This window comes from Hylemonella sp. GW821-FHT10B10 (genome assembly GCF_059415585.1).
Genome location: NZ_JBWKNN010000003.1, coordinates 55,211 through 110,675 on the forward strand (window position 1 = coordinate 55,211; position 55,465 = coordinate 110,675).

Consider the following 55,465-nt stretch of genomic DNA (forward strand, 5'->3'; position numbering starts at 1 on the left):
AGGCCGCGACCATCAGGTGGATGGTGTTGCCCTTCGGGCTCACGCCCAGCTTCTTGTCGCCAATCCAGGTCAGCGGACGCAGGTAGCAGCTCTCGAGCTTGTTGGCACGCACCACATCCTTCTGCGCCTCGTTGACCTGCTCCATGGTGAACGGGATCTTCATCCGCAGGATCTTGGCGCTGTTGAACAGGCGCTCGGTGTGCTCCTGCAGACGGAAGATGGCGGTGCCGTTGACCGTGTTGTAAGCGCGTACCCCTTCGAATGCCCCGCAGCCATAGTGCAGGGTATGGGTCAGCACGTGGATCTTGGCGTCACGCCATTCCACCAGCTTGCCGTCCATCCAGATTTTTCCGTCGCGGTCGGACATCGAGGTCGGTAGGGGGCTCATTCGTTCTTTCCTAAATGGGGATACCCGCGTCAACGGGCGCAAAACCCTGATTTTACGGGGCCGGCGGCAGGCCCGGCATGGTGGTCGAACCGGGGTCGGCAGCGTCCGGGCGGCGGAAGTCCCAGCGCACCAGCTTGCCAGCATGGAATTCGCAAGTCACCGAGGCATCGGAGGGGTCGGTCCAGCGGAACATTTCGGGCTGGCTGTCGGACGGGCTCACCTGCACGCCCAGCGCACGGGTCATGGCCACCACGTGCATCAGCGTCATGCCAGGCTTGAGCTTGGCCTGCAACATGACGGCGCTGTCCACATAACCCAGGGGGCTGTCAGCCGCGCGTTTGAGGATGTGCATGAGACGGGTGAAGTGCAGCATCAGCCACAGCATGAGGGCACCGACGGCGAAGGCCACACCGGCCCAGCCAGCGAAACGGTAGCTCGCCACGACCAGCGCCACCGCGCCGATGGGAAGCAGGATTTTCTGTATTTGCATGCCCCGATTGTCTCAGAGCATGTCCAGCGCCGAAGACCCGGTGGGCGGTGCGAACAGGCGGTTGAGTTCGGCCAATTGGGCGGCGTCCAGCGTCATGTCACCGGCCGCCGCGTTCTCTCGCACACGCGCCAGGCTGGCCGATTTGGGGATGGTGATCACGCCTTCCTGGGCCAGCAGCCAAGCCAGGGCCGTCTGCGCCGGCGTCATGCCGTGGCGACGCGCAAAATCCTGCAGCCCCTTGTGGCGCGACAGCCGCCCCTGCTCGATCGGCGAGTAGGCCATGGTGGCCAAGCCCTGCTGGCGCAGCCAGGGCAACAGATCCCACTCGATGCCACGACGGCTCAGGTTGTAAAGCAGCTGGTTGGCCGCGCAGGCTGCGCCGCCGGGTACGTCCCGAAGCTCGCGCATGTCATCGAGGTCCAGGTTGCTCACGCCCCAATGGCGGATCTTCCCTGCACGTTGCAAGACCTCGAAGCCGGTCACCGTCTCGGCCAGCGGGACAGACCCGCGCCAATGCAGCAGATAGAGATCAATGTGCTCGGTTTTCAGGCGCCGCAGGCTGCGCTCGCAGGCCGCTGCCACACCCTGGCGCGAAGCGTTGTGCGGGTAGACCTTGCTGACCAGAAAGGCCCGCTCGCGCCGCCCCGCCAGCGCCTCGCCTACCACCTCTTCGGCACCGCCCTCGGCGTACATCTCGGCGGTATCGATCAGCGTCAGACCCAGGTCCAGGCCTAGCTGCAGGGCAGCGACCTCCGCCTTGCGCGCGCCGCGGTCCTCGCCCATGTACCAGGTCCCCTGGCCCAGCGCGGAAACATGCTCGCCCGAGGGCAGGCGCACCGTCTTCATGCCGCAAACTTGCCGGCAATGAAGTCCGTGACCTGCTGGTCTTCGGCCGAGGTCAGGCCGCTGACGCCGATGGCGCCGCACAGCACGCCGTCCTTGTTCTTGAGGGGCGAGCCGCCCGGCAGGGCCGTGAGCTGCGGGTCGCAGAAGTAGCCGATCTCGATCTGCTCCCGGTGCAGGCGCTCCAGCACGGCCTGCGTCGTTGCGCCCATGCGTGCGGCGCTGTAGCCCTTGCCCTGGGAAATGGCGACACTGCGCAGCGGCGCACCTTCCATGCGCACAAAGGCCAACAACAGACCGCTGGCGTCACAGACCGAGACACAGACCGGTTTCTTGAAATGCTGGGTGGCATGGGCCATGGCCTGGTCGATCAGGTCACGGGCGAGGGCCAATGTAAGCGTGGGCATGAGCGATCCCTGCAACGAAGTCCAGACGGGACATTCTAGAGAGGGTGGATTGCCTCGCTTGGCAGGGGCCCGGTACAGGGCGATAGCCCTCACGCGCCGCCGCAGTTACCCGACCCGACATGCAGAGAGACGCTGATGTGTCACCCAGGGAGTCGGCCATGTCTCGTACCGTTTCCGTGTCCTGGGTCGCGGCACCTGATGGGCAGTGGCGTCAACTCCGGGAACCCTGCGGAGCTTCCAGGGATGTTGGCTGCTTGATCGACCGGCGCCAGTGGGCATGCTCCTGCGGATAAACCGCCTGGAAACGCGCCTCGTAGACCTCTGCCTCCTTGGCACGACCCAGCAGATAGGCCGCTTCGATCAGCTTGCTGACCACCCGGGGTTCAGGCGAGAAATGCAATAGTTGCACACCCTGGTCATAAAGCTGACCAGCGTTCCCGGGAGTGAGTGGAGTCAGCGTGTAGTGCGCAAAGCGCTGTGCATCGCGAAACAAGAGGCTATCGGCCATTGTGTCCGGGGTCTGCACGCGGTACGCCGGCCAGCGTTGCGACATCGGGCGATAGAGCTGGCTGATGCGCTGGTAGTCCCAGGCCACATAAAGCAACGTCACCAGTGCGAGCCCAGGCATGAGCAGGCCACGCGCCCTGCCTCCGACCGGTATCCCCGTTGCAACGCCAACTTGAAGCGCCCCCCCGGAAGCCAACAACCCAAGCAACACCAGCACGGTGAACTGGAATGGACCGAACCAAAGCGGGTACTCCAGCAGGCTGTGTACGCCGATCAAGCCCAACATCACCCAGGCCATCTGCCGTGGCAACGCCGTCTCCCGCCAAGGACGGGCGTGCCAAATCCACCAAGCGCCCCCAAACAAGAGCAGCATGGTCAGTGGCAGCCCGAGCTCCACCCCGAGTTGCAGCGGCAGGTTGTGCGCGTTGTCGAGTAGCTCACAAAAGCGTGTGCCCTCGTACTGCGCCATAAAGTGGGCATAGTCCAGCTCGCCCCAGCCCCAGCCCAACCAGGGGCGCTGACTGATCAGGGTCAGTACATTGCTCCACAGCACAAGACGGCTGCCGCAATCGGGCACCTCCTCAAGACGAGTCAACAAGTTGGGCGCATGGCCGTCTCCGCCGAGGTAGGGCAGTAGAAACTCGGCCACGAGAAACGCCACCAGCGCCACGATCAGGCGTAGCCTGATCGTGGCTACAGATCCCCGCACAATCCCCGTGAAAACCAACACCAGCAGGCATTCCAGCGCCCCTGTGCGCGACGCCGAAGCAACATTGGCAATGACCAACAGAGCGATCAAGACCAACCGACCTGCGGTCCACGCCCGCGAGCGGGCCGGTCCCAACTCCGCGCACAGGGCCGCCAGCAGGCCCAGATTCATCAAAGTCGCGAACTGGTTGCGCTGACGCAGTTGGCCATAGGCCTCACCCACCTGGGCCGTTTCCACCCACGAAGGCAACAGCGATGTGTAACCCAGGTACTGCCCGAGGCCGATAAGGGCATTGAGCCCACTGGCCCAAAGCAGTCCCCAGTACAAGTGATTCAATGTCAGTCCGGTTCGGCCCACCCACAAGAGAACCAACACGGTCCAGCTGAATAGACGGGGAACCATACTTGGGTCAGGCGCGTAGCCCATTCCCACCAGCCACGGCGCGGCCAGCAAAACGACCAGGCCCCAAGATCGTCTACCTGCCGGAGCGCTCGGCTGCTTCATTCCAAGGTCCGCAACACTTGCAAAGCCTCTTCCACGCGCTCGACGGCGTGGATCGTCAGCCCCTCGATGGCTTTCTTGGGCGCATTGGCCTTGGGCACCACGGCCACGCTGAAACCCAGCTTGGCCGCTTCCTTCAGGCGCTCCTGCCCGCGCGGTGCGGGGCGCACTTCGCCGGCCAGGCCCACCTCACCGAAGGCGATGAAGCCCTTGGGCAGCGCACGACCGCGCAAGCTGGACGTGATGGCCAGCATCACGGCCAGGTCGGCTGCCGGCTCACTGATGCGCACGCCGCCCACGGCGTTGACGAACACGTCCTGGTCCAGACAGGCCACGCCGGCGTGGCGGTGCAGCACGGCCAGCAACATGGCCAGCCGGTCGCGGTCCAGGCCCACCGAGAGTCGGCGCGGGCTGGGGCCACCGCTGTCCACCAGGGCCTGGATTTCCACCAGCATGGGCCGCGTGCCTTCGAGCGTAACCATCACGCAGCTGCCGGGCACGGGCTCGGCGTGCTGCGAGAGAAAGATGGCGCTGGGATTGCTCACGCCCTTGAGGCCTTTTTCCGTCATCGCGAAGACGCCGATCTCGTTGACCGCGCCGAAACGGTTCTTGATGGCGCGGATCAGGCGGAAGCTGCTGTGCGTGTCGCCCTCGAAGTACAGCACTGTGTCCACCATGTGCTCCAGCACACGCGGACCGGCCAGCGCGCCCTCCTTGGTGACGTGGCCCACCAGCACGATGGCGGTGCCGCTGGCCTTGGCCGCGCGCGTGAGGTGGGCGGCGCATTCGCGCACCTGGGCCACCGAGCCCGGCGCGGAGGTGAGCTGGTCGGAATAGACGGTCTGGATGGAGTCGATCACGGCGATGGCCGGCTGGTGCGCGTCCAGCGTAGCGAGGATCTTCTCGAGCTGGATCTCGGCCAGCACCTGGACCCGTGAGCCGTCCAGCCCCAGTCGGCGCGCGCGCAGCGCGACCTGGGCACCGCTTTCCTCGCCGGTGACATAGAGCGTCTTCTGTCCGGCGCGCTGCAGCGCGTCCAGCGCCTGCAGCAGCAGGGTGGATTTGCCGATGCCAGGGTCGCCGCCGATCAGCACCACGCCGCCTTCGACGATGCCGCCACCCAGCACCCGGTCCAGTTCATCCTGGCCGGTCGGTGTGCGTTCGACGTCGGAAGCCTCGATATCTGCGAGGGCGACCACCTCGGCGGTTTTCGCTAGCGCGGCAAAGCGGTTCTTGGCGGGTGCCGCGCTCTCGGACACGGACTCGATAAGCGAGTTCCAGGCATTGCAGTGCGGGCACTTGCCCAGCCACTTGGGGCTGGTGCCGCCGCACTCGTTGCAGGTGTAGATGGTTTTGTCCTTGGCCATGGGCCTATGGTAGCCCAATACTGTATGAATTCACAGATCGGGTATGCCCGAGGCGAGGATTTGGGGTAGACATTTAACATGTTAAATAAATTGAACAGCCCCATGTCCACGTCCTTTCGCCATCGCAACCTGCCTCGCCTGCTGCTGCAGGCGCGCGAGGCCGTGATGACGCATTACCGCCCCGGCCTGCGCGAGCAGGGTCTGAGTGACCAGCAATGGCGCGTGCTGCGCGTGCTGGGCGAACACGGCGTGGTGGAGACCGGCCGCGTTGCACGCGAGGCCTACATCCTCGGCCCCAGCCTCACCGGAGTGCTGGCCCGCATGGAACGCGACGGGCTGGTGCAACGCGAGCGTGACGCGGCCGACCAGCGCCGTACGGTGGTGCGCGCGACGCCGCGCGGGCTGGCGCTGGTCGCCACCCTGTCGCAATCGATCGAAGCGCACTACCAGCGCCTGGAGCGCGGCCTGGGCAAGGAAAAACTGGGGCAGCTGTATGCGCTGCTCGACGAACTGATTGCCTTGGAGGAGCCCGCATGAGCCACACACCCGTCCTTGCAGCCGGCACGGTCTATGGCGTACTGCTCAACTCGCAGGACGAATGGGCCGCCTGGGCCGGGCAGATGAACGAGCCCCCCTACAAGGCGTCCCCGAAGTCGCCGGTGCTCTACGTGAAGACCGCCAACACCTGGAGCGCCTGCGGCGCAGCGATAGCGGTTCCCGCACGCACGCCGCAAGTCGAGATCGGCGCCAGCCTGGCCCTGGTCATCGGCGAGGCCGCGCGGCAGGTCAGCCCGCAGACCGCCCTGCGGCACGTGGCCGGCTACGTCCTGGTCAACGACCTGTCGCTGCCGCACACCAGCTACTACCGCCCACCGGTGAAATACAGGAACCTCGACGGCTTCCTCGGCATCGGTCCGCGCTGCGCAACACCGACCGAGGTGGGCGACCCGAACCGGCTGCGACTGGAGGTGCGCGTCGACGGCCGGCTGCAGCAGACCGTCGACCTGGGGCGCATGCTGCGCCCGGCGGCACAGCTGATCGCCGATGTCAGCGAGTTCATGACCCTGCGCCACGGCGATGTGTTGCTGCTGGGCCTGGGCGCCAACCGTCCGTTGGCCCGCGCGGGCCAGCACATCGAGGTTTCCGCCACCGGCTTGCCCGCACTGGGCACGCTGAGGAACTCGCTGGTGGAGGAAGCCCGATGAAACACGCCCGTGTCGCCTATGACGGCACCATCCACGACGCCACCGAGGACCGGGGCCGCCTGCGCCTGGCCGACGGCCGCCTCGTCGACTTCGATGCCGTGACCTGGCTGCCGCCGCTGGCCCCTGTGCCCTGGCCACGCACCATCCTCGCCCTGGGCCTGAACTACGCCGACCACGCGAAGGAGCTCGCCTTCAAGGCGCCCGAGGAGCCACTGGTCTTCATCAAGGGCGAAGGCTCGCTGATCGGCCACCGCGCACAGACCGTGCGACCGGCCGGTGTGGACTACATGCACTACGAATGCGAGCTCGCGGTGGTGATCGGCAAACGGGCGAAACGGGTGAAGCGCGCCGAGGCCTACGACTACATCGCCGGCTACACCGTGGCCAACGACTACGCCATCCGCGACTACCTGGAGAACTGGTATCGGCCCAACCTGCGGGTGAAGAACCGCGACACCTGCACGCCGCTGGGCCCTTGGCTCGTCGACACCGCGGACCTGCCCAACCCGATGAACCTGGCGCTGAGCACGACGGTGAACGGCAAACACACGCAATCGGGCCACACGCGCGACATGATCTTCGACGTGCCCTACCTGGTCGAGCACTTCAGCAGCTACATGACATTGAACCCCGGCGACCTCATCCTGACCGGCACACCCGACGGCATCGTCGACTGCCGGCCCGGGGACGTCATCGTCACCGAGATCGAGGGCATCGGCGCCCTCGTCAACACCATCCGCTCCGCATGAACACCGTCATCAACCACCTCATCAACGGCAAGCCCGTCACAGGCACCGACTACTTCGAGACCGTCAATCCGGCCACGCAGGAAGTCCTGGCCGAGGTCGCCGCCGCCGGCGCGGCCGAAATGCACACGGCCGTCGCCGCCGCCAAGGATGCCTTTCCCAAATGGGCTGGCCTGCCGGCCCCCGAACGCGCCAAGCTCGTGCGCAAGCTCGGCGACCTGATCGCCCAGCACGTGCCGGAGATCGCCCGCACCGAGACCGACGACACCGGCCAGGTCATCGCGCAGACCGGCAAGCAGCTGATCCCGCGTGCGGCCGACAATTTCTACTATTTCGCCGAGATGTGCACGCGCGTGGATGGGCATACCTACCCCACGTCCACGCACCTGAACTACACCCTGTTCCACCCGGTGGGCGTGTGCGCGCTGATCAGCCCCTGGAACGTGCCCTTCATGACAGCCACCTGGAAGGTGGCCCCGGCCCTGGCCTTCGGCAACACCGCCGTGCTCAAGATGAGCGAGCTCTCGCCGCTGACCGCCGCACGCCTGGGCGAGCTGGCGCTGGAGGCCGGCATCCCGGCCGGTGTGCTCAACGTCGTGCACGGCTATGGCAAGGAGGCCGGCGAGCCGCTGTGCGCCCATCCCGACGTGCGCGCCATCTCCTTCACTGGCTCCACGGCCACGGGCAACCGCATCGTCAAGGCCGCGGGCCTGAAGAAATTCAGCATGGAACTGGGCGGCAAGAGCCCCTTCGTGATCTTCGACGACGCGGACCTGGAGCGCGCGCTGGACGCCGCGGTCTTCATGATCTTCTCCAACAACGGCGAACGCTGCACGGCCGGCAGCCGCATCCTGGTGCAGCAGAACATCTACGCCGACTTCGCGCAGAAGTTCGTCGAGCGCGCCAAACGCATCACCGTGGGTGACCCGCAGGACGAGAAGACCATCATCGGCCCCATGGTCAGCCAAGCCCACTTGGCCAAGGTGCGCAGCTACGTCGAGCTCGGCCCCAAGGAGGGCGCCACGCTGCTGTGCGGCGGGCTGGATCGCCCGTCCTACGCACCCGAACTCCCGGTGCGTGTGCGCCAGGGCAACTACGTCTGGCCCACGGTCTTTGCCGACGTGGACAACCACATGCGCATCGCGCAGGAAGAGATTTTCGGCCCCGTGGCCTGCCTGATCCCCTTCAAAGACGAGGCCGACGCCATACGCCTGGCCAATGACATCCAGTACGGTCTGAGCAGCTATGTCTGGAGCGAGAACATCGGCCGCGCCCACCGCGTGGCCGGCGCCATCGAGGCCGGCATGTGCTTTGTCAACAGCCAGAACGTGCGGGACCTGCGCCAGCCCTTCGGCGGCACCAAAGCCAGCGGCACGGGCCGCGAGGGTGGCACCTGGAGCTACGAGGTGTTCCTGGAGCCGAAAAACGTGGCCGTTTCTCTTGGCTCGCACCATATTCCTCATTGGGGGGCGTGACCATGGGCAAACTCGCTCTCGCCGCCAAGATCACCCACGTCCCCTCGATCTACCTGAGCGAGCTCCCCGGCCCGCGTCAGGGCACGCGTGCCGACGCCATCGAGGGCCACAAGGAAATTGGCCGGCGCTGCCGCGAACTCGGCGTGGACACCATCGTGGTGTTCGACACGCACTGGCTGGTCAACGCCAATTACCACGTGAACTGCGCGCCGCACTTCAAGGGCCTGTACACCAGCAACGAGCTGCCACATTTCATCAGCAACCTCGCCTACGAATTCCCGGGCAACCCGGCCCTGGGCCAGCTGCTGGCCCAGGTCTGCAGCGAGCACGGCGTCGAGACGCTCGCCCACCCGGCCACCACGCTGGCGCCCGAGTACGGCACCCTGGTGCCCATGCGCTACATGAACCAGGACCAGCACTTCAAGGTGGTCTCGGTTTCGGCCCTGTGCCAGGTGCACTACCTCAACGACAGCGCGCGCCTGGGCTGGGCCATGCGCCGTGCGGTGGAAGAACATTACGACGGCACCGTCGCCTTCTTCGCCAGCGGCTCGCTCAGCCACCGCTTTGCGCAGAACGGACTGGCGCCGGAATACGCGCACAAGATCTGGAGCCCGCTGCTCGAACACATGGACCGTGATGTGCTGCGCATGTGGCAGGTCGGCGAGTGGCCGGACTTCTGCGCCATGCTGCCTGAGTACGCCACCAAAGGCCACGGCGAAGGCTTCATGCACGACACCGCCATGCTGCTGGGTGCGCTGGGCTGGTCCGAGTACACGGGCCGTGCCGAGATCGTCACGCCTTACTTCGGTGCCTCCGGCACCGGCCAGCTCAACGCCATCTTCCCGGTGCTGCCGGCCAGCGGCCAGGCCGTGCCGCAGCCGCAGGCCTCCACCGCCCGGGGTTACAGTGCTTTTTCCCGTCTTTGAAAGATCCACGTCATGCCGCACCTCGTCATCCTCTATACGAACAACCTGGAAAAGGAGACCGACATGACGACGCTGTGTCGCGACCTGGCCGACGTCATGATCGAGCAGCAGACTGAATCCGGCGAGCAGGTCTTTCCCACCGGCGGCACGCGCGTGTTCGCCTATCCGGCGCCGCATTCTGCCGTGGCCGATGGAAACAAGGACTACGCTTTCGTCTACCTGAACCTGCGCATGGGCTTCGGGCGATCCGATGCCGTGAAGGAGCGGGCCGGACAGGCTCTGCTCGCCCGGACCAAGACCCACTTCGCCGAACTGTACGAAAAACGCCTGCTGGGCATCACCCTGCAGATCGACGAAGGCGCCGAGGTCTATAACGCCAAGCACAGCAACATCCATCCTCTGTTCAAGTAGCCATGTTCAGCACTGAACTCGCGCGACAGCTCGCCGCCGAGCTGCAACAGGCGCAGGACACACGCACCCAGCTGGAGCATTTCTCCCGGCGTTTTGAGGGCATGAGCATCGAGGACGGCTACCGCGTCAGCCGCGCCTGGGTGGCGTTGCAGCTGGCGCAGGGGCGCCGGGTCATCGGCCACAAGATCGGTCTGACCTCGCGCGCCATGCAGCAGTCCAGCCAGATCGCGGAGCCCGACTACGGTACCCTGCTCGACAGCATGTTTTTCACCTGCACAACGGGTCAGGTGCTGGACATACCGGCGTCGCGTTTCATCCTGCCGCGCGTGGAGGTGGAGCTGGCCTTCGTGCTCAAGGCGCCGCTCAAGGGCCCGGATGTCACGTTGGAGCAGGTGATCGCCGCCACCGACTACGTGACCCCGGCCATCGAGATCATCGACGCGCGCATCGAGCAGTTCGACCGACATACGAAGGTCATGCGCAAGGTCTACGACACCATCAGCGACAACGCGGCCAACGCCGGCATCGTGGTGGGCGCCGCGCGCGCCCGGCCGTCCGAGGTGGACCTGCCCTGGGTGGGCGCCATCCTGCGGCAGAACGGTGTGGTGGAAGAAACCGGCCTGGCCGCCGGCGTGCAGGGCCACCCTGCCATCGGCATCGCCTGGCTGGCCAACAAACTGGCCCCCTGGGATGAGCATCTCGAAGCCGGGCAGATCGTGCTGGCCGGCTCCTTCACGCGCCCGGTGCCGGGGAAAGCCGGTGATCTGTTCGAGGCCGACTACGGCCCCCTGGGCCAGCTGAATTTTCGTTTTGTCTGAGGACTCCCCATGAAAACACCCACCAATCCCTTCAAGCAGGCCATCGCCAAACAGCAGGCCCAGATCGGCCTATGGGTCAACCTGGGCCACCCCGTGAGCACCGAGATCTGCGCCGGCGCCGGCTTCGACTGGCTGCTGCTCGACGCCGAGCACTCGCCCAACACCCTGCCCACCCTGCTCTCGCAGCTGCAGACCATCGCGGCTTATCCGGGCTCGCACCCGATCGGCCGCGTGCCGCTGGGTCACGGCGAGGCCGGCACAGCCATCATCAAGCAGTTCCTGGACCTGGGCTTCCAGACCCTGCTGGTGCCCATGGTGGACACAGCCGAGCAGGCCGCGGCCCTGGTGCAGGCCATGCGTTACCCGCCAGACGGCGTGCGCGGCATGGCCGGCACACGCGCCGCGCGCTGGGGTCGTTACCCCAACCACGGCAAGGAAGCCAATGAACAGGTCTGCCTGCTGGTGCAGGCAGAGTCGCGCACCGCACTGGACAACCTGGAAGCGATTGCGAATACGCCAGGTGTGGACGGCGTCTTCATCGGCCCGGCCGACCTGTCCGCTTCGCTGGGCTACGTTGGCCAGGCCGCGCACCCAGAGGTGCAAAAGGCCATCGACGACGCCATCCGCCGCATCGTCAAGTGCGGCAAGGCCGCCGGCATCCTGATCAGCGACGAGAAGCTGGCCCGGCACTACCTGGACATCGGCGCCAGCTTCGTCGCCGTGGGCCTGGACACGCAGATCCTGGTTCGCCAGACCTCGGCGCTGGCCGCGCTCTACAAGGGCGACGTCAAGCCTCTGGCCACAGGTGACAAGGTGTACTGAGCGATGGCCGCAACGCACCGCGTCTGCCTGGTCACCGGTGCCGCCACCGGCATCGGGGCAGCCTGCGCGCGCGAATTCGCGGCGCACGGCTGGCAGCTGGCTCTGAGCTGGTTGGACGAGGCCAATCACATTGCCCTGCTCGACGTAGCAACCGAATGCGAGGCGCACGGTATCAGCCCCCTGCTGCAACAGCTCGACGTCAGCAGTGACGAAAGCTGCGCGGCCTTCGTTGCGGCGACGCTCAAGCGCTTCGGCCGCATCGACGCGCTGGTCAACTGCGCCGGCACCACGCGTTTCATCCCGCACACCGACCTTGATGCCCTGACGCCTGAGGAATTCCACCGCACCTACGACATCAACACCGTGGGCCTGTACCGCATGATCCGCGCCTGCGCCCCTGCACTGAAGGCCGGCGGCCAGGGCAGCGTGGTCAACATCTCCTCCATCGGTGGTGTGATTGGACGCGGCTCGTCCATGGCCTATGCCGCCTCCAAGGGCGCGGTCAACACCCTCACGCTTTCATTGGCACGCGCGCTGGGGCCACAGGTCCGCATCAATGCCATTGCTCCGGGTTTTGTCGAAGGCGGCCTGCCCAGCCGCGTGCTCGATGCCGTGCGCCACGCCGATGTGCGGCAAGTGCAGACCGAGAGTTCGCCGCTCAAACGTGTCTCGCAACCGGAAGAGGTGGCGGCACTGGCCTGCTTCATCACCGAACGCGCACCGGGTATGACGGGCGCGGTGATCCCCATGGACAATGGCCTGCACCTGAACGCAGGATGAACGCATGACCGAGAAAAAGAAGTTCCGCTCCGCCACGATCTACGAGGGCACCATCCGCGCCACCACGCGCAGCTTCCTGCACGCGCTCGGCCAGGACGAAGACGACATCGCGCGCCCGCACGTCGGCGTCTTCCACACCGGCGGCGAGATGAGCCCCTGCAACCTCAACCTGCGTGACCAGGCCCAGCACGCCAAGACCGGCATCTACGCCGCGGGCGGCACGCCGCACGAATGTCCCGTTGTATCGGTATCCGACGGCCTGACCATGGCGCACTCGGGCATGCGCTTCTCGCTGATCTCGCGCGAGCTCATCGCCGACAGCGTGGAAGCCTCGGTGCGCGGCCACCAGTGGGACGGGATCTTCGGCATCGGCGCCTGCGACAAGAACCTGCCCGGCCTGATGATGGGCATGGTGCGCTGCAATGTGCCCAGCGTCTTCGTGCACGGCGGCTCGGCGCTGCCAGGACAGACGCCGGGCGTGGACGGGCGCGACCTCAACGTGGTCGATACCTACGAGACCATCGGCAAGGTGCTGGCCGGTGACGCCACGCTGGACGAGCTGGACGCCATCAGCCAGGCCTGCCTGCCCACGGCCGGCGCCTGCGCGGGTCAGTTCACGGCTAACACCATGGGCATGGTCTCCGAGGCCCTGGGCCTGGCGCCCATAGGCTCCAGCATGGTGCCCGCGGTCTTCAGCGAACGTGCGCCGCTGATGCGTCGCGCGGGCAAGCAGCTCATGAAGGCCGTGATGGGTGAGGCGCCGCTGCCGCGCGACATCGTCACCCGCCAGGCACTGGAGAACGCCTGCGCCGTGGTCTCGGCCACGGGCGGCTCCACCAACGCCGCGCTGCACATCCCGGCCATCGCGCACGAGGCTGGCATCCAGTTCCACCTCGACGACGTGGCCGAGGTCTTTGCCCGTACGCCGCTGATTGCCGACCTGCGCCCTGGCGGCAAGTACCTGGCACGCGACATGTATTACATCGGCGGTGCGGCCGTGGTGCTGCGCGAGCTGCTGCGCAGCGGCCACCTGCACGGCAATGTTCTGACCTGGACCGGTCGCACGCTGGCCGAGGAAATTGCGGATGCCAACGAGCCCGACGGCAAAGTCGTGCGCCGCTTCGAAGACGCGATCTCCAAGGACGGTGGCCTGGCCGTGCTCAAGGGCAACCTCTGTCCCGACGGCGCCCTGCTCAAGACCGCGGGGCTGAAAACCCTGGTACACCGCGGTCCGGCCCGCGTGTTCGAATCCGAGGAGGAAGCGCAAGCCGCCGTTCAGGCCCTGCGCTACCAGCCGGGCGACGTGATCGTGATCCGCAACGAAGGCCCCCGGGGCAGCCCCGGCATGCGCGAGATGCTGGGCATCACGGCGCTGCTCTACGGCCAGGGCATGGGCGACAAGGTGGCTTTGCTGACCGACGGGCGCTTTTCCGGCGCCACCCGCGGCCTGTGCATCGGCTATGCCGGACCTGAGGCGGCGGACCGGGGGCCGATCGCCGCCCTGCGCGACGGCGACATGATCGCCATTGACGCGCGGCCGGCTGCTCGCAGCCTCTCGGTAGAGCTGTCTGCCGGTGATCTGGCGCGGCGCCTGGCCGAGGTCAAGGTAAACACGGGTAGCGCCCACGGCGGCTTGCTGGAAAAATATGCACGCTTAGTACGTCCGAGCCATCAGGGTGCGGTGACCCATTCCGGGGCCGTGACCTGGTTGCGCGATGTGTCCTGATTCCTGCTCGTTCCCATTCACTCACAAGGAGACACCCATGAGCATTTCCCGTCGTCACGTCATCCAGTCGGCCGGCGCTGCCGCGCTGCTGGCCGGCATCGGCCAGCAGGCCATGGCCCAGGCCCAGATCGACACCCTGAAGATCATCACTGGCTTTGCCGCCGGCGGCACATCGGACAACACCTGCCGTCGTGTGGGCACCCGCCTGACGGGCCCCTATGCCAAGACGGTGGTGGTGGAAAACAAGACCGGCGCCGGCGGTCAGATCGCCATCCAGTACGTCAAGGGCCAGCCGGCCGACGGCGCAACACTGCTGCAGTCGCCTACGTCGATGTTCACCATCTACCCGCACATCTTCAAGAAGCTGCCCTATGACCCGGTGGCCGACGTCACCCCGGTCACGCTGGCCTGCGTGTTCGACTTCGGCCTGGCCGTGGGCCCCATGGTGCCAGCCAGCGTGAAGAACGTGGCCGACTTCGTGGCGTGGGCCAAGGCCAACCCTTCGCTGGCCAACTTCGGTTCACCGGCCGCAGGTTCCACGCCCCATTTCGTGGGCGCGCTGCTGGGCAAGAGCGCTGGCATCGACCTCAAGCACGCGGCCTACCGCGGTACCCAGCCGGCCATGCTGGACCTTCTGGGCGGACAGATCGCGGCCGTCAGCGGCCCCGTGGGCGACCTCACGCAGCACCTGCCCACGGGCAAGGTGCGCATCATTGCAACCTCCGGTGCCCAGCGCAACCGCTTCGCCCCGGACGTGCCAACCTACGCCGAACAGGGTTTCAAGGAGCTGACGCACAGCGAGTGGTTCGCCTTCTTCCTGCCCCCGAAGGCCGATGCTGCGCTCGTGGCGCGGATGAACAGCGCGCTTAAGGTGGCGCTGGCCTCCAAGGACGTGATCGATGGCCTGGCCACCTTCGGTCTGGAAACCATGTCGAACTCGCCCGCCGCGCTGGCCGAGCTGCTCAAGCAGGACACGGCCAAGTGGGCGCCCATCGTCAAGACCATCGGCTTCACCGCCGACGCTTGAGACTGACCTGAAGGAGCGCCTGCCATGAATGCCATCCTGAAATCGGCACCTCCCGCGCACATGCACCCGGAGGAATGGCAGGCGCGCCTGCAACTGGCGGCCTGTTACCGCATCTTTGCGATGCTGGGCTGGACCGAGATGATCTACAACCACATTACGCTGCGCCTGCCGGCCAGCGTGAGTGGCGGGGAAAAGCATTTCCTGATCAACCCCTTCGGCCTGCACTACAGCGAGGTCACCGCCAGCAACCTGGTGAAGATCGACCTGCAGGGTCGCGTGCTCGACGGATCCACGCATCCGGTCAACCCGGCCGGCTTCACGGTGCACGCGGCCATCCACGAGCACATTGCCGGGGCGCATTGTGTGATGCACACCCACACCACAGCCGGCGTGGCCGTGGCTTGCCAGCAGAACGGGCTGGCCCAGAACAACTTCTATTCCGCCCAGCTGCACGACATGGTGGCCTACCATGACTTCGAAGGCATCACCATCCATGCCGACGAGGCGCCGCGCCTGCTCAGGAGCATCGGCACGAAGCAGGCCGTGATCCTGCGCAACCACGGCCTGCTGGCCTGGGGCGCCACGCTGGCGCAGACCTTCGCCATCCTGTGGACGCTGCAGCGTGCCTGCGAGATCCAGCTGGCCACCCTGAGCATGGGCCCAGCCATTCCGGTTCCCGAAGGCATCGCCGCCAAGTGCACACGCGACGCGCTACAGTTCAACCCCAACCACGGCGCCGGACAGGACGTGTTCGACGCGCTGGTGCGGCAGGTGGACCGGCTGGACACCAGCTACAAGAACTGACCCGCGTTCGGGCCTCACAGGGAGAGGGACCACATGAGCGACAAGCCTTACAAGGTTTGCATTTATGGCGCCGGCGCCATCGGTGCCTGGATGGGCGTGCGGCTGGCCCAGGCCGGTTGCAACGTCAGTGTGGTGGCGCGCGGTGTCACGCTGGCTGCGCTGCAACAACACGGTCTGCGCTGCCAGTTCGAGAAAGACACCCTGGCCGTGCCGGTGCAGGCCAGCGCCGACCCCGCGGCACTGGGCACACAGGATTTGGTGATCCTGGCCGTCAAGGCACCGGCCCTGCCCGAGGTGGCGCGACATATCAGGCCGCTGCTGGGTCCTTCCACCGTGGTGCTGACCGCCATGAACGGCGTGCCGTGGTGGTTCTTTCACGGCTTTGGCGACAAGTTCGCCGGCACCCAACTCAAGGCCATCGACCCCAGGGGAGAGATCAGCGCCGGCATCCCCGCCGCCCACATCGTGGGCGGGGTCGTGCATGCCGCCTGTTCCTTGCTGGAGCCGGGCTGGGCGCAACACCACTTCGGCAAGCGCCTCATCATCGGCGAGCCCTCGGGCCAGAAGACCGAGCGCGTGCAGGAACTGATCGCCTTGCTGGGACAGGCGGGTTTCGAGGTCGAGCTCTCCGCACAGATCCAGAAGGACATCTGGTACAAGCTCTGGGGCAATATGACGGTCAACCCGGTCAGCGCACTGACCGGTGCCACCACCGACAAGATCCTGGGCGACAAGCTGGTACGCGACTTCATCTCCAAGATCATGCTGGAGGCCAAGGAGATCGGCGCGCGCATCGGCATCCCCATCTTCCAGCAACCCGAGGATCGGCATGCCGTCACACTCAAGCTGGGGGCCTTCAAGACCTCCATGCTGCAAGACGTGGAGGCCGGTCGACCCGTGGAAATCGACGCCCTGGTGACGGTGGTGCAGGAACTGGGCACGCTGACAGGTGTGCCCACGCCGCACACGGATATCCTGCTGGGTCTGGCGCGCCTGCAGGCGCGCGTGCGCAAGCTCTACTGACCGCCGCCCCAACCTCATGACCATCTCGCCCCGCGGGCCCAGCCGCGCCGCTTTTTTCACGCTGCTGATCACCGCCTGCCTCTTCGGCGCCAACCACGTAGCGGCGCGCCTGGCCTTCAACCACGGTCTGGACGTGGCCACGGCCGTGCTGGTGCGCAGCTTCATCACCGCCGCCGTGGTGGGTGCCATCGTCTGGCAACAAGGTGTGCCCCTCACCATCGCACCGCGCCAGCGGGGCTTCCTGCTGCTCATCAGCGCCCTGGTCGCGGTACAGAGCCTGTGCCTTTACGCAGCCGTGGCGCGCCTGCCCGTGGCCCTGGCCCTGCTGACGTTCAACACCTACCCGCTTTGGACGGCCCTGTTTGCCTGGCTGCTCTACCGGCACAAACCCGAGCGCGCCGTGTTGCTGGCCATGCCGGTGCTGCTCTTCGGTCTGGCATTGGCACTCGACGTGCTCGGCGCCACGTCGGGCCTGGGCGCGGCCGGGCAGTGGAGCCGCATCGGCGCGGGTGTGGCCTTTGCACTGGTGGCCGCCGCCGTGTTTGGCGCGGCACTGGTCTTCACTCAGCACGAGGCCGCCAGTGTGGACGGACGCCTGCGCACCACCCTCACCATGGCCCTGGTTGGCCTACTGGCCCTGGTAGCCGTGCCTCTGCAAGGTGGCCTGCACCTCCCGCAGGCCGCAGCCGGCTGGTGGGGGCTGGCCGGTCTGACGCTGTTCTACGGCACGGCCTTCACCATCATGTTCACGCTGCTGCCCAAACTGGGCGTAGTGGGCAGCTCGCCCATCATGAACGTGGAACCCGTGGCGGCCCTGGTGCTGGCCTGGGCCCTGCTGGACCAGACCATTGCCCCCGTGCAGGTGGCCGGCGCGCTGATCGTGGTCGGTGCGGTGATGGCTCTGGGTTTGCGCAAACGCTGAAACCGGAGACGATGATGTCCACCGAGGTCATGGTCGTCGTGCTCTTCTCCGCCCTGCTGCATGCGGGCTGGAACGCTGCGGTGCGCGCCAGCAGTGACAAATTGCTGGCCTCGCTGCACGTAGTCTGCGGCGCCATGGTACTGGGCTTGCCCATGTTATGGCTGCTGCCCGCGCCCGCGCCGGCCAGTTGGCAGTATCTCGTGGCCTCGGGGCTGATCCATGTGGTCTATTTCGCGCTCGTGGCGCGTGCCTACCAGGGTGCGGATCTGGGCCTGGCCTACCCGTTGATGCGGGGCACAGCGCCCGTGATCACGGCGGCCGTCGCCGTGCTCTGGCTGCACGAGATGCCCACGCCCGCCGGCTGGCTGGGCATTGCACTGATCTGCACCGGCGTGCTGACTTTGGCCGGACGCGCCTGGCAGCAGGGCTTGCAACACCCGGGCGCGGCATCGGCCGCGCTGGCCAATGCCGTCGTGATCGCGCTCTACACCCTGGTCGACGGGCGGGGCGTGCGCCTGGCCGGCAACGCCCTCTCTTACACGGTCTGGCTCTTCGTGCTCACGAGCATCTTTGTCATGCCTGTGGTCGTGCTGCAGCGCGGCCGCGCCGTACTGCGCCCCGTCCCTGGCACCTGGCGCACCCTGCTGCTGGGTGGTGCCGGCACGCTGGGCGCCTACAGCCTGGTGCTCTGGGCCATGACGCAGGCACCGATTGCCAGTGTGGCCGCGCTGCGCGAGACGTCCATCATCTTCGCCGCTCTGATCGGCGTCTTTTTCCTGCATGAAGGCCTGAGCCGGTTGCGCCTGGTTTCGGCCCTGCTGGTGTGCGCCGGCGCGGTGGTGATCAAGCTGGCCTGATCAGCGACGGATCTTCTCGCGCGCGCGACGCACGCGCTCGATATTGATGGCCACCTTGCCGCTGCGAAACAGCATGGGCGAGGCGATCGCGTTGGCCGGGTCAGCAGTGTCCAGGCAGTGGTAGTTGAAGGTCGGCATGCCGTTGCGATCGACGATGACGATGACCCATGGCGTATTGGCACGTTGACCGCGTTGCACAGCCACGGCCGTTTCGCCATTGATCAAGCGCACATAGGTGCCAGGCGGATAGAAACCGACGGCCGCGGTGAGCGCAGCGCCAACGGAGGCGGTCACCTCCTTCTCCGTCTGCAAGTAGATGGACTTGGCCGACTCCAGAGGCGACAACGCCTCACGCGTGCGGCGCGCGGCCATCTTGGCGACAAAGACGTCGGTCATGCTCAACAAGCGACGTGCCTGCAGGTTGTGCGGCAGGCCCTCAGGGCTGTCGGGCTGGTGGTGCCAACGCACCAGATCCAGTTCTTCCACGTCCTCGATGCCCAGCCAGACCAGGATCTTCAGGCTGAGTTGCGGGTGTTCCTGGATCAACTGGCGCTGCTCGGGCGAAGGGGCCGTGTTCTGACGCGCCAGCACATCCTGCTCACGCGCCATGCCGATGTTCATGGTCAGGGCTGCGCTCATCAGCGACTGACGCTGCTGCGGGTTCAGTCCCAATTTCTGCGCGGCCAGTTCGCAGACGCAGGCGCACAGCAGTGCGTGCGTGGCGCTGTAGCCCAGGCTGCTGTCGGCCAGGGCCTGGAACAGGCTGAACAGGCTGTCGTCCGGGTCGTCCTGGAGCAGGCTGCGCGCCTTGTTCTCCAGCGCGGCCAACCGCGGCAGAGGGTTGAGCGCCAGCCCCCCCTGGTAGAGGATGCCGCGCAGCACCTCCTGCAGGTCCATCCAGCCGCCGTTGAGCTGCTCGCCGACCATGTAGTCGCGCTCGCGAATCGCGCTGGGCATGGGCATGCGCGCGATCTCCTCGACCTCGACGCCCTCCATCAGCATGGTGTGGACCATGCGCTCGTAGGAGCGCTGCCAGGCCTGGGCCTCGCTCTCGGTGGTGGAGGCGTTGTGATCGTAGAGCTTGTCGCGGTGCTGCTCAGACACGATGGGCTGGCCCTTGCGCAACAGCAGCACGCCGTCGGGATTCCAGACATTGACCGGCAGCGGCTTGCCCACCGGCAGCATGGCGATGGGGATGGGTACGTACTTCATGCCAGCACCTCCACCGGCACGCGCGCGGCCAAGGCGCACATGAGCTCGTAACCCACGCTACCGCCTGCCTGGGCCACCTCGTCGATGGACAGCAGGGCGCCGCTCGAAGCCCGGCCCCAGAGCGTGACTTCCGAGCCCATGCCGGCCGCGGGCACCGGCGTGAGGTCCACCGTGATCAGGTCCATGCTGACGCGGCCCACGGTGCGCGTGCGCACCCCGTCCACCAGCACCGGCGTGCCGCGATCGGGTGTGCCCGGACTGGCGCGCAGGTAGCCATCGGCATAACCGCAGGCCACCACGCCGATGCGCATGGGCTGTACGGCCGTGAAAACCGAGCCATAGCCCACGCTGTCTCCGGCCTGCAGTTGCTGCACACCGACGACGCGTGAACGCAGTGTCATGGCCGGCTGCAACTCCCAGCCTGCAGCGTCATGCTCCGGGAAATCGGGCGAGGCGCCGTAGAGCACCACGCCAGGGCGGATCCAGTCCGAACGCAGGCTGGCCACCGCCTCGGGCCCCATGTGGCGCAGGATGGCTGCGCTGTTGCTGAGCGACCGTTCGCCCGGCAGGTCCTGCGTGGCGGCGTTGAAGGCTGCCAGCTGCTGCGCCACACCGGCTGGGCCATCGGCATCACTGAAATGTGTCATCAATGAAATCTCGTCAACCTGGGGCAGCGCGTTCAGGCGCGTCCAGGCGGCGCGGTATTGCTCCGGACGGAAACCCAGACGGTTCATGCCGCTGTTCATCTTGAGGAAGACACGATGCGGTGCGTGGGTCTTGTGCACGGCCAGCATGTCGATCTGCTCGTCGCAATGCACCGCATGCCACAGCCCCAGGCGCGAGCACAGCTCCAGATCGCGCTGCTCGAACACACCTTCGAGCAGCAGGATGGGGCCGCGCCAGCCCAGGGCACGCAGCCGTTCGGCCTCGCCCAGGTCCAGCAGGGCAAAGCCGTCGGCGCCGCGCAGCCCCTCGTACACGCGCTCGATACCGTGGCCATAGGCATTGGCCTTGACTACCGCCCACACCCGTGCGTCGGGGCCGGAGCGGCGCACCCGCGCCAGGTTGTGGCGCAGGGCTTCGAGGTGGATCTGGGCTTGAATCGGGCGGGACATGCGGTCGGAACTATCTCTGGACGGGGCTTACGTCAACTCCGTAGCTTGAATTGTGACATTGCCCGCCATGCTATAACCCGGCGTCGATTGGATTTTCATAACAAGCCCCCACGCAAGAGCGCTCCCCGGTCCCCCCAGCCCATGAAACGCGGTTTCTACACCATCATGTCGGCGCAGTTCTTCAGCTCGCTGGCTGACAACGCGTTGTTCGTCGGGGCCGTGCAGCTGCTGCGCACCGAGGGTGCCCCCGAGTGGCAACAGGCAGCGCTGGTGCCCATGTTTGCCCTCTTCTATGTGATCCTGGCGCCCTTCGTGGGCGCTTTTGCCGACGCCCAGCCCAAGGGCAAGGTCATGCTGATCAGCAACGGCATCAAGATCGTGGGCTGCCTCATGATGCTGTTCGGCACCCACCCGCTGATGGCCTACGCCATCGTCGGCCTGGGTGCGGCGGCCTATTCACCGGCCAAGTACGGCATTCTCACCGAGTTGCTGCCCGCCTCACAGCTGGTCAAGGCCAACGGCTGGATAGAAGGCTTGACCATCGCCTCCATCATCCTGGGCGTGCTGCTGGGCGGCCAGTTGGTCGGCCACGCCGTGTCCCAGATGCTGCTGGGCCTGGACCTGCCGATGTTCGACACCGGTATAGACACCGCTCCCGAAGCTGCCATCGCCGTGCTCATCCTGGTCTATCTGCTGGCAGCCTGGTTCAACACGCGCATCCCGCACACCGGCGTGGAAATGCGCCCCATGCCGAGGAACCCGCTGGCCCTGCTGCCCGACTTCTGGCGCTGCAACACCCGACTCTGGCAGGACCGCTTGGGCCAGATCTCGCTCTCCACCACCACGCTCTTCTGGGGCGTAAGCGGCAACCTGCGCTACATCGTGCTGGCCTGGGCCGCCGCCGCGCTGGGCTACAGCGTCACCCAGGCCTCCTCCCTGGTGGGGGTGGTGGCCATCGGCACGGCCGTCGGCGCCGTGGTGGCCTCGCTGCGCATGCGGCTGGAAGACGCTACGCGTGTCATGCCCCTGGGCATCGCCATGGGCTTGCTGGTCATCCTGCTGAACTTCATCGACAACGTCTGGGTGGCCGCGCCCTTCCTGGTGCTGTTGGGCGGCCTGGGCGGCTTCCTCGTTGTTCCCATGAACGCGCTGTTGCAACACCGCGGCCACAATCTCATGGGGGCCGGCCGCTCCATCGCCGTGCAGAACTTCAACGAGCAGACCTGCATCCTGGGCCTGGGCTTCCTCTACAGCTTCTCCACCGGCATGGGTGTTTCGGCCTTCGGCGCGATCGCCGGCTTCGGCATCCTGGTGGCGGGCTTCATGTGGCTGATCAAACGCTGGCACGAGCACAACTGCCAGAGGTACCCCGAGGAAGTCGAGCACCTGCTCGACATCGCCCGAAACGACAACCTGCACGGCTAGCGCTGGCTCGCGCCCATGAAGCAGCTCGCCGTCTGGGCCTTGGTGCTCAACGCCTTCATCTGGGGCATCTCCTGGTACCCCTTCCGCCTGCTTGAGGCCCATGGCCTGCACCCGCTGTGGTCCACCTTCCTGATCTACGCGCTGGCGCTTCTGGCACTGCTGGCCTGGCGTCCCGGCGCCTGGCGCCATTTCCTGCGCCAGCCCCTGCTGGGCCTCTTGCTGCTCGCCGCCGGCCTGACCAATGTGGGTTTCAACTGGGCGGTGACCATCGGCGACGTGGTGCGCGTGGTGCTGCTGTTCTACCTCATGCCCGTCTGGTCGGTCCTGCTGGCCTGGGGGCTGCTGGGTGACAGACCCGGCCTGGGCGCGCTGCTGCGTCTGCTGTTGGCCCTGACCGGCATGGTCATCGTCCTCAAGACACCGGGCTCGTCCTGGCCGCTGCCGCAGGACCTGCCCGACTGGCTGGCCCTGATGGGCGGCTTCTGCTTTGCGCTGACCAATGTGTTGCTGCTCAAACTCAAGGAAACGCCGGGCGAGGCCCGCATGGTGGCCATGTTCGCCGGCGGCACGCTGCTCGCTTTGGCCGCCGCGCTGATGGGTGCGCCTTCGGGCCTGGTACCCGCACCGCCGGCCGTCACCGTTGGCTGGGTCGGGCTGGTGCTGCTCACCAGCCTGGCTTTTCTGGCCTCCAATCTGGGGCTGCAGTACGGCGCCGCGCGCCTGCCGGCTGCCACCACGGCCCTGGTCATGCTGACCGAGGTGGTGTTTGCCAGCGTATCCTCGGTGCTCCTGGGTGCGGCAGCGCTGGAGACCCCCACCCTGCTGGGCGGGGCGCTGATTCTGCTGGCCGCGGTGTGGGCAGCCTGGCCCGATACGCGCCGGTGCTAGCATCCACAGTCCTCACGCTTGCACAGGATCTCCCATGCCCACCGTCTATGACTTTGAAGCCGAACAGATGGGCGGCAAGACCGTTGCCCTGCGCCAGTTCCAGGGCAAGGTCATGCTGGTCGTCAACACCGCCAGTGCCTGCGGCTTCACGCCGCAATTCGCGGGGCTGGAAGAATTGCACAAGACCTATGGGCCGCAGGGCCTGGTCGTGCTGGGTTTTCCCTGCAACCAGTTCGGTGCGCAAGACCGGGGCAGCAACGAGGAGATCGCCAGTTTCTGCCAGCTCAATTACGGCGTGGGTTTCCCCATGATGACCAAGATCGAGGTCAATGGGCCGCAGGCCCACCCGCTGTACCAGTGGCTGGTGCGCGAGGCCCGGGGCTTCCTGGGCACCAAGTCCATCAAATGGAACTTCACCAAGTTCCTGATCGGCAAGGACGGCAGGGTTCTCAAGCGCTATGCGCCTTTCACTGAGCCCCGGCGGCTGCAGCGGGATATCGAGGCTGCGCTGGCGGCTTGAAGCGACCGCCTCAGGCCCGCGCCAGCGCCTCGTCCAGCAGCTCCACCCAGTGCCTCACCGGCATGCCGGTGCCGCTTTGCAGGTGCGTGATGCAACCGATATTGGCGGAGGCTATTTGCTCTGGCCGCATCTCGCCCAGGTTTCTGAGCTTGCGGTCGCGCAGCTCGTAAGCCAGCTTGGGGTTGAGCACCGAGTAGGTACCGGCCGAGCCGCAGCACAGATGCGGCTCCACACGGCAGGTGTTGACCTTGAAGCCGAGTTCACCCATGTACTGCTCTACACCGCCACGCAGCTTCTGGCCGTGCTGCAGCGTGCACGGCGGGTGAAAGATAATCTGTCCGGCCCTGGAGGAGACCTTGCCGCGCAGCTTGTCCACCAGATCGGGCAGCAGCTCGCTCAAATCCTTCGTCAGTTCGCTGATGCGTTTGGCCTTGGCCGCGTAGTGCGGGTCGTCCTGCAGGATGTGGCCGTACTCCTTCACCGTCACACCGCAGCCCGAGGCATTCATGACGATGGCTTGCACGCCGCTCTCGATGTGCGGCCACCAGGCGTCGATGTTGGTCCGCATCTCGGCCTTGCCGCCGTCCTGGTCGTTCAGGTGGAACTTGACCGCGCCGCAGCAGCCGGCCTTGGCGGCGACCACAGTCTGGATACCGGCGGCATCCAGCACGCGGGCGGTGGCGCTGTTGATGTTGGGCATCATGGCCGGCTGCACACAGCCGGCGAGCAGCAGCACCTTGCGGGCATGGTGGCCCGTGGGCCAGGTGCCGGCATCTTGCGCGGCCGGCACCTTGGCCTTGAGGCTGGCGGGCAGGAGGCCGCGCACCAATTGCCCCATTTTCATGGCCGGGGCGAACAGCGGTGAAGTCAGGCCCTCTTTCAGGGCCCAGCGCACGAAGCGTTCGCTGGTGGGGCGGGGCACCTTTTCATCCACGATCTTGCGGCCGATGTCGACCAGGTGACCGTAGTCCACGCCCGAAGGGCAGGTGCTTTCGCAATTGCGGCAGGTGAGGCAGCGGTCCAGGTGGGCCTGGGTCTTGCGCGTGGGCACCTCGCCTTCGAGCACCTGCTTGATCAGGTAGATGCGGCCGCGCGGACCATCGAGCTCGTCGCCGAGCAGTTGGTAGGTGGGGCAGGTGGCGGTGCAGAAGCCGCAATGCACGCATTTGCGCAGGATGGCTTCGGCCGCCTGGCCGTCGGCTGTGTGCTTGAACTCGGGAGCGAGATTGGTTTGCATGAAGGTTCGCCAGTCCTGCTCAGAAATCGGGGTAAAGGCGTGCGCGGTTGAAGATGCCGGCCGGGTCGAACTGTTTCTTGAGTTCGCGGGTGATGCGATCCAGCGGCGCGGCCAGCGGGGTAAACACGCCCGCGCTTTTGTCCTTGGCGCGAAACAGCGTGGCGTGGCCGGTGGTGGCATCCAGCACCGCGCTCATGTCCGGGCGCCGCGGCAAAGGCAGCTTGAGCCAGCGCTGCGCGCCGCCCCATTCGATCAGCGTGGGGCCCAGGCCCAGCGGCGGCGCCGTGTCGGGCACGCTCAGGCGCATCAGCGATTCGCCCTCGGCGAGCTGGAAGAAAGGTGCCGTCTGTTCGCGCAGCGCGTTCCACAGGAGCGTGGCCTGGCCCTCGCCCAGGACGGTGCCGCCCATGCTCTTTTGCGCTGCGGCCACAGCTGCCTGTGCGCCGCGCAGGCGCACCATCAGCGCGCCCTCGTGCCAGCAAGACGCATTGACGGGCAGGGGCAAGACGCCCCAGGTGTTGAGTTGCGCCAGCGCGCGCGCCTCGTCCAGCTCAAACACCAGGGTGCTCTCGGCCACCGCCCGCGGCAGCACCTTGAGCGAAACCTGAGTGATCAGTCCCAGGGTGCCCATGGCGCCGGCCATCAGGCGCGAGACGTCGTAACCGGCTACGTTCTTCATGACCTGGCCGCCAAAGGTCAGCAATTCGGCCTTGCCGTTGAGCAGTTCCAGCCCCAGCACGTAGTCGCGTACGGCGCCGACACTGACCCGGGCCGGACCGTTCAATCCTGCGGCCAGCATGCCGCCCACGGTGGCGACGGCGCCGTCCGTGGCGAAATGCGGCGGCTCAAAGGGAAGGTACTGGCCCTTTCCCGCCAGCACGGCTTCCAGCTCGGCCAGCGACGTGCCGGCACGCACTGTGACAACCAGCTCACTGGGTTCGTAGCTGACGATACCGGCCAGAGGCCGGGTGTCCAGCAACTCACCCAGCAGGGACTGGCCGTAGAAGTCTTTGCTGCCGCCACCGCGGATGCGCAGTGGCGTACCGGCCGCGGCAGCCTGGCGCACACGCTTCGTTATGTCTTGCAGGGCTTGATCCATGCCGCCATGTTAACGGCTGGCAGGCGCGCCAAGGAAAAAAGGCCCGCTTGAGCTTGCGCTCTTGCGGGCCTGAACCAGAGGAGACTCTCGCTTGCTCTGGTGCGGCAGGCGGTGCACAAGGCGCCGGCTGCCGTCCATTGCTCGTTTAACGGTTGTAGGCGGTTTCGCCGTGGGCCGTGATGTCCAGACCTTGGCGCTCGTCTTCTTCGCTGACGCGCAGACCGATGGTCAGATCGACAATCTTGTAGGCGATGAAGGAGACCACGCCAGACCAGACGATGGTGATCATCACAGCCTTGGCCTGGATCCACACCTGAGCGGCGATGGAGTAGTCGGCCGGGGTCACCATGCCGGCCGTGACCCAGTCACCGACCAGGCTCGGGCCACCCAGGGACGGGCTGTTGAACACGCCGGTCAGCAGGGCACCGAGGATACCGCCGACGCCGTGTACGCCGAACACGTCGAGCGAGTCATCGGCACCGAGCAGCTTCTTCAGACCGCTGACACCCCACAGGCAGATGAAGCCAGCCAGCAAGCCGACGATCAGCGCGCCACCGATGCCGACGTTGCCAGCAGCGGGCGTGATGGCCACCAGGCCAGCGACGGCGCCGGAAGCAGCACCCAGCATGGAGGCCTTGCCCTTGAGCAGCGCCTCACCCACGCACCAGGCCAGCACGGCAGCAGCCGTTGCCACGAAGGTGTTGGCGAAGGCCAGGGCGGCGAAGCCGTTGGCTTCCAGGGCAGAGCCGGCGTTGAAGCCGAACCAGCCCACCCACAGCAGGGCGGAACCCACCATGGTCAGCGTCAGGCTGTGCGGAGCCATGGCTTCCTTGCCGTAGCCGATGCGCTTGCCCACCATGTAAGCACCCACCAGGCCAGCAACGGCGGCGTTGATGTGCACCACGGTACCGCCGGCGAAGTCCAGAGCGCCCATCTGCCAGATGTAGCCAGCCTTGCCGTTCATGGCGTCGACGACTTCCTTGGCGGTGTAGGCATCCGGACCCATCCAGAACCAGACCATGTGCGCGATCGGGGCGTAGCTGAAGGTGAACCACAGGGCCATGAACATCAGCACGGCCGAGAACTTCATGCGCTCAGCAAAGGCACCGACGATCAGCGCGCAGGTGATACCCGCAAAGGTGGCCTGGAAGGCGGCAAACACGATCTCGGGGATGTAGACACCCTTGCTGAAGGTCGCGCCGTTGGCGAAGGTGCCTGCGACGTTGTCCCAGATACCCTTCATGAACAGACGATCAAAGCCTCCGATGAAAGCGTTGCCCTCCGTGAACGCGATGCTGTAGCCATAGATGAACCACAACACGACGATCAGCGAGAAGGTCACCATGACCTGCATCAGCACCGACAGCATGTTCTTGCTGCGGACCAGGCCGCCGTAGAACAGGGCCAGGCCGGGCACGGTCATCATGATGACCAGCAACGTGGAGACCATCATCCAGGCGGTGTCGCCCTTGTTGGGCACGGGGGCGGCAGCAGCCGGAGCAGCGGCGTCTGCGGGAGCGGCCGCGGCCGGAGCGGCTGCTGCTGCGGGAGCGGCGGCCTCGGTGGCCGGAGCAGTCTGGGACCAGACTGCGGCGGAGCCGGCCAGCAGGCCCAGACCCAGCACGAAGGAGACGATTAGTTTTTTCATTTCAGTGTTCTCTCTTTAGTGGGAGCCTCAGAGCGCTTCCTTGCCGGTTTCACCGGTGCGGATACGCACGACCTGCTCGAGGTTGTACACAAAGATCTTGCCGTCGCCGATCTTGCCGGTGCGGGCCGAGCCTTCGATCGCCTCGATGACGCGGTCGACCAGCTCGTCAGCCACGGCCGCCTCGATCTTCACCTTGGGCAGAAAGTCGACCACGTATTCAGCACCGCGGTACAACTCGGTATGACCTTTCTGGCGGCCAAAGCCCTTGACCTCGGTGACGGTGATGCCTTGCACCCCGATGGCCGAGAGGCCTTCTCGCACCTCATCCAGCTTGAAAGGTTTGATGATGGCTGTAACGAGTTTCATGGGTTCTCCTCTGGTTTGAGTTGAATTTAGAAGGTGTATTTCACACCCACCACAGCGGTGGCAGCTTCCAGTTGGCGGCCGTTGACCTTGTAGAGACTGGCCTTGCCATCGGTACCGACCGCTGCGATGGTAGCGGACAGGCCCTTGCCCAGATCCTTGGCCAGCGTAACGGAGTAGTCGGTATAGCTGTAGTCCTTGTTCGTACCAGGACCGGCGATTTCCTGGCGGCCCACATGCGGGACGACAGAGTAGCCGCCGCCCAGGTCGAAAGTAGCCGACAGGTCGTAATAGACGCTGCCATCGCTCTTTGCGGTACCGAACAGGTTGGAGAAGGCATAAGACACCTTGAAGGTGTACGCGCCATAGGTCAGGGCGCCATAGGCTTCGTCGGTGCTGGCATTGGCGGTCGACACATCCTTGTAGGTGTTGCCGACGTACTCATAACGCAGGTAGCCCACGTCATACGTGAAGTCCTTGCTGATTTCACCCTTGTAACCACCGTAGATGTCGAGTTCGACATCGCCCTTGGTCTCGATGTTGGCGGCGGTGCCGGCTTCCTTGATCCAGCGGATCTGCGAACCCCAGGCGCCGACGTAGAAACCGCTGCTGTGGGCATAGTCCACGCCGCCTTGCACAGCCGGGGCCAGGGCCGACTGGGCCAGACCGCGGTAACGGTATTCGCTGACGGCACCCACGTTGTAGGCCAGCTGGGCCATGACAGAAGAGCCGGCGGTCAGGGTCAGGGCGGCCAGGGCGATCTTGGATTTCAGGTTCATGTCTTACTCCATCAGAGAGGGTTAAAGGGGACGAACCGGATAAGCAGGGACCGTGCCAAGTTATCTACCCAGAATTTCCACATGAATATGTACACGTATCTGCACAAGCCGCGTTAAGATAACTGTACAAATGTACAGATTGCACCAATAGTGTGCTGTTTGGTGCGGCTTGTAGCGAGGTTTGCACCTTTATGAGGAGGATCTGGTCATGAGCCTGTCACTGGTGCATAGTCGGGCCCTGCTGGGCCTGGAGGCCGCCACGGTCACCGTGGAAGTCCATCTGGCCAATGGGTTGCCCAGCTTCACACTCGTCGGCCTGGCCGAAACCGAGGTCAAGGAGGCACGAGAACGCGTGCGCTCGGCCATCCAGAACGCCGGCCTGGAGTTCCCGCACAACAAGCGCATCACGGTGAACCTGGCACCTGCGGACCTGCCCAAGGACTCGGGCCGCTTTGATTTGCCTATCGCCCTGGGCATCCTGGCTGCCAGCGGCCAGATCGATGCCGCGGCCCTGGCCGACTATGAGTTTGCCGGGGAGCTGTCGCTGTCCGGTGAGTTGCGCCCGGTGCGCGGTGCGCTGGCCATGGCGCTGGCGCTGCGGGGGGTACCCACCCGGTTGGTCCTGCCGCCTGGCAGTGCCGAAGAAGCCGCCTTGGTACCCGACTCCACTATCTACAAGGCTGGCCATCTACTGGACGTGGTGCAGCAATTCCTGCCCGGCCGCGTAGCCACCACCATCGATGCACCAGGCTGGGCCCGGCTTACTGCGCAGCCGCTGCAATGGAACCATGAGGGACCCGACCTGGCCGATGTCAAGGGGCAGGCAGGCCCGAAGCGGGCGCTCGAGATTGCGGCCGCAGGTGGTCACAGCATTCTTTTCAGCGGCCCACCTGGCACCGGCAAATCCATGCTGGCCGAGCGACTGGCCGGTCTGCTGCCCCCGATGTCCACCAACGAGGCCCTGGAAAGTGCCGCCCTGGCCAGCCTGGCCGGACGTTTCGATCTCGCCACTTGGGGCCGGCGACCCACCTGCAGCCCGCACCACTCGGCCAGCGCCGTCGCCCTGGTGGGTGGGGGGTCACCCCCGCGACCGGGGGAGGTCTCACTAGCCCACCAAGGCGTGCTCTACCTGGATGAACTGCCAGAGTTTCCGCGGGCCGCCCTGGAAGCCTTGCGCGAGCCTCTGGAAAGCGGTCGCATCACCATCGCGCGCGCGGCACGGCGCGCTGAGTTCCCTGCCCGTTTCCAGTTGGTGGCCGCCATGAACCCTTGTCCCTGCGGGCACCTGGGCTCGGCCCAACGGGCCTGCCGCTGCACCCCTGACCAGGTAGCCCGCTACCAGGGCCGGTTGTCGGGCCCCCTGCTGGACCGCATAGACCTGCATGTGCAGGTGGGTGCTTTGCCAGCCAACGAATTGCTGCAGGCCCCTCCCGGCGAGAGCACGGCCCGTGTGCGTGCGCGCTGCTCGGCGGCGCACGAGCGCGCCCTGGCGCGCCAGGGCAAACCCAATCACCTGCTCACCGGGCAGGAGATCGACACGCACGCGCGGCCCGAGGAAGCCGCCCTGCGTTTCCTCGATGCGGCCGCGGTACGCTTGGGTTGGTCGGCGCGCGGCCTGCACCGTACGCTGAAGGTGGCACGCACCATTGCCGACCTGGCCGAGGCGCCACGCATCACGCTGGAGCACGTGGCCGAGGCGCTGCAATACCGGCAGCTTCACTCCAGCAGCATCAACGCCTGACGCCGACGCAAGGCCTGCCCGAAAAACAGCCCTGCGGCCACCAGCACGGCGCTGCCCACGGCAATCACGGCCGTTGAGCCAAAGCGGCCCACCAGACTGGCGGCCAGCAGCACGCCGATGGATTGCCCCAGGAAAAGCGCCGAGGCGAACAGCGACACGGCCGTGCCGCGCGCGGCCGGGGCCATCTGCGTGGCATTGGCCTGCATGGTGTTGTGGAACATGAAAAAGCCGAAGCCTGCCAGCAGGCTGGCCGGCAGCGTGGGCCACCACACCGGTGTGAAGGCGATCACCAGCGCAGACAAGCCCAGCAGGCTCACGCCGCCGCGCGCCAGGCCGTGTTCGCCCAGGCGCGGGATCAGGAAACGCGCCACGGCCATATAGAACATGCCACCAAGACCGAACAGGGCTGCAATGGCCCCCGAGGCGGACAGCGACAGGCCCAGTTCATGGTGCAAGTGCGCGGCCCAGATAGCCAGCACGCCAAAACCCGACGCACCCTCAACCAGCGCGACGAGGAGCACGATGCGCGACCAGCGTCCCGTGACGATCTGCAAGGCCTGCTGCACGAAACCGGGGCGCACCTCGGGCACGGGGTTGTGCACGACCGGCGCCTCGCCACGCTGGCGCCGCTCATCACGCCAAAGAAGCAGGCCCACCACACCGAACATCAGGGTCATGAAGGCAAAGGCCCAGCGCCAACCCAGCGTGTCGGTGAACACACCGCCCAAGAGTTGACCGCCGGTGATGCCCAGCGTGGTGCCCAGGCCCACACGCGCCAGCGTCTCCTGGCGCTGCTCATAAGCCACCGCATCACCGATCCAGGCCAGCGACAGCGGAATGATGGCGGCCGCCCCCAGTGCCATCAGCATGCGGGCCAGCACCAGCATGTTGAGGCTGGCCGCAAAGACCGACAGCACGCTGGCCACGCCGCAGCCCAGCGTGGCCCAGGTGACGATGCGGAACTTGCCCAGACGGTCGCCCAGCGGGCCGTAGACCAGTTGGCACAGCCCATAGACCACGGCGAAGACCGAGATCACCCGCGCGGCCTCGGCCAGGCTGACCGAGAACTCCCGCGCCAGTTCGGGCAGCATGGCATCACACAGTCGTTGCACGGCCATGCTCGCGAAGGTAGCGAAGGACAGCAACAGGACGGAACGGTTCGTGGAAGCGGAAATGGTGGCAGTGCCGGAACTCATGCAGGGATGTAGAAAGAGAATCAGCGGACAGGGCACGCACGGCTCGGAAGCGACGTGCGAGGGGCGTACTGAATCATAATCGTCGCCATGCCCACGCGCTCGAGCAAGGATTCCGCGCTGATCGGCTGGCTCTCACTGGCCCAGCTCATCAGTTGGGGCAGCGTGTTCTACACCTTTGCCCTGCTGCTCGAACCCGTGGAGCATGAACTGGGCCTGAGCCGCGCTGAGTCTTCGCTGGCCTTCAGCCTCGCCTTGCTGGCCGAAGGCCTGCTGGCCTGGCCCGTGGGCCGGCTGATCGACCGCGGTCACGAACGCGCGGTCATGACCGGTGGCTCCTTGTTGCTGGCGCTGTGCCTGGCCTTGCACAGCACGATCCACAGCCAGGCGGCCTATTACCTGGTCTGGCTGGGCCTGGGTGCCGGTCTGGCCGCTACGCTGTACCAGCCGGCCTTCGCGGTGCTCACGCGGCGCTTCCCGGACAACTTCCGCCGCGCCATCATCACCATGACCTTCCTCGGTGGACTGGCCAGCACGGTGTTCATCCCGCTATCGGCCTGGCTGATCGACGCACTGGGCTGGCGCCACGCCCTATGGCCCTTGGCCATGATGCAGCTGCTGGTCTGCGCACCTATCCATGCCTTCATGCTGCGCCGCACACCGGCCATGCGGTCCCGTGCGCCAACCCATCATGCACCGCTGGCCCCTTCCCTGCGCCGGCATCTGCTGGGCGCGCCCTTCCTGCTGATCGGCACTTTCATCGTGTTGCTGATGGCGGTGACGGCCGCGCTACCGGCACACCTGGTCAGCCTGCTGCGCGAACACCAGCTGCCCGAAGCCTGGGTCATCGCCGTGCCAGCCAGCATCGGTGTGCTGCAGGTGCTGGGCCGCATGCTCCTGTATTTCTTCGAGCACCACTTCGACATCCACCAGGCCAACCGGCTGATCCCCGGCCTGATCCCCCTGGGCTTGCTGGCCCTGCTGCTCGCCCCGCTGGCCGGGACGGCACAGGTGGTCGTGGTGCTGCTTTTCGTGCTGCTGTATGGCATGGGCAACGGCATGCTGACCATCGTCAAGGGAACGGCCGTTGCCGAATACGTAAGCCACGAGCACGTGGCAACGCTCAATGGCGCGCTGGGCCTGCCCATGGCATTGGCGCGCGCCGCTGCCCCGCTGGTGCTGGGTCTGCTGTGGAGCCCGGCCGGTGGTTATGCCAGCGGGCTGTGGCTGCTGTTGGGTCTTAGCGTTCTGGGCCTGCTGGCCTTGGTGCAGGCGCAACGCCTGGCGCGCAGGCCGCCGACCTAGTAACCTGCTGGCAGGGGCTGCAGCCCCCCTCCGTCCAGGCGCACGCGCTCGCCCACGGCGACCGGTGTGGCCAGCTCCATCGTGCGCCGACTGCCGTCATCCATGCGCAAGTCCACCTGATAAGCCGTCACCTTTTTCATCTTTTTCTCGACCTGGTTTCCGGCAATGCCGCCGCCGATGGCGCCGATGATGGTGGCCACGTCCTTGCCCTGGCCGCGCCCAAACTGGTTACCAACCAAGGCCCCGAGTACGCCACCTGCCACCGCGCCGGTGCCGCCGGACTCCCCTTCCCGCTCCACCGGTGTCACGGCTGTCACGGTGGCGCAATCCACACAGATCGGTTTGACGACCACCGGCGGCGGCGCTTCGACCGGTGCCGCCGCGGCCGCCACGGCCGCCACGGGCGCAGGTTTGGCGGCCTTGGCGTGAGCGACCCTGGGTTTGGTCGCAGCAGGTTTTTCGGCAACAGGGGCAGGGGCTTCGCTCACCGCTGCCGCCACAGGCACGGCCGACGCAACGGTGGCAACCGGAGCGGCCGCTTGGGCTTCATCGGTCTTGTGCGCCTGGGTGTAATACAGCGCGCCACCCAGCCCCAGGACCGCGGCGCCCAGCACGCCCACGGCCGCCCACAGGGTTTTGGTGCCAGCCACCGCGGCGCCGGTCATCGTCACATCGTTCATCTCAGTATTCCTTGCTGACTATAGGTAGGGTAGGCCCGGCAAACACGCCGGACTACACCTTCAACGTTCATGGCTTCAAATCGTAGACAGCAGGGCCACGCGCGCATGCGTCGCGCGTGTAAAAGTCCGTAAAGCCGACCTTGGTCTCAGAGATTGGGGGCCAGCAGGCGCTGCAAGGCCTGCTCGCTCATGCCGCGGCGACGTGCGAGATCGTGCAGCTGGTCCTCGCCGATGCGGCCGACGTTGAAGTAGGCGCTCTGAGGATGCGCCAGATAGAAGCCGCTGACGCTGGCCGCCGGCGTCATGGCCAGGCTTTCGGTGATGCCCATGCCGATCTCTTCGCACTGCAGCAGCTCGAACATCTCCTTCTTCACGCTGTGGTCCGGACAGGCCGGATAACCAGGCGCCGGCCGGATGCCCTGGTACTTCTCGGCGATCATGTCCTCGTTGCTCAGCACTTCGCGGGGCGCGTAGCCCCAGAGGTCGGTGCGCACGCGGTGGTGCAGGCATTCGGCATAGGCCTCGGCCAGGCGGTCGGCCAGGGCCTTGAGCATGATGGCGGAGTAGTCGTCATGGTCGTCCATGAAGTACTTCTCCTTCTTCTCCACGCCGATGCCGGCCGTGACAGCGAACACGCCCACGTAATCAGGTGCCACGCCCTTGGGTGCCACGAAATCGGCCAGGCAGCGGCTGGGCCGCATCACGCCATCCACCACTTGCTTCTCGGTCTGCTGGCGCAAGCCATACCAAGTCATGGCCACGTTGTGGCGACTCTCATCGGTATAGAGCTCGATGTCGTCGTCGTTCACGGTATTGGCCGGATACAGGCCCAGCACCGCATTGGCCGTGAGCCAGCGGCCCTCGATGAGGCGTTGCAGCATGCGTTTGCCATCTGAGTAGACGCGTTGCGCCTCCGCGCCAACGATCTCGTCCTTGAGGATCGCAGGGAAGGGGCCGGCCAGATCCCAGGTCTGGAAAAAGGGGCCCCAGTCGATGTATTTCGCCAACTCAGCCAGATCAAAATTCTTGAAGACGCGACGCCCGATGAACTTGGGTTTCGTCGGCGCATAACCCTCCCAGGCGATCGGCGTCTTGTTGGCGCGCACCTTGTCCAGCGACCACAGAGGTGTCTGCTTCTTGTTGGCGTGCTGCAGACGCACCTTGTCGTAATCGGTATTCAAATCGGCGATGTACTGCGCGGCCTGCTCGGACAGCAGGCCTTGCGCCACACTCACGCTGCGCGAAGCATCGGGCACATAGACCACCGGGCCTTCGTAATGCGGCGCGATCTTGACGGCCGTGTGCACGCGGCTGGTGGTGGCGCCGCCGATGAGCAGCGGGATCTTCCTGATGCGGAAGTGATCGTCCTTCTGCATCTCGGCCGCCACGTACTGCATCTCTTCGAGGCTGGGCGTGATCAGGCCGGACAGGCCGACGATGTCCGCCCCCTCGACCTTGGCCATGGCCAGGATCTCGTGACAAGGCACCATGACGCCCATGTTGATGACCTCGAAGTTGTTGCACTGCAGGACCACGGTGACAATGTTCTTGCCTATGTCGTGCACGTCGCCCTTGACGGTGGCGATCACGATCTTGCCCTTGGCGCGCACGTCCTGACCCGCGGCCTCCTGCTGGCGCTTTTCTTCTTCGATGTAGGGAATCAGGTGGGCCACGGCCTGCTTCATCACGCGCGCGCTCTTGACCACCTGGGGCAGGAACATCTTGCCAGCGCCGAAAAGGTCGCCCACGATGTTCATGCCGTCCATCAGCGGCCCTTCAATCACATGCAGCGGCCGCCCACCCTTGGCCAGGATGGCCTGGTAGGCCTCTTCGGTGTCCGTGGTGATGTGGTCGGTAATGCCGTGTACCAAGGCATGGCTCAGGCGCTGGGCCACCGTGCCACTGCGCCACTCATTCTTCTTGCTGTCGTCCTTGGCCGCACCCTTCGCGGTCTCGGCAATCTCGACCAGGCGTTCGCCAGCGTCGGGCCGGCGGTTCAGCACCACGTCCTCCACACGTTCACGCAGGGCTGGCTCCAGGTCGTCGTAGACACCCACCATGCCAGCGTTCACGATGCCCATGTCCATGCCGGCCTTGATGGCGTGGTACAGGAATACGGTATGGATAGCTTCGCGCACCGGATCGTTACCCCGGAAGCTGAACGACACGTTGGAAACACCGCCGGATACTTTGGCGCCGGGCAGGTGGTGCTTGATCCAGTGTGTAGCCTCGATGAAGTCCACAGCGTAGTTGTTGTGTTCCTCAATGCCCGTGGCGATGGCGAAGATATTGGGGTCGAAGATGATGTCCTCGGGCGGAAAGCCCACTTCATCCACCAGAATCCGGTAGGCACGCTCGCAGATCTCCGTCTTGCGCGCGTAAGTGTCAGCTTGGCCCTTCTCGTCAAAGGCCATCACTACGGCGGCAGCACCATACCGCTTGACGAGCCGCGCCTGGCGCTTGAACTCCTCGACGCCCTCCTTCATGGAGATGGAGTTCACGATGCCCTTGCCCTGGATGCAGCGCAGACCGGCCTCGATCACGCTCCACTTGGAGCTGTCGATCATGATGGGCACCCGCGCAATGTCGGGTTCGCTGGCAATCAGGTTCAGGAAACGCACCATGGCGGCCTGGCTGTCCAGCATGGCCTCGTCCATGTTGATGTCGATCACCTGGGCGCCGTTTTCCACCTGCTGGCGCGCCACGGCCAAGGCTTCCTCGAACTGCCCGTTGAGGATCATGCGCGCAAAGGCCTTGGAACCGGTGACGTTGGTGCGCTCCCCGATGTTGACAAAAAGGCTGTCGGCACCAATGTGCACCGGCTCCAGGCCGGACAGCTTCATGGGGGGGGTGGAAATTTCGGACATGCGGCTCACCTGAGGAAATCTGATGCAGGTGAGCGTCGTTGGGACTTCCAAGCCTGACAACACGTGGGGTGCTGCTGCAACGCTCCTTGGAAGGACCGATTTTACAGGGGGCGGCCCCTGGGCGCCACCCCTTTCAAAAAACGTCTGTCAGTAATAGAAAAGAAAGCTGATAGCCAGATGGCTGCCGTTTTTGGATCCTGCGGTGCTGTTCGTCTGCTTGAAGCTTTCGTTGACGAAGCGCACGCCCACGCCCCACAGGGCCTTGTGCTCCGCCGCGCTGTAGCGCTGGGAGTTGAAGAAATACTGCCCCTCCAGCACTGCGCCCAAGGTGCTCTCATATGACCCTGCCGCAGAGATGCCCGCAGCCGCACCTGAAGCCGTCACCTCGGCGTTCTGCGCCTTGCGCAAGCCCCCGCCCAAACGGAAGTTTTCGCTCATCTCGTAGAAGCCCAGCAATTCGACAGGCGCGCGCTTGAAAGCGATCTCGCCATTCGACGCATTGGTGCTGTCCTGATGATGGCCCACCGTCGCCTGGACGGTAACCTTTTCCGCCACTCTGAAATCCGCGCCCACGGCCAGGGTCACACCCTTGCCGGCATTGATGGAGTAGGAAGCGCCACTGACATAGTTGCCAGAGGCCAGCGTGTCGCCACCGGCGCTGTAGCCTACATTGGCAAGAAAGCGCACAACCGGAGCCTGGGCCTGGGCGGTCGCACCGGCCGTTGCGATCACGAAACAGATGAACCATTGCTTCATATATCTCCTCCTTGTATTGATGAAGTCCTTGGAAATTTATTCTTGCATGGGACATCCGTCCCTCCAAGCGAACGACAGCATTCAGCCAGCGGATTGTTGTAACGGTGCGACCTCTCGACCCTTTGCCGTGAGGTGATCTATGACCCGGATCAGACGGGTGCCGTTTGCAGAGGAATCACGCGTCGCGGCTGTAGGGCACGCGCGCGCAGCTGGCCGCAGCCACCGTTCACGTCCTGCCCCGCTGACTGCCGCAGCTTGGTCAGGATGCCGCGCTGATGCAGCTGCCGCGCCAATTCGACTGCTCGCGCCGCATCAGGTCGGCGATAAGGCACGCCTTCAACGGCGTTGTAGGGAATCAGGTTAAGGATGGCGTACTTGCCCTGCAGCAGGCGCACCAGCCCTTCGACCTCCTCTGCGCTGTCATTGATGCCGTCGAGCAACGTCCACTGGTACTGGATGGGATAAGCGCTGGCACGCGCATAACGTTCGCCCGCTTCGACCAGCTCCTCTGGCGAGATGCGCGGGGCGCGCGGCAACAGCTGGGCGCGCAACTCGGCCCGCGTGCTATGCAAGGAGAGCGCCAGTGCCGGTTTCACGCGCCCCAGGGGCAGGGCCTCAAAGACCCGCGGATCGCCAACTGTAGAGAAGACCAGGTTCTTGTGGCCGATATTGCCTGCCGTGCCCAGCAGATCGATCGCCTCCAGCACGTTGTCCAGGTTGTGCGCCGGCTCGCCCATACCCATGAAGACGACGCGCTTGACCAGTCGACGGGTACGCGCCTGCGCCACCTGGGCCACGATCTCGGCACTGCCCAGCTGACGGATCAGGCCCGCCGTGCCTGTCATGCAGAACACACAACCCACGGCACAGCCGACCTGGGTGGAAACGCACAGGGCCGGGATGCGTCCCGGCGGCAGGAGCACGCTCTCGACCAGCTGACCATCGGCCAGCGCCAACACCTGCCGGATCGAGCTGTCTTCGCCGGGGTGTTCAGAAACCAGCGAGACCAAGCCTGCCAGTTCGCGCTCGATCTCCGGCAGGGCCGTTCGCAACGTGGTCGGCAGAAAATTCGCTATCGGCCGGCTGCCATGGTCCTGCGGCAAGGCCTGTGACCACAGGCGCAGCACACGGTGTTCGTGGTGGGGATTCGCGCCAAGCGCCCTCAACCGTTGGCGCAGTGCCTCAATGCGCATACAAACCGCTGCGCTTAAGCGGCCTCGCGGTAGAAAGGCCCGGCACCGCCCAGGGCACGCGTGGGCAGAGGCGCCACCGCCTTGTGGATGGCGCCGATGTGTTCCGGCGTGGTGCCGCAGCAACCCCCGACGATGTTGACCAGCCCCTCGGCCGCAAACTCGCGCAGGAGCCGGCTGGTGACCTCGGGCGTTTCGTCGAAACCGGTTTCGCTCATGGGATTGGGCAGGCCGGCATTCGGGTAGCAACTGATGTAGGTGTCGTCCGCCACCTTGGCCAACTCCTGGATGTAGGGACGCATCAGCGCCGCACCCAGGGCACAGTTCAGACCCACGGCCAGCGGTCGGGCATGGCGCAAGCTGTGCCAGAAGGCTGTGACGGTCTGGCCGCTCAGGATGCGACCCGAGGCGTCGGTCACCGTGCCACTGATGATGAGCGGCAGGCGCTGGCCGAAGTTTTCGAAGTACTCGTCGATAGCAAACAGGGCCGCCTTGGCGTTGAGCGTGTCGAAGATGGTTTCGACCAGCAGCACGTCGGCGCCGCCTTCGACCAGAGCTTCCACTTGCTCGTAATAGGCTGCACGCAATTCTTCGAAAGAGGTGTTGCGCGCGCCCGGATCGTTCACGTCGGGGCTTATGCTGGCCGTCTTCGGTGTGGGGCCCAAGGCGCCCGCCACGAAACGCGGCCGGTCCGGCGTGCTGTACTTGTCGCAGGCCTCGCGCGCAATCCGGGCCGAGGCCAGGTTCATCTCGCGCGCCAGGTGTGCCATCTCGTAGTCGGCCTGGGCCACGGTGGTGGCACCAAAGGTATTGGTCTCGACCAGGTCGGCACCTGCGGCCAGATAGCCCTCGTGGATGTCGCGGATGATGTCCGGTCGGGTCAGGGACAACAACTCGTTGTTGCCCTTGACATCCTTGTGGAAGTCCTTGAAACGCTCCCCGCGGTACTGAGCCTCGTTGAGCTTGAAGCGCTGGATCATGGTGCCCATGGCGCCGTCCAGGACGACGATGCGGTTGGCCAGGATACCGGGCAGGGTTTGGGCGCGGGTGTAGTGCAGCGGCTTCATAACCCTCCATTGTAGAAAGCCTGGCCCGGAAGGCCCAAGCCCTGCCCAAAACCCGGGACAATAGGGCCCCATGAAACACCTTTTGCCCCGGGAAGCCTGGGAGCTCCTGCAACAACAGCCAACGGCGCTGTTCCTCGACGTGCGCATGGAAATCGAGTCGCTTTACGTCGGCCGCCCACCAGGTGTGGTCAACATCCCTTGGTACGAGTACCCGGATCTAACGCCAGATCCGGCCGCTTTTGTCGCCGCCGTCGAGCGCGAAACCGCCGGCGACAAGGGGCGCCCCCTGGTGCTGCTGTGCCGCAGCGGCAAACGCACGCTGGACGCCGGCGAGGTTCTGCAGAAGGCCGGTTTCACCCAGCTCTACAACGTGCTGCATGGCTTTGAAGGCGATCTGGACGACCACTTCAAGCGCTCCACTCTCAATGGCTGGCGCTTTGATGGCCTGCCTTGGGAGCAGATGTAGTTGTCTCTCCCCCTGGAGATCCTGCGCCGCGTCTTCGGCTACGAAGCCTTCCGCGGCCCCCAACAGGCCATCATCGATCATGTCGTCGCCGGTGGCGACGCGCTGGTGCTCATGCCCACGGGCGGCGGCAAGTCGTTGTGCTACCAGATCCCCGCCATTGCCCGTCAGGAGGCTGGCAATGGCACCGCCATCGTGGTCTCGCCATTGATCGCGCTCATGCACGACCAGGTTGGTGCCCTGCACGAAGCCGGCGTGGAGGCCGCTTTCCTGAATTCCAGTCTCACGGGTGAGGAAGCCGCGCAGGTAGAAAAGCGCCTGCTGCGCGGCGAACTGACCCTGCTCTACGCTGCCCCCGAGCGCGTCACCACACCGCGCTTCCTGGCCCAGCTCGATGCCCTGGCCGAGCGTGGGCAGGTGGCACTGTTTGCCATCGACGAGGCGCACTGCGTGAGCCAGTGGGGGCACGACTTCCGACCCGAGTACCGGGCACTCACGGTCCTGCACGAACGCTATCCCGGCGTGCCCCGCCTTGCGCTGACCGCCACGGCCGACGCACTGACACGTGCGGACATCGTCGAACGCCTGCAGCTGGAGCAGGCGCAGCAGTTCGTCAGCAGTTTTGACCGCCCCAATATCCGCTACACCATCGTCGAGAAGAAAGATGCGCTGACGCAGCTGCTGCGCTTCATCGAACGCGAACACGCGGGCGATGCCGGCATCGTCTACTGCCAGTCGCGCAAGCGCGTGGAGGACGTGGCGCAGTCGCTCAGCGAAGCCGGTATCCAGGCCCTGCCTTACCACGCCGGCCTGGACCAGGCAGTGCGGCAACGGAACCAGAACCGCTTCCTGCGCGAGGAGGGCCTGGTGATGGTGGCCACGATTGCCTTCGGCATGGGCATCGACAAGCCCGACGTGCGTTTTGTGGCCCACCTGGACATGCCCAAGAACATCGAAGGGTATTACCAGGAGACGGGGCGTGCCGGGCGCGACGGCGCCGCGGCCGACGCTTGGATGGCCTATGGCCTCCAGGACGTGGTCAACCAACGCCGCATGATCGACGAAAGCCCGGCTGGCGAGGACTTCAAGCAGGTCATGCGCGGCAAACTCGACGCCCTGCTGGCGCTGGCCGAGGCGACCGACTGCCGGCGCATGCGCCTGCTGGCTTACTTCGGCGAACAAGGCACCCCCTGTGGAAACTGCGACAACTGCCTGCACCCACCCGCCGTACAGGACGGCAGCGAGCTGGCTCGCAAATTTCTGAGCTGCATCTACCGTGTGCAACAGGCCAGCGGCGTCAGCTTTGGCGCTGGCCACATGATGGACATCCTGCGTGGCAAGCAGACCGAAAAGGTGGCCCAGTACGGGCACGAACAGCTCAGCACCTTCGGCATTGCCAAGGAGGCCGGTGAAAGTGAACTGCGTGCCGTGCTGCGCCAGCTGATTGCCATCGGCGCGGTGGCGGTGGACGGGGGCATGTTCAATACCCTGCGCCTGACCGACGGGTCCCGGGCCGTGCTCAAGGGAGAGGTGAAGGTGCAGTTGCGCGAGTCGGTAGCGACGACGCCCTCAACCAAGCGTAATCGCCGCAGCGGCACCCTGGCGCCGGCCGCGCAGGCGCTGGGCGTGGACGACCAGGTACGCTACATCAACCTGAAGACCTGGCGCGCCGAGGTAGCGCGCGAGCACAACCTGCCGGCCTATGTGATTTTCCACGACGCTACGCTGGCAGAGATCGCACGGCGCCGCCCGCACACCCTGGAGGACCTGCAGGGCATCAGCGGCATCGGCGCCAAGAAGCTTGAAGCTTATGGCGCCGATGTGTTGAGGGTAGTGGCAGACGGGGCTTGAAAGGCGGCCTGCTGGCGCCCGACCTGTCGCTCAGTGACGGCGGAAGTTGCTTTCGTAGGACATGGCCGCAGCGGACATGGTGTTCTGCAGGCGCTCGATGGCACGGCTGTGGCGCTGCATCTTGCTGCTGTCGCACAATTGCTGGCGGTGGTGCTGCATGAGCTTGTCAAACTTGGTGCGGCAGGGCTCCAGCACGCCGGCCAAGTGCAGGGCGATGTAGGCCACGTGGTCAGCCTGCGTCTGGCGGAACTCGTCCGTCCACTGTTTGAAAAGCTGCCACTTATAAGTGCCCTTTTCCGGCACTCTGATAATGTCTTTGCGCATGGTCATAAAGTCCTCTGCTGCGGATCCAAGGCCTTGGTGATCTCGCCGGGACCGCCCCGGCGGCTCATTCCGGCGCCCGCCATGGACCTATGACGCTTGAGCCATGTAAACGGTTGACAAAGACCCGATCAGGCGCGCCCGCTGCTGTGTCCAGGGGTAACAAACCCTATCAACTTACAGGGTTATTGCACGAAGCCAACGCCTCGGTTTTCCCGCACCTCCGGCTTGATGCGGTGTTCGGCTTCAAGTTGTTCCAGGAATTCGGGGGCATCGAAGCCCGAACCTAGGATGGCAGCCTGACGCTGCACCGCAGCAAAATCGCCCAGGCAAAGCTGGTCCAGCTTGTCCAGCCGGTGTTGCAGCTCGGGTCCGAGCTGCTCGGACTGGCCGCACAGAACTTCAGCCACAAACATGGCACGCCGCTGTTCTAGCGTCAGGGGCTTAAAGCGAATCTTGAAGGTGAACCGCCGCAGGGCCGCCTGGTCGATGCGATCGAACAGGTTGGTGGTACAGATGAATATCCCCTTGTGCCGCTCCATGCCCTGCAGCATCTCGTTGACCTCGGTGACCTCGTAGGTGCGCTGGGCGCCGCGACGGTCCTGCAGAAAGCTGTCGGCTTCGTCCAGCAGCAACACAGCATTCTCGGCTTCTGCCTCGGCGAACATGGCCGCCATGTTCTGCTCGGTCTCCCCAATGAACTTGCTGACCAGATCGCTGGCCTGCCGGATCATCAGGGGTCGGCCCATCTGTTCGGCCAGATGACCGGCCAGCGCGGTCTTGCCGCTGCCTGGCGGGCCGTAAAAACACAGACTGCCATGGCCACGCGTCTGCAGGGCCTGCACCATGCGCGGGAGCTCGAATCGGCTTTCCACATTCAGCAGGGCCAAGTCATAGCGTGTGTCATGCGGCCGCGCCGGCGCATTTTCGCGCCGGCTGCCCAGGGCCAGGTCGGCATTGCGCAACTGGCGCTCGATCAGCTCTTCCAGCCCGCCCTGGGCGTTCGCCGCCTCCTGGGCGGGCACAACCAGGCCGGCAAAGCGTACGGCCGTATGGATCTGGGCCGGCGTCAGCCCCTTGCGTGCCACCAGCCGCGCCACGAAGGCGTCGGACACCGCCACCCCCTCCAGGGCCCGGTAGACCAGCTGCTCCCGCGCGCCGGGCGGTGGCGACTTCAGTTCCAAGTGGTAGGCGAAACGACGGCGGAAGGCAGGATCGATCTGCTCGATGCGATTGGTCACCCAGACCGTGGGCACTGCATTGGATTCCAGGATCTGGTTGACCCAGGCCTTTCCACTGACGCTGCTGGAAGACGGTGCGCCAGTCTTCTCAGCCCGCACCAGCAACTGGGCGGCTTCGCTGGAGATCGGCGGGAAGACGTCTTCCACCTCGTCGAACAGCAGGGCCGACTGCGCGCTGCCCTTGAGGAAGACCTGCGCGATCTGCAGCGAGCGGTAGCGCTCACGCCCGCTGAGCGAATTGCCATCGCGGTCGGCATACTCCACCTCGAACAGCTCCAATCCTGCGGCCTGCGCAGCGACCTTGGCCAGCTCGGTCTTGCCGGTTCCAGGAGGCCCATAGAGCAACACATTGACCCCCACCTCGCGCCGCGCCACCGCATTGCGCAGCAAGGTGGTCAGCATCTGCGCCTCTTCGCCCACAAACGCAAAGTCCTCCGGTGCCAGTCCGCTCTTGCTGGCCGGCCGGGTAAAGACCGCCATCAACTCGGCCTGGTCGCGGTACGCGCGCATCAGCACCGGCGGCAGCTTCTCGCTGACCTTCATGAGGTCGGCCAGGTCTGTGATGTTGTGTTCGGAAATCAGGTTGTCCACCAAGCCGATGCGCTCCAGCCGTGAGCCGGTGCGCAAGGCTTCGCCCACCTCTTCGGCCTTGACACCCGCCACTTCGGCGATGACCGCATAGGCCTCGGCTGCGTTGTTGACCTTGAACTCCACCAGCAGGCTGCGCAGTTCGCGCTGGTAACGCGTGAGCGTGCCATAGAGCAGCAGGGCGCGCTCGGCCTGGTTGAGTTGCAGCAAGTTGGCCAGTGCATCGATGTTCTTCTGCACCAGCGTGGATTGTTTCTTCAGGGTCTGGCGTAGCCAGTCGCCGGTAGCGTTCAGCACCGCCAGCAGGTCTCGCGGTTGGCTCTTGGCGTAGTCGTCCAGGTAGAAAAACAGCGTGCCCTCTTCGTATGGGCCCCGCCAGTCACCATAGCGGTCCAGGAAGGCATCCATGTCCAACGCCTCGTGGCCAGCCCAGTGTTCGTTATCGGCACAACGACGATGCAGGTAGTCGCGCAGGCGCTGCAGTACGGGCTGCGGCCAGACCAGATGGCGGCCGGCCAGCTCGATCACGCCGTGCAGGTCACGCCGCGCATTGAAGGCGCCACCCATGCGGCTCACCAGGGTCAGCACGAAATGCGAGCACATCAAATCCAGCACCGGCGCATCGCGCAGGCTGGGTGAAGCCAGCATGGGCCCGCTGGCCTTGTCGATCAACAGCCGCTTGACCATCCAACGCCCTCCGTGAGGATCTGGTCTCTGGACGCGTTCACGATAACGCAGACCAAGGTCACTGGGAAGCCCCGGTTTGACAAGACCGTTTGGCCAGCCGGTACTTGACTTCCGCGACACACCGGTCCACGCTTGCCAGATGCCTGAGGACTGGTCAGCGGCGCATGTAAAATATGCGCTGTCGTTTACCCGCCTATTTAGGAAATACCATGTCCCACGAGCCGTCCCAGTCCGACGATCCCATCGAGAACATCGTGCACTCCGCACCGGTGGTCATTCCGGTGCTTGGTGGTCTGATGATTTTCCTGCTCGCTTTCATCGCTGTTTTCATGGCCTGATGCCCCGCCGCAGCGCCGGCGGATGTTCCGCCTGCGTGCTGCGGTTTAGCGCGACTTCTTTCGCGCCTTTTCCCCTCTTCTTTCTGCCCAGAGCCTGCGTGCATGCGTAGGTTTTGACGGCCGTGTCGGCGCCGTCAACGTTTCTGTGCCATTTTTCACATCTCTGGTTGATCTGCATAAACCTATGCATGTTTTGCATGGGTTTTGCCTGTAACCGCGCTGTAACTCTGGCCCGGCTCCCTACAATGGCCCGCAAGCTCGGCAGGCCGGACTTGGCCGTACGGGCGCCAGACCACTACAACCAGGAGCCAGTTCCATGAATTCCCCCGTGATGCAGGGCATCCACCTCAACGCCCCGAGCCACGTCAAACACGCCCGGCTGCTGGCCTGGGTCGCCGACATGGCTGCCCTGTGCAAACCCGACGCCATCTACTGGTGTGATGGCAGCGACGAGGAATACCAGCGCCTGTGCGAGCAGCTGGTCCAGGCCGGCACGTTCACCCGGCTCAATGCCGCCAAACGCCCCAACAGCTTCCTGTGCCGCTCCGACGCCAGCGACGTGGCCCGCGTGGAAGACCGCACCTTCATCTGCTCGGCCCGCAAGGACGATGCCGGCCCAACCAACAACTGGGTCGAGCCGACCGAGATGCGCGCGCTGCTGCAGTACGGCAAGGCCGATGGCACGACCGCCCTCTTCAATGGCTGCATGAAGGGCCGCACCATGTACGTGGTGCCCTTCTCCATGGGCCCGCTGGGCAGTGATATCGCCCACATAGGTGTCGAGCTCTCCGACAGCCCCTATGTGGCCGTCAACATGAAGCTCATGACCCGCATGGGCAAGCCGGTTTTCGAGGTATTGGGCACCGACGGCGATTTTGTGCCGGCCATGCACACCGTGGGGGCACCGCTGCAGCCGGGCCAACGGGACAGCAAGTGGCCCTGCAACCAGACCAAGTACATCGTGCACTACCCCGAGACGCGCGAGATCTGGTCCTACGGCTCCGGCTACGGCGGCAATGCGCTGCTGGGCAAGAAGTGCTTCGCGCTGCGCATCGCTTCCAACATGGGCCGCGACGAAGGCTGGCTGGCCGAGCACATGCTGATCCTGGGTGTCACCAGCCCCAAGGGCAAGAAGTACCACGTGGCCGCGGCCTTCCCCAGCGCCTGCGGCAAGACCAACTTCTCGATGCTGGTGCCACCCAAGGGTTTCGAGGGCTGGAAGGTCACCACCATCGGCGACGACATCGCGTGGATCAAGCCGGGCAAGGACGGCCGCATGTACGCGATCAACCCGGAAGCTGGCTACTTCGGCGTGGCCCCGGGCACCAACTACAAGACCAACCCGAACTGCATGGAGTCGCTCAAGAGCGATGTGATCTACACCAATGTGGCGCTGACCGATGACGGCGACGTCTGGTGGGAAGGCATGGACGGCGAGCCGCCGGCCCACGCCATCGACTGGCAGGGCAAAGACTGGACGCCCCAGATCGCCAAGGAAACCGGCGCCAAGGCCGCCCACCCGAATTCGCGTTTCACCGTGGCCGCCACCAACAACCCGGCCCTGGACCCCGAGTGGGACAACCCCAAGGGCGTGACCATCGACGCCTTCATCTTCGGCGGCCGCCGCTCCAACACCGTGCCACTGGTCACCGAGGCCCGCAACTGGGTGGAGGGTGTCTACATGGCCGCCACCATGGGCTCCGAAACCACCGCCGCCATCATCGGCCAGCAGGGCGTGGTGCGCCGGGACCCGTTTGCCATGCTGCCCTTCACCGGCTACCACATGGGCGACTATTTCCAGCACTGGCTCAACCTGGGCGAGAAGGTTGCCGCGCAGGGCGGCCGCCTGCCCTCCATCTTCACGACCAACTGGTTCCGCAAGGGCGAAGACGGCAAGTTCGTCTGGCCCGGCTACGGCGAGAACATGCGCGTGCTCAAGTGGATGATTGACCGCATCGAGGACGAGGTCCAAGGCAAGGAGCACTTCTACGGCCTGACCCCGAGCTACGACGAAGTCAACTGGAAGGGTCTGGACTTCACCCCAGAGCAATTTGCAGCCGTGACCAGCATCGACAAGGCCCTGTGGCTGCAGGAGCTCAAGCTGCATGACGCTCTGTTCGAGCAGATCGACGCCCGCCTCCCCAAGGCTTTGCGCGACACACGCCAGCGCATCGAGAAGCTGCTGACGGCCTGATCACCGACCCGCCATCACAAAGGGGCGCCTGGAGCGCCCCTTTTTCTTGATCGGCCTCGGGGCCAGGCGGCCCGGGCATTTCCTATTCGGGCAGGACGACCCCTCGGCTGGCCCGCAGGCCGGCAGGCTCGCGCAAGCTGAGCGCGATGGTCTGGGGCGTCAGGCCTGGGGGCAACTGGATCCTGCCGTTCATCTTCAGGTAACGGGCGACACGCAGGCGGTAGGCGCCGCTGCCACGCTGACCCTCAGAAGGGAAAGCCCATTGCACCGCACGCCCATCTTGCACGCCCTGCACCAGAAACTCGAAGTTGCCTTCAAACGCGCGTCCTTCGTTGGCGACCACGAATTCATAGACCAGGTCCCCAGGCTGGCCACGGTCCCTAGCGACGTTCAGCGATTGAATCTGCAAACCCTCCAGGGCCTGTGCCTGCAGCGGATCCGCCGCAGGTGCTTGTGGGGCTACCGCTGCCACCGGCTCCTGATCCGGAACCTCCCTGGCCTCGCCGGACGGCGCCGGGGTCTGGAGGGCAGCGCCGGCTTGCGGCTGGCGCTCATAGCGCATGCCCGCATAGAAACTCAGCACGCAAAGCAGCAGCAAAGCACCCGTCTTCAGGCTGTACTGTGCCCAGACTTTCCAGCGCGGCACGGGCTCGGTGATCACGATGCTCGGTGGCATCTGTGCGAACAGGCTTCGATTGAAGGGGGAGGACACGTTGGATGAACTTCTTGATCGCTGGTAAGTGCGGCGCAATTGCACCGGCCGGATGCCTAGACTTTATAGCTTCTTGTGCCTGCTTTGCGCATCTGGCGCAGAACCTCAAAGAAAAAGCCACCCGAAGGTGGCTTTTTCATACGCTGACGCGCAGCACAGCAGCGGTTGGCCCGGGGCGCTTACTCGTTCCAGACACGACCGGTCAGGCGCGCAATGCGGCCGGCAGCCTGATAGTTCACGACACGGACGGCCGTTTCGTTCACCGCTTCGTCAGCCGCACCACTTTCGGAGCGGGTGGCAGCCGCCTGGATGTCGGCCATCACGCGGGAGTCCTTGCGCGCCAGATCCCACAGACGTTCATCAGCGCGGCGGCGAGCGACGCCTTGCGACCAGGCATCCAGGCCTTGCATGACGCGACCGGACAAGCCGCGAGCGGTCGGGGCCAGCAGAGCCATGGCGGCGAAGCCGATGACCCACATCAGCACCCAGGCGGCCATCAGGTGACCGTCGGCCCAAGTGTCCATGAGCTGGTCAGCTACCACCACCAAGGTGGCCACCATGGCGGCCAGCAGCACGCCAGCCAAGCCACGGGTGGCCGTGAAGCCCTTGCGCAGGCTGCCTGCGGCATTGGCGACGCGCTCGAAACGCTCAACGCCGGGGTGGCTGCTTGAATACTCAAGGTGTACGAAGCTGTTGTTCATGGTGGACCTCCTAGGTGAAATATTTGCTGCGATGGGGAGATGTTAGGGTTTCTACTACTGTTGTTCAACTTTATGTTAATGATAAGCAACATTCATATTGGTGATGTACTATCGCGCAATGGCTGGACTGAACTTCCGCACCCTAGATCTGAACCTGCTGCGCATCTTCGATGAAGTGATGACGGAGCGCAGTTTGACAAAGGCTGCCAGCAAGTTATCACTCACTCAACCAGCCGTCAGCAATGCCTTGCGCCGCCTGCGCATCGCTCTGGGCGACGAACTGCTGCGCCGCAAAGGCCAGGGGCTGGAGCCCACGCCACGGGCCCTGGCCCTGTGGCCCACGGTGCAGCAAGCTTTGCAAGCCTTGCAGGAAACGCTGGCGCCCGGCAGTTTCGTGCCGGGCCAGGCCAACACCACCTTTGTGCTGGCCATGGCAGACGCCACCGCCGCCGAGCTGATCCCCGGCTTGATCGCCGTGATCGATCGTGATGCCCCGGGTGTGACCATCCGCGTGGTGCCGCTGACCACACGCGATCCACGGCGGCTGCTCGACGAAGAGGCCGCCGACCTGGCGATCGGCTACTTTCCGGCGGTGCTGGCCTCGCTCACCGCCCAGGCCCAGGCCGGCGACACCGTGGCTTTCGAACACCAGCCCCTCTATCGCAGCGACTATGTCTGCGTGATGCGGCGCGACCACCCGCTGGCCCGTGAGGAGCTGACCCTGGACCGCTATTGCGCGGCGCGCCATCTGCTGGTCAGCTTCTCGGGCCGCCCATACGGTTTCATCGACGAGGCCCTGGCCGGGCTGGGTCGGCAGCGCCACATCGTGTTGACCGTCAACCAGTTCTTCACGGCCGGTCGCGTGGTGGCGACTTCCGATCTGCTGACGGTGCTGCCGCGGCACTTCGTCAGCGTGACCGGCATCGCTGACCAGCTGGTCCTACGCGAACTGCCCTTCAGGGTACCGGCAGTGCATGTCGATGCACTCTGGCACCGGCGCCTGCAGCACAGCGGCGCACATGCCTGGCTGCGCGAAGTGCTGGCCCGCCTGCCGCAGCAGAGACGAGGGACGCCGGAAACCGGCAACACTTGACGCAAGTCAAAGTTCGGTCGGCGCATCTCCCCTTACACTGGCGGCAACTATAAAGGAGTGCATCATGAAAATTCTTCTGGCCGTCGACGGCAGCGAGTACACCAAGAAAATGCTGGCCTACCTGACCACGCATGACAGCCTGTTCAGCGCCGACAACAGCTATACGATTTTCACGGCCCAGCCCCAGTTGCCACCCCGCGCACGTGCGGCCGTCGGCAAGGAAGTCGTCGACAAGTACCACACCGAAGAAGCAGAAAAAGTCATCGGGCCGGTCTCCAAGTTCCTGGCGCGCCACGGTATCGAGGCCAAGAGCCAGTGGAAGGTCGGCTCCGCCGGCGAAACCATCGCCAAGGTGGCCGAGTCCGGCAAATTCGATCTGATCGTCATGGGTTCCCACGGCCACGGCGCCCTGGGCAATCTCGTGATGGGTTCCGTCGCGACACAGGTGCTGGCCCACTGCGGCGTACCGGTGCTGCTGGTCCGCTAAGCCACCTCACCCGCCATCCACGCGCGCCGTCGGCAGTCCCTGGGCGGTCGACGGCGTTTTCACGTCTGCGCTGCCGCGAGGACTTCAGCGTGGCTGGGCTACTGCCCCTGGCTCGGCCGCCGCGCCGGCCAGTGTCACGCCCATCCACTGCCGCAAGTCGGCCCACATGCGCTGGATCTCCACGTTACGCGGTGTCAGCAGGGCGCTGGAGAGTTCGATCGTCACCACCGGCATGCCCTTGTGCACGCCGCCATAGTTGCCCAGCGAGCCCGGGAAGATGCCGACCTGGTCCAGCAGAAGCCGGCCCAGGCGACGCGGCGGCTCGATCGGGCCGTCGAAGTCGAGCACACCATAGGGAGCATGGATGCTCACGATGAGGTTGGGCTTGAAACGCTGCATCTCGTCGTGCAGGAAACGACTTTCGGGTTCGCTCAAGGGCGTCTTGCCCGGCCAGCGCCGCGGGTCCTTGCGAGTGCGTTTCTCCCAGTAGACGGCGGCTTCACGCTCCCAGTTGGGCGTGGGGAAATTGCGGTTGAGGTCCACGCCATTGGCATTGACACGGCGCGCCGGCTTGTCGAAAAGACCATCGGGATTGAGCGCCGGGATGAAACGCCAGTGTATGGCCTCGGGCGTGTCCTGTGCCAGCCGGATCCAGTGCAAAGCCACCGAAGCCGACGAAAGCTCGTCACCGTGCATGCCGCCGATCACCAGCACGCGCAGGCGAGCCGTAGCCGGCCGGACATCGCGCGTGTAGATCGTCCGGCCCTTGACGCTACGCCCCTCACTGGGCTGCAGCTGCGTGGCCTGGCACAAGGCCCAACTTACGTTCGGCAAGCGCGCATAGAACTCGTCACACGCGCGCTCGTTGGCCCGCGCACACATGGCCAGCAGCAGCGGCACTGCGGCTGCCGCCATCCTTTTACAGAAACCCATGGCTGCATTCTAGGACGCCCCCAATTTCAGGTAAATTGCGCGCATGTCAGTTTCTTCCCCGGGATCGCGCGCGCGCCCTCCGAGCTTCACCCAGGCCGAGTTCCGCGCAGCCCTGGGCATGTTCGCCACCGGCGTGACCATCGTCACCGCGCGCGCGGCCAACGGCAAACTCGTCGGGCTGACCGCCAACTCCTTCAATTCCGTCTCACTGAATCCGCCCTTGGTGCTCTGGAGCCTGGCGCGGGCCGCCGCCTCCATGGCGGTGTTCAGCGCAGGTTCGCACTACGCCATCAATGTGCTGGCGGCCGATCAGCTGGAGCTGGCGCAACGTTTCGCCGCCAAGGGTGTGGACCGCTGGGCAGGTGTGGCCCATACCGAAGGCGTGGCCGGCGCGCCGGTGCTGGTCGGCGCCGCGGCCACCTTCGAATGTTTCAACCGCAGTCGCTATGAAGAGGGCGACCACGTGATCTTCGTCGGCGAGGTGGAGCGCTGCACCCACCGCAGCGACGCTTCGCCCCTGCTTTTTCACGGCGGGCGCTTCTACGCCGAGCACCCGCTCTAGATGAGTCAACGCAAGGACCATCTCGACGGTGTGGCCGCCGGAATTCTGCTGGCCTGCTGCATGTTCTGGGGCTTCCAGCAGGTGCTGGTAAAGGCCACGCTGCCGGAATTGCCACCGATCTTCCAGGCGGCACTGCGGTTTGTCGGAGCCACCGCGCTGCTGATGATCTGGTGCCGCGGGCGCGGCGTAGCCCTGTTCGCGCGCGACAGCACGCTGTGGCCCGGCCTGCTGGCGGGCGCGCTGTTCGCCGGCGAGTTCGCCTGCCTCTACATCGGCCTGCAATACACCACGGCGTCGCGCCTCACCGTCTTCCTCTACACCTCCCCTTTCTGGGTAGCCCTGGTGCTGCCGCTGCTCGTGCGCGCCGAACGCCTGCGCACTGTGCAATGGCTGGGCCTGATGCTGGCCTTCATCGCCCTGGTATTTGCCGTGCGCGAAAGTTTTGTCGCGCCTACGACCGATGGGCAGCTGTTCGGTGACCTGCTGGCCCTGGCCGCCGGTCTGTCCTGGGGCCTGACCACCGTGACCATACGCGCCAGCGCTCTGGCCCGGGCATCGGCCGAGAAGTTGCTGTTCTACCAGGTGGCCGTCAGCGCAGCCGTTTTGCCGCTGCTCTCGCTGGCGCTCGGTGAACGCTGGACCTGGCAGTTCAGCCCCTTTGCCATCGGCTCACTCTTGCTACAAACCGTCGTGGGGGCTTTTGCCAGCTACCTGATCTGGATGTGGATGCTGGGGCGCTACCCCGCCACCAAGATCTCGGCCTTTGCTTTCCTCACGCCCCTGTTCGCCCTGCTCTTCGGCGCGCTCTGGCTGCACGAGCCGCTCACGCCCAGCCTGCTGGCCGCGCTGGCGCTGGTGGCCATGGGCATCGTGCTGGTGAACCGCCGGCCCGGCTGAGCGCCCGGCGGTCCACCGCCACGCCTCAGATCTTGCCGGCCGCCTTGAGGCGATCGATCGTGGCCTTTTCGGCCGCGAAGGTGCGCTCGGCATAGGCCGTGTACTCGGCCGTGCTCATGTAGATCACGGGCTGGTAGAACTTGTCCAGCGTGTCGAGCACGCGCTGCTCCTCCAGGGTCTGGCGGAAGGCGTCGTGCAGGATCTTGACGATGGCCGGGTCCATATTTTTGGGGCCGCCAATCCCGAAGGGTGATTCGGTCACTGTGTCCCAGCCGCTTTCCTTGACGGTCGGCACATCGGGGAACGCCTTGTTGCGCTTGCTGCCCAGCGTGGCCAGCAGGTTCAGCGTGCCGGCGCGCACATGGGGCGCGAACTCGGTGGTGCCGCTCATGAGCGGAATGTGCCCGCCCAGGATGGCCTGCAGGATCTCGGCCGAGCCCTTGTAGGGAATGTCCTGCAGCACGATGCCGGCCTTGGACGCGAACTCCTCGATAGCCAAGTGCGGCGTGGTGCCGGTGCCCGTGTGGCCATAGTTGACCTTGCCGGGATTGGCCTTGGCGTAGGCCACCATCTCCTTGAGCGTCTTGTAGGGCGCGTCAGGGCGCGCGGCCAGGCCGAAGGTGTAGCCGGTCAGGCAGACGATGTGCGTGAGATCCTTGAGCGGATCGAACAGCGTCTTCTGCATGTGCGGAATGCGATAGATGCCCAGCGGCAGCTGCGTGAGCAGATAGCCGTCGGGTTTGGCGTTGACCATGGCGACCGCCCCGAGCGTACCGCCCGCGCCGGGCTTGTTCTCCACGATCATGGTGCCGCCCAGGGCGCGACCGGCCGCTTCGGCAAAGGCGCGCATCACCGCATCGCTGCTGCCCCCGGTAGGCCAGGGCGCGATCAGAGTAATCGGGCGGTTGGGAAACTTGTCCTGCGCCAGCGCCCAGGGGCTGACCAGCGCCGGTGCGGCCGCCAGCGCGGCGCCGCGCGTGATGAGCTGGCGCCGGGTCAGGGGGCGTTTGAGAGGTGTCGTCATGTCTGTCTCCTGTTGATGGCTATCGTCATCTGATTGTGATTCTCTCGGCATGGCCCAACTGTCACTTAGGTGCAGGCCGCGCACTCCGCCGTTATAGTGCAGCGCATGGTGCGCCGCAATGAGTTTCTCTCCTTGGTCCTGGACCTGATGGCGCCGCTGGGCGCCATTTCGGCACGGGCCATGTTCGGTGGCCATGGCCTCTATTGCAATGGTCTTTTCATCGCCATCGTTGTCGTAGACAAACTCTATTTCAAGGCCGACACGCAAAGCCAGCCACGCTTCGAATCTGCCGGCCTGCGCCGTTTCCAGTACGAGGCCCGCGGCAAGACCGTGCAGCTCATGTACTACGAAGCTCCGGCCGAGGTCTACGACGACAGCCGGGCCATGAGCGAGTGGGGCCAGCTCGCTCTGGCAGCCGCCGTGCGGGCGCGCCAACCAGCGCGCAAAAGACTCAACTAGACGATGCCGCCAGCGCGCAGCGCCGCGATGCGCGCTGCGTCCAGCCCCAGCTCAGCCAGGACCTCCTCGGTATGCTCCCCCAGCGTCGGCGGCGCGCGGTGCAGGACAGGGGGCGTGGCACTCAGGCGCAAGGGGCTGGCCACGCTGCGAACCTCGGACACGCCCTCGGCCGCGACGGCCTGCGGCGAGCGCGCCTGCGTGATGGACAGACCGCGCGCCTGCACCTGCGCATCGGCAAAAGCCTGGCCGATATCGTTGATCGGACCGCAGGGCACGGCCTTGTGCTCCAGCGCGGCGATCCACGCAGCCGTCGTACGGGCGCGTGTGATCTCCATGAGCAGTGGCACCAGGCTGTCGCGGTGCTGGACCCGCTGCGGGTTGCTCGCGTAGCGCGGGTCCTGCGCCAGTTCGGGCCGGCCGGCCACCTCGCAGAAGCGCGCGAACTGGCCATCGTTACCGATGGCCAGCAGCATGGCACCGTCTTGTGTGGGCATGTCCTGGTAGGGCACCAGACTGGGGTGGCTGTTGCCCTGGCGTTGCGGCACCTTGCCGGTGTTGAGAAAACCGCCGGCCTGGTTGGCCAGGATGGCCATACCAACGTCCAGCAGGGACATGTCGATGTGCTGGCCCTCGCCCGTGCGGTGTCGCACCTCGAGCGCGGCAAGGATGGCCGTGGCGGCATAGACGCCGGTGAAGATGTCGGTCAGCGCCACGCCCACCCGCTGCGGGCCGCCGCCGGGCACCTCGTCGGGGCGGCCGGTGATGCTCATCATGCCGCTCATGGCCTGCACCATGAGGTCGTAGCCCGCACGTTCGGCATAAGGTCCGTCCTGGCCGAAGCCTGTGACCGAACAGTAGATGAGCCTGGGATTGATCTGCTTCAGGCTCGCGTAGTCCAACCCGTAATGCGCCAGGCCGCCGACCTTGAAGTTTTCCACCAGCACGTCGCTGTGCAAGGCGAGCTGGTGGATCAGCGCCTGGCCTTCGGGTTTGGCGATGTCCACCGTGATGGAACGCTTGTTGCGATTGGCGCAGGTGTAATAGGCCGCGTGCTCCGTGTCATTCCCTTGCGCGT

The 55,465-nt window shown here is 65.4% G+C and carries 56 protein-coding genes and 1 riboswitch (2 of these 57 cut by a window edge); of the genes, 29 read left to right on the forward strand and 27 right to left on the reverse strand.

Annotated elements, in window-relative coordinates; all coding sequences use genetic code 11:
* The 6 genes from AC07NT_RS13815 to radA form a co-directional block, all read right to left on the reverse strand.
* Window positions 1-388, reverse strand: partial view of a branched-chain amino acid transaminase gene (locus AC07NT_RS13815; RefSeq protein WP_498599577.1) — the 5' end (the start) only. Its footprint begins 551 nt before the window's first position; only the first 388 of its 939 coding nucleotides appear in the window; its start codon is at window positions 386-388; its stop codon lies beyond the left edge, outside the window.
* A gap of 52 nt (window positions 389-440) precedes the next feature.
* Window positions 441-878 carry a glycerate kinase gene (locus AC07NT_RS13820; protein WP_498599575.1) on the reverse strand — a complete coding sequence of 146 codons (438 nt, stop codon included), beginning with the start codon at window positions 876-878 and terminating at the stop codon, window positions 441-443.
* Between the two features lie 12 nt (window positions 879-890).
* Window positions 891-1,724, reverse strand: coding sequence for an aldo/keto reductase (locus AC07NT_RS13825; protein ID WP_498599574.1), 834 nt, complete (start codon window positions 1,722-1,724; stop codon window positions 891-893).
* Entirely contained in the window at window positions 1,721-2,128 is a 408-nt protein-coding gene (locus AC07NT_RS13830; protein ID WP_498599573.1) for a GlcG/HbpS family heme-binding protein, read from the reverse strand. The genes AC07NT_RS13825 and AC07NT_RS13830 overlap by 4 nt, the downstream gene beginning before the upstream one ends.
* A 211-nt stretch (window positions 2,129-2,339) precedes the next feature.
* The gene (locus AC07NT_RS13835; protein WP_498599572.1) at window positions 2,340-3,848 is read right to left on the reverse strand and encodes a PglL family O-oligosaccharyltransferase; all 1,509 of its coding nucleotides are present in this window, start codon (window positions 3,846-3,848) and stop codon (window positions 2,340-2,342) included.
* A complete protein-coding gene (gene radA / locus AC07NT_RS13840; RefSeq protein WP_498599571.1) occupies window positions 3,845-5,212 on the reverse strand; it encodes a DNA repair protein RadA in 1,368 nt (455 codons plus the stop codon). Before radA ends, AC07NT_RS13835 begins: the two co-directional genes overlap by 4 nt.
* A gap of 102 nt (window positions 5,213-5,314) precedes the next feature.
* On the opposite strand from radA, the gene hpaR reads away from it, so the two are divergent.
* Genes hpaR through AC07NT_RS13915 form a run of 15 tightly spaced genes read left to right on the forward strand, consistent with a single transcriptional unit; the run spans window position 5,315 to window position 18,754 of the window.
* Window positions 5,315-5,749 (forward strand): homoprotocatechuate degradation operon regulator HpaR, encoded by a 435-nt coding sequence (gene hpaR / locus AC07NT_RS13845; protein WP_498599569.1) that lies wholly within the window; start codon window positions 5,315-5,317, stop codon window positions 5,747-5,749.
* Window positions 5,746-6,417, forward strand: coding sequence for a fumarylacetoacetate hydrolase family protein (locus AC07NT_RS13850; protein WP_498599568.1), 672 nt, complete (start codon window positions 5,746-5,748; stop codon window positions 6,415-6,417). Before hpaR ends, AC07NT_RS13850 begins: the two co-directional genes overlap by 4 nt.
* Entirely contained in the window at window positions 6,414-7,166 is a 753-nt protein-coding gene (locus AC07NT_RS13855) for a fumarylacetoacetate hydrolase family protein (protein WP_498599567.1), read from the forward strand. Before AC07NT_RS13850 ends, AC07NT_RS13855 begins: the two co-directional genes overlap by 4 nt.
* Complete coding sequence (gene hpaE, locus AC07NT_RS13860) at window positions 7,163-8,638, forward strand: 5-carboxymethyl-2-hydroxymuconate semialdehyde dehydrogenase (protein WP_498599566.1); 1,476 nt, start codon at window positions 7,163-7,165, stop codon at window positions 8,636-8,638. The genes AC07NT_RS13855 and hpaE overlap by 4 nt, the downstream gene beginning before the upstream one ends.
* A 2-nt stretch (window positions 8,639-8,640) precedes the next feature.
* A complete protein-coding gene (gene hpaD / locus AC07NT_RS13865; protein WP_498599565.1) occupies window positions 8,641-9,564 on the forward strand; it encodes a 3,4-dihydroxyphenylacetate 2,3-dioxygenase in 924 nt (307 codons plus the stop codon).
* Between the two features lie 12 nt (window positions 9,565-9,576).
* Window positions 9,577-9,975 (forward strand): 5-carboxymethyl-2-hydroxymuconate Delta-isomerase, encoded by a 399-nt coding sequence (locus tag AC07NT_RS13870; RefSeq protein ID WP_498599564.1) that lies wholly within the window; start codon window positions 9,577-9,579, stop codon window positions 9,973-9,975.
* Between the two features lie 2 nt (window positions 9,976-9,977).
* On the forward strand, window positions 9,978-10,793 hold the full coding sequence (hpaH, locus tag AC07NT_RS13875; RefSeq protein WP_498599563.1) for a 2-oxo-hept-4-ene-1,7-dioate hydratase: 816 nt from the start codon (window positions 9,978-9,980) through the stop codon (window positions 10,791-10,793).
* A gap of 9 nt (window positions 10,794-10,802) precedes the next feature.
* Window positions 10,803-11,615 carry an aldolase/citrate lyase family protein gene (locus AC07NT_RS13880; protein WP_498599561.1) on the forward strand — a complete coding sequence of 271 codons (813 nt, stop codon included), beginning with the start codon at window positions 10,803-10,805 and terminating at the stop codon, window positions 11,613-11,615.
* Window positions 11,616-11,618: 3 nt separating this feature from the next.
* Window positions 11,619-12,395 carry an SDR family NAD(P)-dependent oxidoreductase gene (locus AC07NT_RS13885; RefSeq protein WP_498599560.1) on the forward strand — a complete coding sequence of 259 codons (777 nt, stop codon included), beginning with the start codon at window positions 11,619-11,621 and terminating at the stop codon, window positions 12,393-12,395.
* 4 nt (window positions 12,396-12,399) lie between these two features.
* Complete coding sequence (gene ilvD, locus AC07NT_RS13890; RefSeq protein ID WP_498599559.1) at window positions 12,400-14,121, forward strand: dihydroxy-acid dehydratase; 1,722 nt, start codon at window positions 12,400-12,402, stop codon at window positions 14,119-14,121.
* Window positions 14,122-14,158: 37 nt separating this feature from the next.
* On the forward strand, window positions 14,159-15,148 hold the full coding sequence (locus AC07NT_RS13895) for a Bug family tripartite tricarboxylate transporter substrate binding protein (RefSeq protein ID WP_498599558.1): 990 nt from the start codon (window positions 14,159-14,161) through the stop codon (window positions 15,146-15,148).
* A gap of 24 nt (window positions 15,149-15,172) precedes the next feature.
* Entirely contained in the window at window positions 15,173-15,952 is a 780-nt protein-coding gene (locus tag AC07NT_RS13900; protein WP_498599557.1) for a class II aldolase/adducin family protein, read from the forward strand.
* A gap of 33 nt (window positions 15,953-15,985) precedes the next feature.
* Window positions 15,986-16,975: a 2-dehydropantoate 2-reductase gene (locus AC07NT_RS13905; protein WP_498599556.1), complete on the forward strand. Its 990-nt coding sequence runs from the start codon at window positions 15,986-15,988 to the stop codon at window positions 16,973-16,975.
* Window positions 16,976-16,991: 16 nt separating this feature from the next.
* Complete coding sequence (locus tag AC07NT_RS13910) at window positions 16,992-17,897, forward strand: DMT family transporter (protein ID WP_498599554.1); 906 nt, start codon at window positions 16,992-16,994, stop codon at window positions 17,895-17,897.
* A gap of 14 nt (window positions 17,898-17,911) precedes the next feature.
* Window positions 17,912-18,754 (forward strand): EamA family transporter, encoded by an 843-nt coding sequence (locus tag AC07NT_RS13915; RefSeq protein ID WP_498599552.1) that lies wholly within the window; start codon window positions 17,912-17,914, stop codon window positions 18,752-18,754.
* Here AC07NT_RS13915 and AC07NT_RS13920 read toward each other — a convergent pair whose 3' ends face one another.
* A complete protein-coding gene (locus AC07NT_RS13920) occupies window positions 18,755-19,966 on the reverse strand; it encodes an HD-GYP domain-containing protein (RefSeq protein WP_498599550.1) in 1,212 nt (403 codons plus the stop codon).
* The gene (alr, locus tag AC07NT_RS13925; RefSeq protein WP_498599548.1) at window positions 19,963-21,081 is read right to left on the reverse strand and encodes an alanine racemase; all 1,119 of its coding nucleotides are present in this window, start codon (window positions 21,079-21,081) and stop codon (window positions 19,963-19,965) included. The genes AC07NT_RS13920 and alr overlap by 4 nt, the downstream gene beginning before the upstream one ends.
* 141 nt (window positions 21,082-21,222) lie before the next feature.
* On the opposite strand from alr, the gene lplT reads away from it, so the two are divergent.
* The 3 genes from lplT to AC07NT_RS13940 are packed head-to-tail and all read left to right on the forward strand — an operon-like array spanning window position 21,223 to window position 23,914.
* Window positions 21,223-22,506 (forward strand): lysophospholipid transporter LplT, encoded by a 1,284-nt coding sequence (gene lplT, locus AC07NT_RS13930; RefSeq protein ID WP_498599546.1) that lies wholly within the window; start codon window positions 21,223-21,225, stop codon window positions 22,504-22,506.
* A 15-nt stretch (window positions 22,507-22,521) separates the two neighbouring features.
* Entirely contained in the window at window positions 22,522-23,394 is an 873-nt protein-coding gene (locus AC07NT_RS13935; protein WP_498599545.1) for an EamA family transporter, read from the forward strand.
* A 34-nt stretch (window positions 23,395-23,428) separates the two neighbouring features.
* The gene (locus AC07NT_RS13940; RefSeq protein WP_498599544.1) at window positions 23,429-23,914 is read left to right on the forward strand and encodes a glutathione peroxidase; all 486 of its coding nucleotides are present in this window, start codon (window positions 23,429-23,431) and stop codon (window positions 23,912-23,914) included.
* 10 nt (window positions 23,915-23,924) lie between these two features.
* Here the strand turns inward: AC07NT_RS13940 and glcF are convergent, their stop codons facing one another.
* The 5 genes from glcF to AC07NT_RS13965 form a co-directional block, all read right to left on the reverse strand.
* Window positions 23,925-25,151 carry a glycolate oxidase subunit GlcF gene (gene glcF / locus AC07NT_RS13945; protein ID WP_498599542.1) on the reverse strand — a complete coding sequence of 409 codons (1,227 nt, stop codon included), beginning with the start codon at window positions 25,149-25,151 and terminating at the stop codon, window positions 23,925-23,927.
* A 19-nt stretch (window positions 25,152-25,170) separates the two neighbouring features.
* Window positions 25,171-26,250, reverse strand: a complete 1,080-nt coding sequence (gene glcE, locus AC07NT_RS13950; RefSeq protein WP_498599540.1) for a glycolate oxidase subunit GlcE — start codon at window positions 26,248-26,250, stop codon at window positions 25,171-25,173.
* A gap of 145 nt (window positions 26,251-26,395) precedes the next feature.
* Window positions 26,396-27,898 carry an ammonium transporter gene (locus tag AC07NT_RS13955; protein ID WP_498599538.1) on the reverse strand — a complete coding sequence of 501 codons (1,503 nt, stop codon included), beginning with the start codon at window positions 27,896-27,898 and terminating at the stop codon, window positions 26,396-26,398.
* Window positions 27,899-27,925: 27 nt separating this feature from the next.
* On the reverse strand, window positions 27,926-28,264 hold the full coding sequence (glnK, locus tag AC07NT_RS13960) for a P-II family nitrogen regulator (RefSeq protein WP_057674229.1): 339 nt from the start codon (window positions 28,262-28,264) through the stop codon (window positions 27,926-27,928).
* 26 nt (window positions 28,265-28,290) lie between these two features.
* The gene (locus AC07NT_RS13965) at window positions 28,291-29,040 is read right to left on the reverse strand and encodes a TorF family putative porin (RefSeq protein ID WP_498599537.1); all 750 of its coding nucleotides are present in this window, start codon (window positions 29,038-29,040) and stop codon (window positions 28,291-28,293) included.
* A 208-nt stretch (window positions 29,041-29,248) separates the two neighbouring features.
* On the opposite strand from AC07NT_RS13965, the gene AC07NT_RS13970 reads away from it, so the two are divergent.
* Window positions 29,249-30,781: a YifB family Mg chelatase-like AAA ATPase gene (locus tag AC07NT_RS13970; protein ID WP_498599536.1), complete on the forward strand. Its 1,533-nt coding sequence runs from the start codon at window positions 29,249-29,251 to the stop codon at window positions 30,779-30,781.
* Here the strand turns inward: AC07NT_RS13970 and AC07NT_RS13975 are convergent.
* Window positions 30,757-31,977, reverse strand: coding sequence for an MFS transporter (locus AC07NT_RS13975; protein WP_498599535.1), 1,221 nt, complete (start codon window positions 31,975-31,977; stop codon window positions 30,757-30,759). The genes AC07NT_RS13970 and AC07NT_RS13975 overlap by 25 nt on opposite strands.
* Before the next feature lie 87 nt (window positions 31,978-32,064).
* On the opposite strand from AC07NT_RS13975, the gene AC07NT_RS13980 reads away from it, so the two are divergent.
* Window positions 32,065-33,279, forward strand: coding sequence for an MFS transporter (locus AC07NT_RS13980; protein ID WP_498599534.1), 1,215 nt, complete (start codon window positions 32,065-32,067; stop codon window positions 33,277-33,279).
* On the opposite strand, the gene AC07NT_RS13985 is transcribed toward AC07NT_RS13980, so the two are convergent.
* The 5 genes from AC07NT_RS13985 to AC07NT_RS14005 all read right to left on the reverse strand — a co-directional run bounded on the left by AC07NT_RS13985 (window position 33,276) and on the right by AC07NT_RS14005 (window position 39,839).
* Window positions 33,276-33,959, reverse strand: coding sequence for a glycine zipper 2TM domain-containing protein (locus AC07NT_RS13985; protein WP_498599533.1), 684 nt, complete (start codon window positions 33,957-33,959; stop codon window positions 33,276-33,278). The two genes, AC07NT_RS13980 and AC07NT_RS13985, sit on opposite strands and share 4 nt — an antisense overlap.
* Window positions 33,960-34,105: 146 nt before the next feature.
* Window positions 34,106-36,826 (reverse strand): methionine synthase, encoded by a 2,721-nt coding sequence (gene metH, locus AC07NT_RS13990; protein WP_498599531.1) that lies wholly within the window; start codon window positions 36,824-36,826, stop codon window positions 34,106-34,108.
* Window positions 36,827-36,849: 23 nt separating this feature from the next.
* Window positions 36,850-36,920: riboswitch (S-adenosyl-L-homocysteine riboswitch) on the reverse strand.
* Between the two features lie 53 nt (window positions 36,921-36,973).
* Complete coding sequence (locus tag AC07NT_RS13995; RefSeq protein WP_498599530.1) at window positions 36,974-37,582, reverse strand: hypothetical protein; 609 nt, start codon at window positions 37,580-37,582, stop codon at window positions 36,974-36,976.
* A 149-nt stretch (window positions 37,583-37,731) separates the two neighbouring features.
* Window positions 37,732-38,775, reverse strand: a complete 1,044-nt coding sequence (locus AC07NT_RS14000) for an RNA methyltransferase (RefSeq protein ID WP_498599528.1) — start codon at window positions 38,773-38,775, stop codon at window positions 37,732-37,734.
* Between the two features lie 14 nt (window positions 38,776-38,789).
* On the reverse strand, window positions 38,790-39,839 hold the full coding sequence (locus AC07NT_RS14005; protein ID WP_498599527.1) for a homocysteine S-methyltransferase family protein: 1,050 nt from the start codon (window positions 39,837-39,839) through the stop codon (window positions 38,790-38,792).
* Window positions 39,840-39,909: 70 nt separating this feature from the next.
* Here AC07NT_RS14005 and AC07NT_RS14010 point away from each other — a divergent pair, with 70 nt between their 5' ends.
* Together AC07NT_RS14010 and recQ are read left to right on the forward strand one after the other, a co-directional pair.
* Entirely contained in the window at window positions 39,910-40,305 is a 396-nt protein-coding gene (locus tag AC07NT_RS14010) for a rhodanese-like domain-containing protein (RefSeq protein ID WP_498599526.1), read from the forward strand.
* On the forward strand, window positions 40,306-42,153 hold the full coding sequence (recQ, locus tag AC07NT_RS14015; RefSeq protein ID WP_498599525.1) for a DNA helicase RecQ: 1,848 nt from the start codon (window positions 40,306-40,308) through the stop codon (window positions 42,151-42,153).
* 30 nt (window positions 42,154-42,183) lie between these two features.
* Here the strand turns inward: recQ and AC07NT_RS14020 are convergent, their stop codons facing one another.
* On the reverse strand, window positions 42,184-42,477 hold the full coding sequence (locus AC07NT_RS14020) for a hypothetical protein (protein ID WP_498599523.1): 294 nt from the start codon (window positions 42,475-42,477) through the stop codon (window positions 42,184-42,186).
* 182 nt (window positions 42,478-42,659) lie between these two features.
* On the reverse strand, window positions 42,660-44,990 hold the full coding sequence (locus AC07NT_RS14025) for an ATP-binding protein (RefSeq protein WP_498599521.1): 2,331 nt from the start codon (window positions 44,988-44,990) through the stop codon (window positions 42,660-42,662).
* Window positions 44,991-45,199: 209 nt separating this feature from the next.
* Between AC07NT_RS14025 and AC07NT_RS14030 the strand changes: the two genes are divergently transcribed.
* Complete coding sequence (locus AC07NT_RS14030) at window positions 45,200-45,328, forward strand: hypothetical protein (protein WP_256406031.1); 129 nt, start codon at window positions 45,200-45,202, stop codon at window positions 45,326-45,328.
* On the opposite strand, the gene AC07NT_RS14035 is transcribed toward AC07NT_RS14030, so the two are convergent.
* Complete coding sequence (locus tag AC07NT_RS14035) at window positions 45,318-45,506, reverse strand: hypothetical protein (protein WP_498599519.1); 189 nt, start codon at window positions 45,504-45,506, stop codon at window positions 45,318-45,320. The two genes, AC07NT_RS14030 and AC07NT_RS14035, sit on opposite strands and share 11 nt — an antisense overlap.
* A 138-nt stretch (window positions 45,507-45,644) precedes the next feature.
* Here AC07NT_RS14035 and AC07NT_RS14040 point away from each other — a divergent pair, with 138 nt between their 5' ends.
* Window positions 45,645-47,522: a phosphoenolpyruvate carboxykinase (GTP) gene (locus AC07NT_RS14040; protein WP_498599517.1), complete on the forward strand. Its 1,878-nt coding sequence runs from the start codon at window positions 45,645-45,647 to the stop codon at window positions 47,520-47,522.
* A gap of 82 nt (window positions 47,523-47,604) precedes the next feature.
* On the opposite strand, the gene AC07NT_RS14045 is transcribed toward AC07NT_RS14040, so the two are convergent.
* Together AC07NT_RS14045 and AC07NT_RS14050 are read right to left on the reverse strand one after the other, a co-directional pair.
* Window positions 47,605-48,234, reverse strand: a complete 630-nt coding sequence (locus AC07NT_RS14045) for a DUF6776 family protein (protein WP_498599515.1) — start codon at window positions 48,232-48,234, stop codon at window positions 47,605-47,607.
* 179 nt (window positions 48,235-48,413) lie between these two features.
* Window positions 48,414-48,935 carry a hypothetical protein gene (locus AC07NT_RS14050; protein WP_498599514.1) on the reverse strand — a complete coding sequence of 174 codons (522 nt, stop codon included), beginning with the start codon at window positions 48,933-48,935 and terminating at the stop codon, window positions 48,414-48,416.
* A 118-nt stretch (window positions 48,936-49,053) separates the two neighbouring features.
* Here AC07NT_RS14050 and AC07NT_RS14055 point away from each other — a divergent pair, with 118 nt between their 5' ends.
* Together AC07NT_RS14055 and AC07NT_RS14060 are read left to right on the forward strand one after the other, a co-directional pair.
* Entirely contained in the window at window positions 49,054-50,028 is a 975-nt protein-coding gene (locus AC07NT_RS14055; RefSeq protein WP_498599670.1) for a LysR family transcriptional regulator, read from the forward strand.
* 64 nt (window positions 50,029-50,092) lie between these two features.
* Window positions 50,093-50,515, forward strand: a complete 423-nt coding sequence (locus AC07NT_RS14060) for a universal stress protein (protein ID WP_498599513.1) — start codon at window positions 50,093-50,095, stop codon at window positions 50,513-50,515.
* Between the two features lie 84 nt (window positions 50,516-50,599).
* Here the strand turns inward: AC07NT_RS14060 and AC07NT_RS14065 are convergent, their stop codons facing one another.
* Window positions 50,600-51,448, reverse strand: a complete 849-nt coding sequence (locus AC07NT_RS14065; RefSeq protein ID WP_498599511.1) for a M14 family murein peptide amidase A — start codon at window positions 51,446-51,448, stop codon at window positions 50,600-50,602.
* Window positions 51,449-51,491: 43 nt separating this feature from the next.
* Here AC07NT_RS14065 and AC07NT_RS14070 point away from each other — a divergent pair, with 43 nt between their 5' ends.
* On the forward strand, window positions 51,492-52,010 hold the full coding sequence (locus AC07NT_RS14070; protein WP_498599510.1) for a flavin reductase family protein: 519 nt from the start codon (window positions 51,492-51,494) through the stop codon (window positions 52,008-52,010).
* Window positions 52,011-52,907, forward strand: a complete 897-nt coding sequence (locus AC07NT_RS14075) for a DMT family transporter (protein WP_498599508.1) — start codon at window positions 52,011-52,013, stop codon at window positions 52,905-52,907.
* Between the two features lie 25 nt (window positions 52,908-52,932).
* On the opposite strand, the gene AC07NT_RS14080 is transcribed toward AC07NT_RS14075, so the two are convergent.
* Window positions 52,933-53,931, reverse strand: coding sequence for a tripartite tricarboxylate transporter substrate binding protein (locus tag AC07NT_RS14080; protein ID WP_498599506.1), 999 nt, complete (start codon window positions 53,929-53,931; stop codon window positions 52,933-52,935).
* 105 nt (window positions 53,932-54,036) lie between these two features.
* On the opposite strand from AC07NT_RS14080, the gene AC07NT_RS14085 reads away from it, so the two are divergent.
* Complete coding sequence (locus AC07NT_RS14085; protein ID WP_498599505.1) at window positions 54,037-54,390, forward strand: TfoX/Sxy family protein; 354 nt, start codon at window positions 54,037-54,039, stop codon at window positions 54,388-54,390.
* Here AC07NT_RS14085 and AC07NT_RS14090 read toward each other — a convergent pair.
* Window positions 54,387-55,465: the 3' portion of a CaiB/BaiF CoA transferase family protein gene (locus AC07NT_RS14090; RefSeq protein ID WP_498599503.1), read on the reverse strand. The gene runs 169 nt beyond the window's last position; only the last 1,079 of its 1,248 coding nucleotides appear in the window; its start codon lies beyond the right edge, outside the window; its stop codon occupies window positions 54,387-54,389. The two genes, AC07NT_RS14085 and AC07NT_RS14090, sit on opposite strands and share 4 nt — an antisense overlap.

Coding starts and splice junctions, on each gene's coding strand:
- AC07NT_RS13820 (WP_498599575.1), bottom strand. CDS start 878: ATGCAAATACAGAAAATCCTGCTTCCCATCGGCGCGGTGGCGCTGGTC.
- AC07NT_RS13825 (WP_498599574.1), bottom strand. CDS start 1,724: ATGAAGACGGTGCGCCTGCCCTCGGGCGAGCATGTTTCCGCGCTGGGC.
- AC07NT_RS13830 (WP_498599573.1), bottom strand. CDS start 2,128: ATGCCCACGCTTACATTGGCCCTCGCCCGTGACCTGATCGACCAGGCC.
- AC07NT_RS13835 (WP_498599572.1), bottom strand. CDS start 3,848: ATGAAGCAGCCGAGCGCTCCGGCAGGTAGACGATCTTGGGGCCTGGTC.
- radA (WP_498599571.1), bottom strand. CDS start 5,212: ATGGCCAAGGACAAAACCATCTACACCTGCAACGAGTGCGGCGGCACC.
- hpaR (WP_498599569.1), top strand. CDS start 5,315: ATGTCCACGTCCTTTCGCCATCGCAACCTGCCTCGCCTGCTGCTGCAG.
- AC07NT_RS13850 (WP_498599568.1), top strand. CDS start 5,746: ATGAGCCACACACCCGTCCTTGCAGCCGGCACGGTCTATGGCGTACTG.
- AC07NT_RS13855 (WP_498599567.1), top strand. CDS start 6,414: ATGAAACACGCCCGTGTCGCCTATGACGGCACCATCCACGACGCCACC.
- hpaE (WP_498599566.1), top strand. CDS start 7,163: ATGAACACCGTCATCAACCACCTCATCAACGGCAAGCCCGTCACAGGC.
- hpaD (WP_498599565.1), top strand. CDS start 8,641: ATGGGCAAACTCGCTCTCGCCGCCAAGATCACCCACGTCCCCTCGATC.
- AC07NT_RS13870 (WP_498599564.1), top strand. CDS start 9,577: ATGCCGCACCTCGTCATCCTCTATACGAACAACCTGGAAAAGGAGACC.
- hpaH (WP_498599563.1), top strand. CDS start 9,978: ATGTTCAGCACTGAACTCGCGCGACAGCTCGCCGCCGAGCTGCAACAG.
- AC07NT_RS13880 (WP_498599561.1), top strand. CDS start 10,803: ATGAAAACACCCACCAATCCCTTCAAGCAGGCCATCGCCAAACAGCAG.
- AC07NT_RS13885 (WP_498599560.1), top strand. CDS start 11,619: ATGGCCGCAACGCACCGCGTCTGCCTGGTCACCGGTGCCGCCACCGGC.
- ilvD (WP_498599559.1), top strand. CDS start 12,400: ATGACCGAGAAAAAGAAGTTCCGCTCCGCCACGATCTACGAGGGCACC.
- AC07NT_RS13895 (WP_498599558.1), top strand. CDS start 14,159: ATGAGCATTTCCCGTCGTCACGTCATCCAGTCGGCCGGCGCTGCCGCG.
- AC07NT_RS13900 (WP_498599557.1), top strand. CDS start 15,173: ATGAATGCCATCCTGAAATCGGCACCTCCCGCGCACATGCACCCGGAG.
- AC07NT_RS13905 (WP_498599556.1), top strand. CDS start 15,986: ATGAGCGACAAGCCTTACAAGGTTTGCATTTATGGCGCCGGCGCCATC.
- AC07NT_RS13910 (WP_498599554.1), top strand. CDS start 16,992: ATGACCATCTCGCCCCGCGGGCCCAGCCGCGCCGCTTTTTTCACGCTG.
- AC07NT_RS13915 (WP_498599552.1), top strand. CDS start 17,912: ATGTCCACCGAGGTCATGGTCGTCGTGCTCTTCTCCGCCCTGCTGCAT.
- AC07NT_RS13920 (WP_498599550.1), bottom strand. CDS start 19,966: ATGAAGTACGTACCCATCCCCATCGCCATGCTGCCGGTGGGCAAGCCG.
- alr (WP_498599548.1), bottom strand. CDS start 21,081: ATGTCCCGCCCGATTCAAGCCCAGATCCACCTCGAAGCCCTGCGCCAC.
- lplT (WP_498599546.1), top strand. CDS start 21,223: ATGAAACGCGGTTTCTACACCATCATGTCGGCGCAGTTCTTCAGCTCG.
- AC07NT_RS13935 (WP_498599545.1), top strand. CDS start 22,522: ATGAAGCAGCTCGCCGTCTGGGCCTTGGTGCTCAACGCCTTCATCTGG.
- AC07NT_RS13940 (WP_498599544.1), top strand. CDS start 23,429: ATGCCCACCGTCTATGACTTTGAAGCCGAACAGATGGGCGGCAAGACC.
- glcF (WP_498599542.1), bottom strand. CDS start 25,151: ATGCAAACCAATCTCGCTCCCGAGTTCAAGCACACAGCCGACGGCCAG.
- glcE (WP_498599540.1), bottom strand. CDS start 26,250: ATGGATCAAGCCCTGCAAGACATAACGAAGCGTGTGCGCCAGGCTGCC.
- AC07NT_RS13955 (WP_498599538.1), bottom strand. CDS start 27,898: ATGAAAAAACTAATCGTCTCCTTCGTGCTGGGTCTGGGCCTGCTGGCC.
- glnK (WP_057674229.1), bottom strand. CDS start 28,264: ATGAAACTCGTTACAGCCATCATCAAACCTTTCAAGCTGGATGAGGTG.
- AC07NT_RS13965 (WP_498599537.1), bottom strand. CDS start 29,040: ATGAACCTGAAATCCAAGATCGCCCTGGCCGCCCTGACCCTGACCGCC.
- AC07NT_RS13970 (WP_498599536.1), top strand. CDS start 29,249: ATGAGCCTGTCACTGGTGCATAGTCGGGCCCTGCTGGGCCTGGAGGCC.
- AC07NT_RS13975 (WP_498599535.1), bottom strand. CDS start 31,977: ATGAGTTCCGGCACTGCCACCATTTCCGCTTCCACGAACCGTTCCGTC.
- AC07NT_RS13980 (WP_498599534.1), top strand. CDS start 32,065: ATGCCCACGCGCTCGAGCAAGGATTCCGCGCTGATCGGCTGGCTCTCA.
- AC07NT_RS13985 (WP_498599533.1), bottom strand. CDS start 33,959: ATGAACGATGTGACGATGACCGGCGCCGCGGTGGCTGGCACCAAAACC.
- metH (WP_498599531.1), bottom strand. CDS start 36,826: ATGTCCGAAATTTCCACCCCCCCCATGAAGCTGTCCGGCCTGGAGCCG.
- AC07NT_RS13995 (WP_498599530.1), bottom strand. CDS start 37,582: ATGAAGCAATGGTTCATCTGTTTCGTGATCGCAACGGCCGGTGCGACC.
- AC07NT_RS14000 (WP_498599528.1), bottom strand. CDS start 38,775: ATGCGCATTGAGGCACTGCGCCAACGGTTGAGGGCGCTTGGCGCGAAT.
- AC07NT_RS14005 (WP_498599527.1), bottom strand. CDS start 39,839: ATGAAGCCGCTGCACTACACCCGCGCCCAAACCCTGCCCGGTATCCTG.
- AC07NT_RS14010 (WP_498599526.1), top strand. CDS start 39,910: ATGAAACACCTTTTGCCCCGGGAAGCCTGGGAGCTCCTGCAACAACAG.
- AC07NT_RS14020 (WP_498599523.1), bottom strand. CDS start 42,477: ATGCGCAAAGACATTATCAGAGTGCCGGAAAAGGGCACTTATAAGTGG.
- AC07NT_RS14025 (WP_498599521.1), bottom strand. CDS start 44,990: ATGGTCAAGCGGCTGTTGATCGACAAGGCCAGCGGGCCCATGCTGGCT.
- AC07NT_RS14030 (WP_256406031.1), top strand. CDS start 45,200: ATGTCCCACGAGCCGTCCCAGTCCGACGATCCCATCGAGAACATCGTG.
- AC07NT_RS14035 (WP_498599519.1), bottom strand. CDS start 45,506: ATGCAGATCAACCAGAGATGTGAAAAATGGCACAGAAACGTTGACGGC.
- AC07NT_RS14040 (WP_498599517.1), top strand. CDS start 45,645: ATGAATTCCCCCGTGATGCAGGGCATCCACCTCAACGCCCCGAGCCAC.
- AC07NT_RS14050 (WP_498599514.1), bottom strand. CDS start 48,935: ATGAACAACAGCTTCGTACACCTTGAGTATTCAAGCAGCCACCCCGGC.
- AC07NT_RS14055 (WP_498599670.1), top strand. CDS start 49,054: ATGGCTGGACTGAACTTCCGCACCCTAGATCTGAACCTGCTGCGCATC.
- AC07NT_RS14060 (WP_498599513.1), top strand. CDS start 50,093: ATGAAAATTCTTCTGGCCGTCGACGGCAGCGAGTACACCAAGAAAATG.
- AC07NT_RS14065 (WP_498599511.1), bottom strand. CDS start 51,448: ATGGGTTTCTGTAAAAGGATGGCGGCAGCCGCAGTGCCGCTGCTGCTG.
- AC07NT_RS14070 (WP_498599510.1), top strand. CDS start 51,492: ATGTCAGTTTCTTCCCCGGGATCGCGCGCGCGCCCTCCGAGCTTCACC.
- AC07NT_RS14075 (WP_498599508.1), top strand. CDS start 52,011: ATGAGTCAACGCAAGGACCATCTCGACGGTGTGGCCGCCGGAATTCTG.
- AC07NT_RS14080 (WP_498599506.1), bottom strand. CDS start 53,931: ATGACGACACCTCTCAAACGCCCCCTGACCCGGCGCCAGCTCATCACG.
- AC07NT_RS14085 (WP_498599505.1), top strand. CDS start 54,037: ATGGTGCGCCGCAATGAGTTTCTCTCCTTGGTCCTGGACCTGATGGCG.